This window comes from Demequina sp. (assembly GCF_016278775.1).
Lineage (GTDB): Bacteria > Actinomycetota > Actinomycetes > Actinomycetales > Demequinaceae > Demequina.
Window position 1 is genome coordinate 1 of sequence record NZ_JADQBF010000083.1, and the last position, 50932, is coordinate 50932.

General features: G+C 66.2%; 46 protein-coding genes and 4 tRNA genes. 14 read left to right on the forward strand and 36 right to left on the reverse strand.

The window, feature by feature from the left end:
• Positions 1-78: 78 nt before the first annotated feature.
• Together aspS and hisS are read right to left on the reverse strand one after the other, a co-directional pair.
• On the reverse strand, positions 79-1848 hold the full coding sequence (gene aspS / locus QZZ33_RS09380) for an aspartate--tRNA ligase (protein WP_291379655.1): 1770 nt from the start codon (positions 1846-1848) through the stop codon (positions 79-81).
• Between the two features lie 67 nt (positions 1849-1915).
• The gene (gene hisS, locus QZZ33_RS09385; protein WP_291379656.1) at positions 1916-3262 is read right to left on the reverse strand and encodes a histidine--tRNA ligase; all 1347 of its coding nucleotides are present in this window, start codon (positions 3260-3262) and stop codon (positions 1916-1918) included.
• Between the two features lie 78 nt (positions 3263-3340).
• Here hisS and QZZ33_RS09390 point away from each other — a divergent pair, with 78 nt between their 5' ends.
• The 3 genes from QZZ33_RS09390 to QZZ33_RS09400 all read left to right on the forward strand — a co-directional run bounded on the left by QZZ33_RS09390 (position 3341) and on the right by QZZ33_RS09400 (position 6086).
• Complete coding sequence (locus QZZ33_RS09390) at positions 3341-4072, forward strand: peptidylprolyl isomerase (RefSeq protein ID WP_291379657.1); 732 nt, start codon at positions 3341-3343, stop codon at positions 4070-4072.
• Positions 4069-5421, forward strand: a complete 1353-nt coding sequence (locus QZZ33_RS09395; RefSeq protein ID WP_291379658.1) for a DUF349 domain-containing protein — start codon at positions 4069-4071, stop codon at positions 5419-5421. Before QZZ33_RS09390 ends, QZZ33_RS09395 begins: the two co-directional genes overlap by 4 nt.
• A 77-nt stretch (positions 5422-5498) precedes the next feature.
• Positions 5499-6086: a hypothetical protein gene (locus tag QZZ33_RS09400; protein ID WP_291379659.1), complete on the forward strand. Its 588-nt coding sequence runs from the start codon at positions 5499-5501 to the stop codon at positions 6084-6086.
• On the opposite strand, the gene QZZ33_RS09405 is transcribed toward QZZ33_RS09400, so the two are convergent.
• The 21 genes from QZZ33_RS09405 to QZZ33_RS09505 all read right to left on the reverse strand — a co-directional run bounded on the left by QZZ33_RS09405 (position 6055) and on the right by QZZ33_RS09505 (position 25689).
• Positions 6055-8271 (reverse strand): bifunctional (p)ppGpp synthetase/guanosine-3',5'-bis(diphosphate) 3'-pyrophosphohydrolase, encoded by a 2217-nt coding sequence (locus tag QZZ33_RS09405; protein WP_291379705.1) that lies wholly within the window; start codon positions 8269-8271, stop codon positions 6055-6057. The genes QZZ33_RS09400 and QZZ33_RS09405 overlap by 32 nt on opposite strands.
• 68 nt (positions 8272-8339) lie before the next feature.
• On the reverse strand, positions 8340-9419 hold the full coding sequence (secF, locus tag QZZ33_RS09410; protein ID WP_291379660.1) for a protein translocase subunit SecF: 1080 nt from the start codon (positions 9417-9419) through the stop codon (positions 8340-8342).
• A 2-nt stretch (positions 9420-9421) separates the two neighbouring features.
• Positions 9422-11236, reverse strand: coding sequence for a protein translocase subunit SecD (gene secD, locus QZZ33_RS09415; RefSeq protein ID WP_291379661.1), 1815 nt, complete (start codon positions 11234-11236; stop codon positions 9422-9424).
• Positions 11237-11353: 117 nt separating this feature from the next.
• On the reverse strand, positions 11354-12430 hold the full coding sequence (gene ruvB / locus QZZ33_RS09420) for a Holliday junction branch migration DNA helicase RuvB (protein WP_291379706.1): 1077 nt from the start codon (positions 12428-12430) through the stop codon (positions 11354-11356).
• A gap of 19 nt (positions 12431-12449) precedes the next feature.
• Positions 12450-13043, reverse strand: a complete 594-nt coding sequence (gene ruvA, locus QZZ33_RS09425) for a Holliday junction branch migration protein RuvA (RefSeq protein ID WP_291379662.1) — start codon at positions 13041-13043, stop codon at positions 12450-12452.
• Between the two features lie 49 nt (positions 13044-13092).
• On the reverse strand, positions 13093-13647 hold the full coding sequence (ruvC, locus tag QZZ33_RS09430; RefSeq protein WP_291379663.1) for a crossover junction endodeoxyribonuclease RuvC: 555 nt from the start codon (positions 13645-13647) through the stop codon (positions 13093-13095).
• A gap of 3 nt (positions 13648-13650) precedes the next feature.
• Positions 13651-14406, reverse strand: coding sequence for a YebC/PmpR family DNA-binding transcriptional regulator (locus QZZ33_RS09435; RefSeq protein ID WP_291379664.1), 756 nt, complete (start codon positions 14404-14406; stop codon positions 13651-13653).
• Positions 14407-14468: 62 nt separating this feature from the next.
• Complete coding sequence (locus tag QZZ33_RS09440; RefSeq protein ID WP_291379665.1) at positions 14469-14843, reverse strand: hypothetical protein; 375 nt, start codon at positions 14841-14843, stop codon at positions 14469-14471.
• On the reverse strand, positions 14840-15460 hold the full coding sequence (locus QZZ33_RS09445; RefSeq protein WP_291379666.1) for a winged helix-turn-helix transcriptional regulator: 621 nt from the start codon (positions 15458-15460) through the stop codon (positions 14840-14842). The genes QZZ33_RS09440 and QZZ33_RS09445 overlap by 4 nt, the downstream gene beginning before the upstream one ends.
• A gap of 77 nt (positions 15461-15537) precedes the next feature.
• Positions 15538-16179, reverse strand: coding sequence for a hypothetical protein (locus tag QZZ33_RS09450; protein WP_291379667.1), 642 nt, complete (start codon positions 16177-16179; stop codon positions 15538-15540).
• Between the two features lie 34 nt (positions 16180-16213).
• Positions 16214-16795 carry a pyridoxal 5'-phosphate synthase glutaminase subunit PdxT gene (gene pdxT / locus QZZ33_RS09455; protein ID WP_291379668.1) on the reverse strand — a complete coding sequence of 194 codons (582 nt, stop codon included), beginning with the start codon at positions 16793-16795 and terminating at the stop codon, positions 16214-16216.
• Complete coding sequence (locus QZZ33_RS09460; RefSeq protein WP_291379669.1) at positions 16792-17349, reverse strand: NUDIX domain-containing protein; 558 nt, start codon at positions 17347-17349, stop codon at positions 16792-16794. Before QZZ33_RS09460 ends, pdxT begins: the two co-directional genes overlap by 4 nt.
• Positions 17300-18208 carry a pyridoxal 5'-phosphate synthase lyase subunit PdxS gene (gene pdxS, locus QZZ33_RS09465; RefSeq protein ID WP_291379670.1) on the reverse strand — a complete coding sequence of 303 codons (909 nt, stop codon included), beginning with the start codon at positions 18206-18208 and terminating at the stop codon, positions 17300-17302. Before pdxS ends, QZZ33_RS09460 begins: the two co-directional genes overlap by 50 nt.
• The gene (locus QZZ33_RS09470; RefSeq protein ID WP_291379671.1) at positions 18205-19356 is read right to left on the reverse strand and encodes a glycosyltransferase family 4 protein; all 1152 of its coding nucleotides are present in this window, start codon (positions 19354-19356) and stop codon (positions 18205-18207) included. The genes pdxS and QZZ33_RS09470 overlap by 4 nt, the downstream gene beginning before the upstream one ends.
• Positions 19357-20247: a phosphatidylinositol mannoside acyltransferase gene (locus QZZ33_RS09475; RefSeq protein WP_291379672.1), complete on the reverse strand. Its 891-nt coding sequence runs from the start codon at positions 20245-20247 to the stop codon at positions 19357-19359. It lies immediately after the preceding gene.
• The gene (gene pgsA / locus QZZ33_RS09480) at positions 20244-20909 is read right to left on the reverse strand and encodes a phosphatidylinositol phosphate synthase (RefSeq protein ID WP_291379674.1); all 666 of its coding nucleotides are present in this window, start codon (positions 20907-20909) and stop codon (positions 20244-20246) included. The genes QZZ33_RS09475 and pgsA overlap by 4 nt, the downstream gene beginning before the upstream one ends.
• Before the next feature lie 20 nt (positions 20910-20929).
• The gene (locus tag QZZ33_RS09485; RefSeq protein ID WP_291379676.1) at positions 20930-21481 is read right to left on the reverse strand and encodes an HIT domain-containing protein; all 552 of its coding nucleotides are present in this window, start codon (positions 21479-21481) and stop codon (positions 20930-20932) included.
• Positions 21481-23478, reverse strand: a complete 1998-nt coding sequence (gene thrS / locus QZZ33_RS09490) for a threonine--tRNA ligase (RefSeq protein ID WP_291379677.1) — start codon at positions 23476-23478, stop codon at positions 21481-21483. The genes QZZ33_RS09485 and thrS overlap by 1 nt, the downstream gene beginning before the upstream one ends.
• A 120-nt stretch (positions 23479-23598) precedes the next feature.
• Positions 23599-23670, reverse strand: a tRNA-Val gene (locus QZZ33_RS09495).
• A gap of 40 nt (positions 23671-23710) precedes the next feature.
• On the reverse strand, positions 23711-24592 hold the full coding sequence (locus tag QZZ33_RS09500) for an aminotransferase class IV (protein WP_291379679.1): 882 nt from the start codon (positions 24590-24592) through the stop codon (positions 23711-23713).
• Positions 24589-25689 carry a chorismate-binding protein gene (locus QZZ33_RS09505; RefSeq protein WP_291379681.1) on the reverse strand — a complete coding sequence of 367 codons (1101 nt, stop codon included), beginning with the start codon at positions 25687-25689 and terminating at the stop codon, positions 24589-24591. The genes QZZ33_RS09500 and QZZ33_RS09505 overlap by 4 nt, the downstream gene beginning before the upstream one ends.
• Before the next feature lie 116 nt (positions 25690-25805).
• On the opposite strand from QZZ33_RS09505, the gene QZZ33_RS09510 reads away from it, so the two are divergent.
• From QZZ33_RS09510 to QZZ33_RS09520, 3 genes are all read left to right on the forward strand, one after another.
• Positions 25806-25878, forward strand: a tRNA-Gly gene (locus tag QZZ33_RS09510).
• Between the two features lie 32 nt (positions 25879-25910).
• Positions 25911-25981 (forward strand) — tRNA-Cys (locus QZZ33_RS09515).
• Between the two features lie 6 nt (positions 25982-25987).
• Positions 25988-26062, forward strand: a tRNA-Val gene (locus tag QZZ33_RS09520).
• 72 nt (positions 26063-26134) lie between these two features.
• On the opposite strand, the gene QZZ33_RS09525 is transcribed toward QZZ33_RS09520, so the two are convergent.
• On the reverse strand, positions 26135-27487 hold the full coding sequence (locus tag QZZ33_RS09525) for a PAS domain-containing protein (protein WP_291379682.1): 1353 nt from the start codon (positions 27485-27487) through the stop codon (positions 26135-26137).
• A gap of 159 nt (positions 27488-27646) precedes the next feature.
• Complete coding sequence (locus tag QZZ33_RS09530) at positions 27647-28375, reverse strand: class I SAM-dependent methyltransferase (protein WP_291379684.1); 729 nt, start codon at positions 28373-28375, stop codon at positions 27647-27649.
• 211 nt (positions 28376-28586) lie between these two features.
• On the opposite strand from QZZ33_RS09530, the gene treY reads away from it, so the two are divergent.
• Genes treY through QZZ33_RS09545 form a run of 3 tightly spaced genes read left to right on the forward strand, consistent with a single transcriptional unit; the run spans position 28587 to position 33714 of the window.
• The gene (gene treY, locus QZZ33_RS09535) at positions 28587-31103 is read left to right on the forward strand and encodes a malto-oligosyltrehalose synthase (protein ID WP_291379686.1); all 2517 of its coding nucleotides are present in this window, start codon (positions 28587-28589) and stop codon (positions 31101-31103) included.
• Positions 31100-32851 carry a malto-oligosyltrehalose trehalohydrolase gene (treZ, locus tag QZZ33_RS09540; protein WP_291379688.1) on the forward strand — a complete coding sequence of 584 codons (1752 nt, stop codon included), beginning with the start codon at positions 31100-31102 and terminating at the stop codon, positions 32849-32851. Before treY ends, treZ begins: the two co-directional genes overlap by 4 nt.
• Positions 32851-33714, forward strand: a complete 864-nt coding sequence (locus QZZ33_RS09545) for a polyphosphate kinase 2 family protein (RefSeq protein ID WP_291379689.1) — start codon at positions 32851-32853, stop codon at positions 33712-33714. The genes treZ and QZZ33_RS09545 overlap by 1 nt, the downstream gene beginning before the upstream one ends.
• A 31-nt stretch (positions 33715-33745) precedes the next feature.
• Here the strand turns inward: QZZ33_RS09545 and zapE are convergent, their stop codons facing one another.
• Both zapE and gndA read right to left on the reverse strand, forming a co-directional pair.
• Complete coding sequence (gene zapE / locus QZZ33_RS09550; protein ID WP_291379690.1) at positions 33746-34708, reverse strand: cell division protein ZapE; 963 nt, start codon at positions 34706-34708, stop codon at positions 33746-33748.
• Positions 34709-34752: 44 nt separating this feature from the next.
• A complete protein-coding gene (gene gndA / locus QZZ33_RS09555) occupies positions 34753-36186 on the reverse strand; it encodes an NADP-dependent phosphogluconate dehydrogenase (RefSeq protein WP_291379691.1) in 1434 nt (477 codons plus the stop codon).
• A gap of 124 nt (positions 36187-36310) precedes the next feature.
• Between gndA and QZZ33_RS09560 the strand changes: the two genes are divergently transcribed.
• Positions 36311-36865, forward strand: a complete 555-nt coding sequence (locus QZZ33_RS09560; RefSeq protein WP_291379692.1) for a DUF3000 domain-containing protein — start codon at positions 36311-36313, stop codon at positions 36863-36865.
• Positions 36862-38136: an HRDC domain-containing protein gene (locus QZZ33_RS09565; protein WP_291379693.1), complete on the forward strand. Its 1275-nt coding sequence runs from the start codon at positions 36862-36864 to the stop codon at positions 38134-38136. Before QZZ33_RS09560 ends, QZZ33_RS09565 begins: the two co-directional genes overlap by 4 nt.
• Here QZZ33_RS09565 and dxs read toward each other — a convergent pair.
• From dxs to QZZ33_RS09585, 4 genes are all read right to left on the reverse strand, one after another.
• Complete coding sequence (gene dxs / locus QZZ33_RS09570; protein ID WP_291379694.1) at positions 38133-39989, reverse strand: 1-deoxy-D-xylulose-5-phosphate synthase; 1857 nt, start codon at positions 39987-39989, stop codon at positions 38133-38135. The genes QZZ33_RS09565 and dxs overlap by 4 nt on opposite strands.
• Before the next feature lie 81 nt (positions 39990-40070).
• Entirely contained in the window at positions 40071-42881 is a 2811-nt protein-coding gene (locus QZZ33_RS09575; protein WP_291379695.1) for an aconitate hydratase, read from the reverse strand.
• A gap of 48 nt (positions 42882-42929) precedes the next feature.
• On the reverse strand, positions 42930-44120 hold the full coding sequence (locus QZZ33_RS09580) for a TRAM domain-containing protein (RefSeq protein WP_291379696.1): 1191 nt from the start codon (positions 44118-44120) through the stop codon (positions 42930-42932).
• Complete coding sequence (locus QZZ33_RS09585) at positions 44117-46015, reverse strand: amino acid permease (protein ID WP_291379697.1); 1899 nt, start codon at positions 46013-46015, stop codon at positions 44117-44119. The genes QZZ33_RS09580 and QZZ33_RS09585 overlap by 4 nt, the downstream gene beginning before the upstream one ends.
• Before the next feature lie 40 nt (positions 46016-46055).
• Here QZZ33_RS09585 and QZZ33_RS09590 point away from each other — a divergent pair, with 40 nt between their 5' ends.
• Positions 46056-46721, forward strand: coding sequence for a TrkA family potassium uptake protein (locus QZZ33_RS09590; protein WP_291379698.1), 666 nt, complete (start codon positions 46056-46058; stop codon positions 46719-46721).
• On the forward strand, positions 46718-47392 hold the full coding sequence (locus QZZ33_RS09595) for a TrkA family potassium uptake protein (RefSeq protein WP_291379699.1): 675 nt from the start codon (positions 46718-46720) through the stop codon (positions 47390-47392). The genes QZZ33_RS09590 and QZZ33_RS09595 overlap by 4 nt, the downstream gene beginning before the upstream one ends.
• On the opposite strand, the gene QZZ33_RS09600 is transcribed toward QZZ33_RS09595, so the two are convergent.
• The 5 genes from QZZ33_RS09600 to QZZ33_RS09620 form a co-directional block, all read right to left on the reverse strand.
• Entirely contained in the window at positions 47322-47987 is a 666-nt protein-coding gene (locus QZZ33_RS09600) for a DUF3159 domain-containing protein (RefSeq protein ID WP_291379700.1), read from the reverse strand. The genes QZZ33_RS09595 and QZZ33_RS09600 overlap by 71 nt on opposite strands.
• Positions 47984-48283 (reverse strand): DNA-binding protein, encoded by a 300-nt coding sequence (locus tag QZZ33_RS09605; RefSeq protein WP_291379701.1) that lies wholly within the window; start codon positions 48281-48283, stop codon positions 47984-47986. Before QZZ33_RS09605 ends, QZZ33_RS09600 begins: the two co-directional genes overlap by 4 nt.
• On the reverse strand, positions 48280-48729 hold the full coding sequence (dut, locus tag QZZ33_RS09610) for a dUTP diphosphatase (protein WP_291379702.1): 450 nt from the start codon (positions 48727-48729) through the stop codon (positions 48280-48282). Before dut ends, QZZ33_RS09605 begins: the two co-directional genes overlap by 4 nt.
• A 40-nt stretch (positions 48730-48769) precedes the next feature.
• Positions 48770-49069: a DUF4193 domain-containing protein gene (locus QZZ33_RS09615; protein WP_226097016.1), complete on the reverse strand. Its 300-nt coding sequence runs from the start codon at positions 49067-49069 to the stop codon at positions 48770-48772.
• Positions 49070-49174: 105 nt separating this feature from the next.
• Positions 49175-49999 (reverse strand): inositol monophosphatase family protein, encoded by an 825-nt coding sequence (locus QZZ33_RS09620; protein ID WP_291379703.1) that lies wholly within the window; start codon positions 49997-49999, stop codon positions 49175-49177.
• A 72-nt stretch (positions 50000-50071) separates the two neighbouring features.
• Between QZZ33_RS09620 and sepH the strand changes: the two genes are divergently transcribed.
• The coding region (sepH, locus tag QZZ33_RS09625; RefSeq protein WP_291379704.1) for a septation protein SepH at positions 50072-50932 on the forward strand (861 nt) is incomplete at its 3' end.

A 50932-nucleotide genomic window follows, 5' to 3' on the forward strand; every position in this document is an offset into this window, starting at 1 on the left:
CGCAGTCGTCCTTGCCGTCGGAGCCCTCGCGCTGTTGCGCCTGCCCCGGGGAACTCGCCGCGCAGACTCGCCCGACCGCTAGCTCGCGTCGTCCGTTGGTGGCTCAGGGACGAAGTCGACACCCGTCTCCTTGCGCTGCTCAGCAGGAATCGGTGCGGGAGCGGACGTGAGCGGGTCGAAGCCGCCGCCTGACTTGGGGAAGGCGATGACGTCGCGGATCGAGTCGTAGCCGCCCAACAGCATGACCACGCGGTCCCAACCCAAGGCGATGCCTCCGTGGGGCGGAGCGCCGAACTGGAACGCGTCGAGCAGGAACCCGAACTTCTCTTGGGCCTCCTCCTCGCCGATGCCCATGACCTCGAACACGCGCTGCTGCACGTCGCGACGGTGGATACGGATCGAGCCCCCGCCGATCTCGTTGCCGTTGCACACGATGTCGTACGCGTAGGCCAAGGCGTTGCCAGGGTCGGACTCGAAGGAGTCCATCCACTCAGGCTTGGGGCTCGTGAAGGCGTGGTGCACTGCCGTCCACGCGCTCGAGCCGAGCGCCACATCGTCGTCGTCCGCCTTGACGGGCTTGAACAGCGGGGCGTCGACCACCCAGACAAACTCGAAGCGCGACTCGTCGATGAGGCCCACCCGGCGGGCGATCTCGCCACGCGCCGCTCCCAGCAGGGCTCGCGACGCGTCGGCCTCGCCTGCCGCGAAGAAGATGCAGTCGCCCGGGTTTGCGCCCACGGCCCCGGCGAGGCCAGCAAGTTCGGACTCCGACAGGTTCTTGGCGACAGGTCCGGCGAGCGTCCCGTCCTCGCCAACGAGCACGTAGGCGAGCCCGCGCGCTCCGCGCTGCTTGGCCCAGTCTTGCCACGCGTCGAGCGTCTTGCGCGGCTGGCTCGCTCCCCCGGGCATCACCACGGCGCCCACATACGGCGCTTGGAACACCCTGAACGGCGTGTCCTTGAAGTACTCCGCCAACTCCGTGAGCTCCAACCCGAACCGCAGATCGGGCTTGTCCGAGCCGAACCGCGCCATGGCATCGGCGAACGTCAGCCGCGGGATCGGCAGCGACACCTCGTAACCGATGAGAGCCCACAACTCGCGCACGATCTGCTCGCCCAGCGCGATCACGTCGTCTTGGTCCACAAAGGACATCTCGACGTCGAGTTGGGTGAACTCCGGCTGGCGGTCGGCGCGGAAGTCCTCATCGCGGTAACAGCGCGCGATCTGGTAGTACCGCTCCATGCCAGCGACCATGAGCAGCTGCTTGAACAACTGCGGCGATTGAGGCAACGCATACCAGGAGCCCGGAGCCATGCGGGCAGGCACCACGAAGTCCCTGGCACCCTCCGGGGTCGAACGCGTCAAAGTTGGCGTCTCGATCTCGAGGAAGTCGTGCGCATCAAGCACCCGACGCGCGGCCTGGTTGACCTTAGAGCGCAGCACCATTGCCTCGCGCTGGCGCGGGCGCCGCAAGTCGAGGTAGCGGTGCTTGAGCCGGGCCTCTTCGCCAACGGTGACGTGCTCATCGATGGGAAAGGGCGTGGGGGCTGACTCGTTGAGGATCACCACGTCCTTGACGTCGACTTCGACCTCGCCGGACGGCAGGTTGGGGTTGCTGGAGCCCTCAGGGCGCATCCGCACCTCGCCCGTCACCTGGATGACGTACTCAGTGCGCAGCGAGTGTGCGATCTCTTCGCGCAGCACCACTTGAGCGAAGCCGGAGGCGTCCCTCAGGTCGATGAACGCCACCCCACCGTGATCCCTGCGCCTGCCCACCCAGCCTGACAGGGTGACGGTGGCGCCTGCGTCGGCGGCACGGAGGTTTCCGGCGAGGTGGGTGCGCAGCACAATCGGCCTTTCGTTGAAGCGTTGTCATTCCAAGGTTGTGGCTCACCGCAAGGGAGCACGGGCCAGTCTAGCCGCGGACGACGCGGGGCCTGAGGTCGTCGGCAGGCGGCATCCAAGCGTCGGCGTCGGCGGGGACTTGGTCGCCTGACCGGATGTCCTTTACTTGACCAACGCCGACCTCGCCGTCCTCGCCGTCGCCAGGGAACCACACATACGGTATGCCGCGCCTGTCCGCGTACTGGATTTGCTTGCCGAACTTGGCGGCGGTTGGCGACACCTCGCACGCAATACCGCGGGCGCGCAGCCGTGCGGCGATGCTGTCCGAAAGCGGGCGGTTGGCCTCGTCGATCACCGCAACCAGCACGGCACTGGGAACAGACCTGGTCGCGACCAGAAGCTCCCGCGACACCAATCGCGACACCAGACGCGAGACACCGATCGACATGCCGACGCCGGGGAATCCGCCACCGGCCACGAGCGAGTCGTAACGGCCGCCTGAACAGATCGACCCCAGGTCCTCGTGCCCGTCGAGCGTGGTCTCGTACACGGCGCCCGTGTAGTAGTCCAGCCCCCGCGCGATGCTGAGATCAGCCATCGCCGTGCCAGGGACAGCGGCATTGACCGAATCGATGAGCGCGACCAAGGCGTTGAGGCCCTCGCCAAGAACGGCCTGGGCACGCTCATCGCCATGGGTCGGTGTGGTCTCCCACAGGTCGAGAACCGCCTCCCTGAACGACGAGTCTGGCGACTGGATCTTGGCGAGTTCCAGGATCGCCGTGGCGGCGTCGTCGCTCACGCGTTGGCCCTCAAGCTCCTTGGCGACGCCATCCGGGCCGATCTTGCCCAGTTTGTCGACAGAACGCAGCGCGGCTGCGACGCCCTCAATCCCCACCCCTCGATAGAAGCCCTCCACGAGCCTGCGGTCGTTCATGCGCATGCGTGCCGCTGGCAACGGCAGGGCGGCAAGCGCTCGCGCCATGACCACGGCCACCTCTGCCTCGAGGTGCGCTGGGAGGTTCTCCCTGGCGACGACGTCGATGTCCGCCTGGTAGAACTCGCGGAAGCGGCCCTCTTGCGGGCGCTCGCCCCTCCACACCTTTTGGATTTGGAATCGGCGGAACGGAAACTGCAGCTGACCTTGGCGTTCCTCCACGTAGCGGGCGAAGGGAACGGTGAGGTCAAAGTGGAGGCCGAACTCGAACTTCTCGCCGCCCCGCCGGCGCAGCATGTACACAGCCTTCGACGCCTCCGCCTCGCCGCCGAGGCGGTCGAGCGGCTCGACTGCGCGCGTCTCGATCTCGCCAAAGCCGTGAAGAGCGAACACGTCGCGCAGCGTGTCGAGCACGAACGCCTCGACGATGCGCTCAGAAGGTGACCACTCGGGGAATCCGGAAAGGGGCGCTAGTCGCGACATGGGCCCTATTGTTCCATCCGACGGCACGTACACTGTCGCAGACCTGCATCGATACTCTGGTACGCCCGGATGGAGACCATGACGACCAGCAAGAGCGCCCGCGCAGCAGCGGAGCGCAAGCGCGCGGCAAAGCAGGCCGCCCTCGCGCAGCGCAAGGCCGCTGCGCGTCGTCGACGCACGATCTGGGGGCTCGGGACTCTTGCGGTCATCGCGGCGGTGGGCTTGTGGATCGCGATTTCCGCCAACACCGGAGACGACGACGCTTCCCTGGGCGACAGCAACGGTCTCGCTCCCGCCCCCTCGCTGGCGCAGTCGCGCGCGTGGGACGTGACGATAGAGACCAACGTGGGCACTATCGAACTGTCGCTCGACGGCGAGGCCGCACCTCAGGCCGTGGCCTCGTTCGTCTCCCTCGCGAACGATGGCTTCTTCGACGGCACCGATTGCCACCGGCTCACCACCGCGGGGATCTACGTGCTGCAGTGCGGCGACCCTACCGGCACCGGCACGGGTGGCCCCCCTTATAGATTCGGCCCGATCGAGAACGCTCCCGGCGATGACTTCTACCCCGCGGGAACGCTTGCCATGGCCCGCGGCATGGATGACGCATCGTCCATGGGAAGCCAGTTCTTTGTGGTCTACGAAGACTCCACCATCCCCTCTGATGAGGCCGGCGGGTACACCGTGTTTGGCACTGTGACCCAAGGTCTCGATATCGTGAGGTCGATTGCCGAAGGTGGCACCATCACTGGTGACGCCGATGGCCGTCCAGCCCTGTCCGTCATCTTCACAAAGGTCACCGCCTCATGACGCCCGCAAAGCCCCGGCCCATTCCTCGCCCCAAGGCGCCCTCGCCCGCTTCGCTGGCCGCACACGCCACGCACCCGGTGAAGGTCCCTGTGGTGGATGAGATCACCCCAGCTCAGATCGCCGCAGCGAGCAAGTTCGGCGCGGTGGAAGGCGACCAGGTCGTGGTGATCGACGGTGACAACCGCACACCCGTCGGGCCAGCCGCGGGCGACGAGCCACTGACGCCCTATGCAAAGGCCTTCATCGAGCTCGCCGCGGCAGTGGAGCGATTCCACGCCCGCCTGGTCGGTGCCGAGCTCGGCCCCAAGGACATCGACGAGTCCCTGACGAACCTGCGCTCGTCGCTCGAGACGCCCACGGTGGTGGGCAACCTCGCCGCACTTCGAGCCCGTTTCGGGATCGTTGAGGCCGAGGCGAACGAGGTGGCGGAGAGGGTGCGCGCCGAGCGCGCCGCCGCCCGCGAAGAGGCCGCCAAGGCTCGCGAGGCGATCGTGGTCCAAGCGGAGGAGCTCGCTGCAAAGCCGGTGGAGAAGGTTCACTGGAAGAACGACACTGCCCGCATGCGGGACCTGCTCGAGGAGTGGAAGGAGGCTCAGCGCACCGGTGCACGCATGGCCAAGGAGGCCGAGCGTGCGCTCTGGAAGCGTTTCACGCACGCCCGTTCCACCTTTGAGAAGGCACGCAAGGTGCACTTCGCCATGCTTGACAAGGAGAACTCTTCCGTCGCAGGCGCCAAGGAGGAACTCGTGGCCCGCGCCGAGGCGCTCGCCGAGTCAACTGATTGGGACTCTACCGCGCGGCAGTTCAAGCAACTCATGGACCAGTGGCGCGGCGCTGGCAGGGGCCGGCGCAGCGTCGACGATGCCCTGTGGGCTCGCTTCCAGGGGGCTCAAGAGAGCTTCTTCACTGCCCGCCGTGCCGCCGCGGAGCAAGAAGAACAGGCTCTCGCTGGCAACGTGCCCGCCAAGGAAGCCGCAGTCAAGGACGCCGAAGCCCTGCTACCCATCAAGGACCTCCGCGCCGCCAAACGCGATCTGCGCAGCATCCAGGACCGCTTCGATGGTGCTGGCGAGGTGCCACGCGGCGATGCCCAGAAACTCATTCGCCGCATGTCGGCTGTGGAGAAGGCGGTTCGGGAGGCCGACCAGTCAGCCTGGACGACTCGCAACCCTGAGGTCGAGGCGCGCGCCACGGGAGCGGCCGCTCAGCTTCACGCGGCAATCGGCGAACTTGAGCAGCAACTCGACGAGGCGAAGGCCGCGAAGGACACCCGGAAGGTCAAGGAGCTCACCGAATCGCTCGCCGCGCGCAAGGCTTGGCTCAAGCAGATCGAGGCCCTCGCCAAGTAGGGCGCGGCACTCCCCCGTTGTCCACAGATCCGCAGTCTGCCCCCTAGGGGCGGGCTCGCCGCGCCAGAATTGTCCTCATGCTGGTGGTGCGTCGTGACGATGTGGGCGCGGCGGCGCTCGCACGGATGCGCCGGGCTGGAGTAGTCAGAGCCCTCACCGACGACGCCGGAGCGGCCCCCAGCCCCGTGCCATGGACAGTGGCGCGTGCCATCGCGCTCGCCGCGTGGATCCCGCGAAAGGCCGCCGCAACGGGGCTCGCGGCACTATGGGTACACGGCCTCACGCGTGACGCTCTCGCCCCCGCTCACGTCGAGGTGGTGGTGCCGCGCGGTGCCCACCCTGATCCGCCGTCGGGTGTGGCGAGCAGCAGGTGGTCGTTCACCACTCATCAGACCGTGTACTCGCGGGCCGTGCTGGTCGCAGGAGTCCGCATCGCTCGCCCGGCCGATGCCGTCGCTTCGGCGTTGCGCACCGCGAGACTCGCGGATGCGATACCGGCCGCTTACCGAACGGTCGCGTCTGGGCTCGCCACTACGCAACAGCTGTATACGGCCGTCTCAGGCCCTCAGTCGGCAGACGCGCGCTCCAGGGCGCAGCACGCGCTGAGGGCCGTCCAGGAGGCCCTGGAGGCCTCTAGAACGAATGGTGGCGGCGTCCGCCGGTGACCCGGCGAGCGTCGTACACGCCGTCAATGCGGCGCACCGCGCTCAGCACGGCGCCCAGGTGCGAGGGGTCCGCCATCTCGAAGGCAAAAGTGTTGAGGGCCACGCGGTCGTTGTTGGTGGACACGTGCGCGCCCAGGATGTTGAGGTGATGATCAGACAACACTTGCACCACGTCGGACAGGAGTCGGTTGCGGTCGAGCGCCTCAACCTCGATCTGCACCAAGAATGTCGAGTCGGACGCTCCCGACCACTGGACGTCAACCAGTCGCTCAGACTGATCATGGAGCGCGAGCATGTTGTCGCAGTCCGCCCTGTGCACGCTCACGCCTTGCCCGCGCGTCACGAAGCCCTGGATGGGGTCTCCCGGCACGGGTGTGCAGCACTTGGCAAGCTTGACGACCACGTCGCTCATGCCGTTGACGGTGACTCCAGGGTCCCCACGACGCGCCCGCTGCCGCGTCCCTGGGCGCGTGATCTCCGTGATGTCCTCGTCGGCGCCCTCCTGGCCGCCAACGGCCTCGACCATGCGTGCCACGACATCGCCCGGTTGCGCCTTGTGCTCGCCAATGGCCGCATACAGATCGTCGACGTCCTCGTAGTGCATCTCCTTGGCGAGGGCAAGAAGCGTTGACTTGCTCATGAGGCGCTGCATCGGCAAATGCTGACGGCGAATGGCGCGCGCGAGCATGTCGCGACCGGTCTCGACCGACTCTTCGCGGCGCTCGCGCGTGAACCACTGCCTGATCTTGTTGCGAGCCCTGGTGGACTGCACAAACTCGAGCCAGTCGCGCTTGGGGTGAGCGTTTTCGTCTGACGTCGTGATGATCTCGACGGTGTCGCCGTTATCGAGAGTGGAGTCGAGGGGCACGAGGCGGCCGTTGACCTTGGCTCCCACCGTCTTGTGGCCCACGTCCGTGTGGACGGCGTACGCGAAGTCAACGGGGGTGGCGCCTTGCGGCAGTTCGAGCAACTTACCGCGCGGTGTGAACACGTAGACCTCGGCACGCGAGATCTCACCGCGCAGGGAGTCCAAGAAGTCGCTGGCATCGGCCGTCTCTTGCTGCCAATCCGCTATCTGGCGAAGCCACCCCATGTCGTGCGCCATCGCTGGCACCTTTTCGCCGCGCGCATTTTCCTTGTAGCGCCAATGGGCGGCGTAGCCGTACTCTGCCCGCTTGTGCATCTCCCAGGTGCGGATTTGCAGCTCCACTGGCTTGCCTTGCGGCCCGATCACTGTGGTGTGCAGCGACTGGTACAAGTTGAACTTGGGCATCGCGATGTAGTCCTTGAAACGCCCAGGTACCGGCTGGAACCGTGCATGCATGGCGCCCAGTACCGCATAGCAATCGCGCACCGATTCCACCAGAATGCGCAAACCCACCAGGTCGTAGATGTCATTGAGGTCGCGGCCTCGCACAATCATCTTCTGGTACACGGAGTAGTAGTGCTTGGGCCGCCCAGAGATCTCGGCCTTGATCTTCTGAGCCTTCAGTTCCTTCGAGACGTCCTGACGCACCTCCTCAAGCAGCTTGTCGCGCTCCGGCGCGCGGTCAGCGACCACCTCAACAATCTCTTGATAGATCCTCGGATACAGCGTGCGGAACGACAGGTCCTCAAGCTCCCACTTGATCGCGTTGAGGCCCATCCGGTGCGCGAGGGGCGCGTAGATCTCAAGGGTCTCCTGGGCCTTCCGACGAGCCGACGCTGGCGAGACGGCGTCCCACGTGCGGGCGTTGTGCAGGCGGTCAGCGAGCTTGAGCAGCAATACCCTGATATCCCGTGCCATCGCGACCACGAGCTTGCGCACCGTCTCGGCCTGAGCGGCCTCCCCAAACGTCAGCTGGTCCAGTTTCGTGACCCCGTCGACGAACGACGCGACCTCGTCACCGAACTCTTGGGCGATGTCCTCGAGCAAGAACGGCGTGTCCTCGACCACGTCGTGCAGCAACGCCGCGACGATCACCGTGTCAGGCAGCCCAAGCCCGGCGATGATCTCCGCCACGGCGATGGGGTGGGTGATATAGGGCTCGCCGCTCTTGCGGAACTGGCCGTCGTGAGCCTGCTCGGCCACCGCATGTGCCCGCTCGATGAGCGCGGTCTTGGACCGCGGATACATGCGGCGATAGGTCTCCAGCAATGGCGCAAGCGCGGCCGGATCCTTGGCGACTCGGCGAATGCCGAGCAACCTGGCCGAGTCGGAGTCCGCGCGGGTTCCTGTCACGCGGTCCTCCTCTCGACTATGAAGGGCCCATTCTACTTGCGGCGCTTGCGCTTCGGTTGCGCCGCGGTGCCCTGGTGGTGACCTGGAGTGAGCGCACCCACGTGAACCGAACCGTCTGGGCGGATCACGTCGGACTGGCCACTCTCACGCAACGCCAGCACGGCCTCGGTGTGTTCCTTGATGCGCGCCTCGTTGCCCCGCAGCGCCACCTCGAGTGGCGTCGCCACGAAGATCGACGAGTAGGTCCCCACTGCCATGCCGACGAACAACGCCAGGGCGATGTCCTTGAGCGTTCCGGCGCCCAACAGGTACGAGCCGAGGAACAGGATGGCGGACACCGGAAGCAGGGCGACAACGGACGTGTTGATCGAGCGCACCAGCGTCTGGTTGACGGCGAGGTTGGCCATCTCCGCGTACGTGTAGCGGTGTTGGGTGAAGATCTCGGAGGTGTTCTCACGCACCTTGTCGAAGACCACCACGGTGTCGTACAGGGAGTAGCCCAGGATCGTGAGGAAGCCGATCACGGAGGCGGGGGTCACCTCGAAGCCAGACAGCGCATAGATCCCGGCGGTGAAGAGCAGGTCGTGGCCGAGCGCCACCAGCGCTGCCGCGGCCATGCGCCACGCGCGGAAGTACAAGGTCATGACGACGGTGACGAGCAGCAGGAAGATGACAAGGCCCTGGATCGCCTTGCTCGACACCTCCTCACCCCATGTGGGGCCAATGAAGGACGAACTGACTTCCGTCTCGGCAACGCCGTAGGCCTCGGCGAGGTCCGCGGCCAGATCATCCACCCTGGCCTGCTCGAGTTCGCCAAGTTGCACGCGAATGCCGTTGGGCCCCACCTGCGCCACGCGCGGCTCCTCGGCTGGCAACGCCTCGGTGACCACGTCCACGGCGATCGTCGTGTCAGTGTTCTCGACGCCGGACACCGTGTACTCAGTGCCGCCACGGAAGTCGATGCCGGGGTTGAGGCCCTTGACGAGCAGGATCAGGAGCGCGAGCGCAATGAGCACGCCGCTGACAAGGAACCAACGCTTGCGTTGGCCGACAATCGAATACGTCTTCTCACCGGAGTGGAGGCGGTTGCCCCACGAGGAACGTTGCGCCATGACTACTCCTTGTCCTGGGTGCCTGCGGCGGCGCGGGCCTGTGCGGCCTTGCGCTCTGCCAGCGTCGGCGCCGATGATTCTGCCCCTGCCACGCGGCCGCGCCCCTTGTACATCGTGTCCCTGCCGAGTTGCCTGGGATCGAGGCCGGAGAGTCGGTGACCCTCGCCGAAGAACTTGGTGCGTGCCAACAACGCAAGCACGGGGTGCGTGAACAGGATGACGACGATGAGGTCGACAATGGTGATCAGGCCCAGGGTGAAGGCGAACCCTCGCACGCCTCCGACCGCCAGCATGTAGAGCACCAAGGCGGCGAGGAAGGAGATGGCGTCAGACGCGAGGATGGTGCGCCTGGCGCGTTTCCACGCATGCTCCACGGCGCTCGCGAGGGAGCGCCCCTCCCTCAGCTCGTCCTTGACTCTCTCGAAGTAGACGATGAACGAGTCCACGGTGATACCGATGGCCACGATCAGACCGGCCACGCCAGCGAGCGACAGTCGATAGCCAAGTCCCCACGACAGAAGCGTGATGATCGCGTACGTCATGCCGCCTGCGACGAGCAGTGAGCCGACGGTGACCATGCCGAGCGCGCGATATTGGAACATCGTGTAGATGACTACGAGGATGAGGCCAATCGCGCCGGCCAGCATGCCGTTGCGCAGTTCCTCTGCACCCTTGGTGGCCGAGATGACCTGCTCCGACTGCACCTCGAGCGTCAGCGGCAACGCGCCGAACTTGAGTTGGTTCGCCAGTTGCTGAGCCTCGTCGAGAGTGAAGGTGCCGGTGATGGAGGCCTGCCCTCCTGTGATGGATTGCTCGACGGAGGGGGCCGAAATCACCACGCCGTCAAGCAGAATGCCGAACTGATCCCGTGGGGACGGCAACTCAGCGATCCGCCCCGTGGTGTCGGCGAACACAGAGCCGCCACCACCGGTGAAGGACAGCCTCACTTCGTACTTGCCGGGAAGGACCGTTCCGAGTCGGTTGAGCTCTGGGCCCGCTGACGCGGTGTCGATGTCCTCGCCGGTGAGCTCCACGGGGCCCAAGATGTACTTGAAGGTCCCGGAGGCGTTGCACGTGGCGAAACCTGCGTCGGGGTCTCCCAAATCCCCACCGGTACCGGTCAGGTTTGCGGGATCGAAGCAGTCGAGCGCGTAGTACTCGGCCAGGAGGTCTTCCGTGATCCACGTCATGTCGGAGGGGTCCGTCGGCTCCGTCGCCACTGGCGCTTCGGCGGGCTCGGGGCTCGGGGTGGCGGACGTTGTCTCGCTCAAGCCGGTCTTCACGTTCGCGACCTCGCTCGCGGGGGCGGCCTCACCTGCGGCGTCCGCTGACGGGCTGGGTGTGGGATCTGAACCGGTCGCCTCGTCTGGAGTGGGACTCGTTGTCGGCTCGACGGTCTCCGTGCCGGGGTCGAGCGACACCGGGGCCGGGTCGCCCTCCATTAGCACCGGGCGGAATTGCAACTGTGCGGTGCGGCGCACCAGGTCGAGCGTCGCCTCATCGGGCTTTCCGGGGAGGGCCACCACGATGTTGCGGTCCCCCTGAGTCGAGATCTCGGCCTCTGCCACGCCAGTGGCGTCCACACGCTTGCGGATGATCTCCACGGCCTGGTTGATATCGGACTCGTCGATCTGGGAGCCGTCCGTCGTGTCCGCTTGCAGGATGATTTGCTGACCACCAGCGAGGTCGAGCCCGAGCCCTGGAGTGGGTCCCGTCTTGTCGGTGAAAACACCCACGCCCAACAGACCGAACAGGATCACCAACAGTGAAGCCAGCCACATGAGTGATTTGCGGGCGCCTGAGACAGCTGATGACACGCGATTCCTACGCTTTCCTAATGGATGTGGCTACCGAACCGTGCGGGCGGCCCACGCGATTCTAGGCGAGTTGGTGGGGCGCCGTCGAATACGAGACACCGCCCGGCACCGTCAGGACTAGTCGAAAAGCCTGCTGCCACCCTCGTCACGGGACGTCTGTCCCCCGCCTTGGCCGCCGTGCAGCACCACCCCGTCGGGCGGCGTCAGGCCCAAGTGGGCCCATGCGTCGGCTGTCGCCGCGCGCCCGCGGGGGGTGCGCGCCATCAGACCCTCACGCACCAAGAAGGGCTCCGCGACCTCCTCGACCGTTTGGGACTCCTCACCCACAGAGACTGCCAAAGTGGAGAGGCCCACGGGCCCGCCCCCAAAACGGGTACACAGGGCACGCAGCACCGCACGGTCGAGGCGGTCTAGTCCACGCTCGTCCACCTCGTACACCTCAAGCGCGGCGCTCGCCGCACCCATGTCGCCGGAGCCATTTCCGTGCACTTGAGCCCAGTCACGGACCCGCCTGAGCAGACGATTGGCGATGCGCGGTGTGCCGCGCGACCGCGAAGCGATCTCGGCCGCGGCGTCGGCCGCCAAGGTGAAGTCCAGCAAGTGCGCGGAGCGGGTGACGATGCTCGTCAGGTCGCTCGGTTCGTAGAAGTCCAGGTGTGCCGTGAAGCCGAAGCGGTCCCTCAGTGGCGCGGGCAGCAGTCCCGCCCGCGTGGTCGCGCCCACCACGGTGAACGGCGGCAGGGTGAGCGGAATCGACGTGGCGCCCGGTCCCTTGCCTACCACCACGTCAACGCGAAAGTCCTCCATGGCCAGGTACAGCATCTCTTCGACGGGGCGCGCCAGGCGGTGGATCTCGTCGACGAACAGCACGTCTCCGTCCTCGAGCGAACTCAGGATCGCCGCCAGATCCCCTGCGTGCTGAATGGCCGGGCCCGATGTGATCCGCAGCGACGCGCCCAACTCCCCCGCCACGATCATGGCCAGGGTGGTCTTGCCCAGGCCCGGGGGCCCTGACAACAGGATGTGTTCCGAACTGCCCTCTCGCTGTGTCGCCGCGCGCAGAACGAGGGCGAGTTGTTCGCGCACCACTCGTTGGCCCACGAACTCCTCGAGGCTTCGCGGCCGCAGCGCCGCCTCTGCCGAGCGCTCAACCGCGTCTGCATCAACGCTCGTGACCGCGGCGACGTCGCCCATCAAGGGCTCAGGGGATTCCTCAACCACGCGAGCCTCCCAGGGATTGCAGGGCCGCCCTCAACGTCGTGGCAACGTCGTCTTGGGTGATCGGCTCGGGAGCGACCTTCTCCACCGCAGCCGCGGCCGCCCTGGCCTGCCACCCCAACGCCACGAGGGCATCGGCGACCTGCTCGCGCTCGTCAGCGACGGCGGGGTGCACCACGGCGTCTTCAGGAAGGCTCAGCCTTCCGCCGAGCTCAAGCATGAGCCGCGCCGCGACCTTGGCGCCGACTCCTGGGACCTTCTGCAGCGCCTTGACATCGCCAGCGGCGATCACCGCCACGAGCGTGTGCGGCGCGTGCACGGCCAGTAGCGCCAGCGCGAGCCGCGGCCCCACACCCTGCACCGATTGAAGCGTCTCGAACATGTCGCGCTCGTGAACGTGTTCAAAGCCGAACAGCGTCAACGAATCCTCTCGCACCACCAAGTGAGTGGCCAGGCTCGCTTCTTGCCGCACATGGAAAGTCGCGAGCGTCGCGGGCGTGGCGAGGATGCGGTACCCCACACCGCCCACATCGAGCACGAGCGCGCTCGCACCCACATGAGTGACGGTTCCCGTTAGTTGCGCAATCACACCGAGTCCTTCGAACGCTTGTACGAACAGAGTAGGTGCGCCGCCACGCTCAGCCGCGCCGACGCGCCGCCTTCTCAGCCTCCGCCCACGCCCGTTGAGCGGTCGTCTTCGCAGTGCCCGCTCCCCCGGTTGCGCTGTACCTCAACGCGTGGGTCAGGGCAATCGCGAGGGAGTCGGCGGCGTCGGCCGGGGTCGGCACCGCGTCGAGACCCAGCAGCTTGACGACCATGAACCCCACCTGGGCTTTGTCCGCCCGGCCGGAGCCCGATACAGCAGCCTTCACCTCAGACGGCGTGTAGAGCGCCACGGGAATGCCCCGGCGGCGCGCGGCCACCATCACGAGCCCGGAGACCTGCGCGGTGCCCATAACGGTGCGGACATTGTGCTGGGCGAAGACGCGCTCCACGGCCACCGCGTCCGGACGATGCTTCTCCAGCGCGGCCTCGATGGCGTCAGCGATGACGACGAGGCGGTCGGCTGGCTCGGCGTCGGCAGATGACGTGACCACGCCCACGTCCACCAGGCTGACGGATCGCCCCGGCCCCGTCTCGACGACGCCGAGGCCGCACCTCGTGAGACCAGGGTCGACGCCGAGGACGCGCACGCGCTACTCGGAAGCCTCTGCGAGAACCTCGTCAGGCGCGTCGAAGTTGGCGAAGACGTTCTGGACGTCGTCGCTGTCCTCGAGCGCGTCGATAAGGCGCAGCATCTTGCGGGTGGTGTCCACGTCCGTCTCGACCTTCATGGACGGCATCCACGTCACCTCGGCCTGCTCGTAGTCGATGTTCGCGGCCTGCACCGCCGTGCGCACCGCGACCACATCGGTCGCCTCCGACACGAGTTCAAAGGCCTCGCCAAGATCGTTGATCTCTTCCACACCGGCCTCGAGCGCGGCCTCCATAAGGTCGTCTTCCGTGGCCCCTGCGTCCTTGGTCACGATCACCTGGCCCTTGCGGGAGAACAGGTAGGACACTGAGCCAGGGTCCGCGAGAGTGCCGTTGTTGCGCGTGAGCGCCGTGCGCACCTCCATGGCCGCGCGGTTGCGGTTGTCCGTGAGGCACTCGATCAGCATGGCCACGCCGCCGGGGCCGTAGCCCTCGTACATGATGGTCTCGTACTCGGCCGCTCCGGCCTCAAGTCCGGAGCCTCGCTTGACGGCGCGATCGATGTTGTCGTTGGGCACGGACGACTTCTTGGCCTTCTGAACGGCGTCGTAGAGTGTCGGGTTGCCAGCCAGGTCTCCTCCGCCCACGCGGGCGGCGACCTCGATGTTCTTGATCAGCTTGGCAAAGAGCTTGCTGCGCTTCGCGTCAACGACCGCCTTCTTGTGCTTGGTGGTAGCCCACTTAGAGTGACCGGACACGTTGCTCCTTGACGTCGGGAATCGCCGTACAGTCTAGGCCAGCCGCGGCGTCTGGCTCTCTCTCAGTCAAGCGCGCCCACCACGGCGAGTGCGATCGCCCCGATCAGCGCGGCCCACAGAAAGCTCGAGAGGGTGCCCACAATGAATCGCTCGGCGGCTCTGCTGGCCGCGTCGCCCGTGCCCCCGCGTAGCTCCGGATAGCGCCCCAGGCCCTTGACTGCGATCACCACCGCGATCGCCTCAGGATGACCGGCAAGAATGCCGCCCGTGATGGCCAGTCGCTCAAGAACGCCAATCCACATGCCGCCGCGCAACAGTCCTGGGGCCTCGACATCTGGTCCGACGCGGCCCAGGAAGGCCCCGACGACCCACGCCCCCGCTGCCGCCGACACGCTCAGCGCGACGACTGACACTGCGATCCACACCGCTACGCTCATGCGTTCCCTGCCCCCTCGTCGACCTCGTGGAGTAGCGCGATCGCCACCGGACGCGCCCTGCGTTCCTCGTCCAGCATGGCAGACGCGATGCGTTGACTCACCGCTTGGGTGGAGATTCCGAGCGTCGCCGCGATGTCGCGCTGGGTCACGCCTGGCTCAAGCAGGTCGTGTACTTCCCAACCAGCAGCTGAGCGCCTGCGGACCACCGAAGCGAGCAACTGAAGCAGTGCCGTGGCGGACTCCTCGTGGCCCTCGTGCCCTCCCGCGACCACCAGCGGGACGGGTTCTCCCCTGCCCCGCGCGCGCTCGACGGCTCGCCGCGCGTTGATGAACGCGGGCCCGGAACTCGCGCGGGCCGTGGTACGCAAGGGTTCGTTCACCGGTCCAGCGCCGATGCCGACTGCCCAGGATGCGCGCCGCATCAGTATCAACGACAGGTCGACTGCAGCCTCGGCCGTACCCAGCACCGCCTGGACCTCGTCCCCTACCGTGCGCTCGGGCGGGAGAAGCACATGGTCTGACCACGCCGCCGCCCATGGCTCGAGGGTGGCGAGAAGCGCGTCCACGCGGTCGCCGTGCTGTGTGGAGCGTCGCTGGTCTGCCGTGATGACGAACATAAATCAATGCTAGACCCTTGATACGCATACATCAAGCCTGGACCCTTGATGTCGCCATATCAAGGTGAGGGGCTTGTTCAATCAGGAACGCCGGAGGTTGCCCCGCCGTCTTGTTCCGCTGGCAGCCGGACGCCCGACGCACGCAACTCGAGCTCCGCGAGTTTGCGGATGATCGCGGGGTCGCCAGCGCGCCACTTGCCCGCTACGTCGGCATCGATACGGGCGAGCGCGCCAAGCTTCTGGTTGGCGATCGCGCGCAGCGCCAGCAGCTCGGTGCCCGCGACCTGCAGCGCCATGTTCCTGGCAGTGGAGGACCTTCTGACGAACCGCAGTCGCGGCACCAGCCAGAACACCAGGATGGTCACCACAGGCAGCACCGCGAGCCCGAATCCCAGGCCGAGCGCAAGCTGGTGAACTGCCTCCTGCTGGGACACTCCCGCCGACTCGAGTTCCGCGCCAGCCGCAGAGGCAGCGTCGAATGGTTCCCGGATGCCGCCGCCGATGAACGGCACCCCGCCCAGGGTCTCTCCGATGTCCGACATGGTGCCGCGAATGCCCGCCCCAGCGGTCTGCATCTTCTCGCCATACACACGCAGCTCGGACACGAGCCGGTAGAGCTCGACGCCGAGCCACACCCACAGCATGATGCTGATCAGCGCGAGCGCGTCGAAGAGCGCCTGGCGCATGGCCCGACCGGGGTAGTCAGAGTAGATCTTCATGGCCCCATCATCACGCACCAGGGCGCGGTTGCGCCTAGCGGGCGAGGTCGATGAGGAGGGCATGCACCCTGTCATCGTCAGAGATCTCCGAGTGAAAACTCGTGGCGATCGCGTTGCCTTGACGCACCGCTACGACGGCGCCCCCGTGCGCCTCGTCGATCGCAAGCACCTCGACGCCCTCGGCCCACGACTCGACCCACGGCGCGCGAATGAACGTGGCATGCATCGACGAACCGTCCGGCATCCACGTTAACTCCACCTCTGAGGAGTCGACCTGCCTCCCAAAGGCATTGCGCCTCACCGTCATGTCGATCGCGCCAAGAGTGCGCTGCCCTTCGATCCCGCCGATGATGTCCGTGGCGAGCATGATCATTCCCGCGCACGTGCCGAGCACTGGCAGCCCGCCTGCAATGCGTTGCTGCAAGGGCTCGAAGAGGTCGAACGCGCGCAGCAACTTGTCGATGGTCGACGACTCTCCGCCGGGGATGATGATGCCGTCGACCGAGTCCAATTCGGCCGCGCGCCTGACCCTCACGGACTCCACGCCCAGTCGCTCCAGGGCCGCCTCGTGCTCGCGCACGTCACCTTGCAGCGCCAGCACTCCGATGCGCGTCATTCGTACGCCTCCCCCAGGCTGATGAGCGTGCCATCCCAACCAGTGAACACATCCCACGCCTCGCGCAACTGTTCAGGGAACACCTCGATGCTGGAGTGCTTCAGCTCGTGTTGAGTCAGCCATGCGATCTCGTCGATCGTCTCTTGCTCGTCTGCCGTCCACGAGAACGCCGCAGCCGGGCCGGCGTCGGCGTCCGCAAGGCGCGCCACAAAGAAGTACTCGTGTTGCACATACGGGCGACTCATGAAGTCGAAGTACGCGGTGCGCTCCCACACGGGGCCGATGAGCTCCTCAGGGGTGACCACGTAGCCGGTCTCCTCTGCCAACTCGCGCGCCGCGGCCTCCCGCAGGGTCTCCGACCCCTCCACGCCTCCACCGGGCGTGAACCACCACGACCTGCTGGGGAGGTGGGGATCATGGCCGCGCAACGCCAACAACTTTCCGTCCTCAGACAGCAAGAGCACGCGGGCGCCCTCCCGCTCGACCTTCCCTGTGCGGGGCGCGCTACCAGCCACGCTCTGCGAGGCGATGAGGCTCTGGGACGTCGTCCACATTGATGCCCACCATGGCCTCGCCCAGGCCGCGCGACACCTCGGCGATCACCGACGCGTCGTCGAAGAACGTGGTGGCCTTCACGATTGCTTTAGCACGCTCGGCCGGGTTGCCAGACTTGAAGATGCCGGAGCCGACGAACACGCCCTCGGCGCCAAGCTGCATCATCATGGCCGCGTCGGCGGGCGTTGCGATGCCACCGGCGGTGAACATCACGACGGGAAGCTTGCCGGTCGCGGCGATCTCCTTGACGAGCGGGAGCGGGGCCTGCAACTCCTTGGCGGCCACGTAGAGCTCGTCTTCCGGCATGGCAGTGAGCGCCCTGATCTGCGAGCGAATCTTGCGCATGTGCGTGGTGGCGTTAGACACGTCGCCCGTGCCAGCCTCGCCCTTTGACCGGATCATGGCGGCTCCCTCTGAGATGCGGCGCAACGCCTCTCCCAGGTTGGTCGCTCCACACACGAAGGGCACCGTGAAGTTCCACTTGTCGATGTGATTCGTGTAGTCGGCTGGCGTCAGCACTTCCGACTCGTCGATGTAGTCAACGCCCAGGCTCTGCAGCACCTGAGCCTCGACAAAGTGGCCGATGCGCGCCTTGGCCATCACGGGAATCTGGACGGCGTCGATGATGCCCTGAACGAGGTCTGGGTCGGACATGCGGGCGACGCCGCCCTGAGCGCGGATGTCGGCTGGAACGCGCTCGAGTGCCATGACGGCCACTGCGCCTGCGTCCTCCGCGATCTTGGCCTGGTCGGCGGTCACCACGTCCATGATGACCCCGCCCTTGAGCATCTCAGCCATGCCACGCTTGACGAGGTCGGTGCCGACCTGCGGGCTGACGGATGCGGGGGTGTCACTCATACTGGGGTTTCCTTCGCTCGTTGGGGGAAGAAGCTTGCGTCAAGTCTAATGGCGTCGCGATACGTCTCTTCGATGCGGGGCACGACTTGGTGCCAGTCGAAGGTGCCTGCCCGCAGTCGCCCGCGCTCGGCGAGCGCTGCGCGACCCACTGGGTCATCGAGCAAGGCGCACACTTGCGCTGCGAGACCCTTTGCCTCGTTGACGGGGAAGAACGCGGCGCACTCCTCGCCGTCGTCCGCCGTGGCGACGTCGCGGAAGGCAATCAGGTCGCTTGCGACGACGGCGGCTCCGGCGGCCATCGCCTCGACCAGCACGATGCCGAATGACTCCCCGCCCGTGTTGGGCGCGCAGTACACGTCGACAGAGGACATGAACGACGCCTTCCGCGCCTCGTCGACTTCGCCGACCACCTCTGCCCCTCCGCGCGCAATACGTGCCGCCACCCGGTCGGAGAATCGGCCCGCCACCAAGAAACGAGCCCTGTGGTGGTGCTCCCTCACGAGCGGTATGGCGGCGAGAAAGTCGTCGAGACCCTTGCGCGGCTCATCCATCCTGCCAAGAATGCCGACGGTGGGAGCGTCGTGCGTGCCCGTCCACTCCTCCCGCGCTTGCGCGTTGAAGTAGGCAGAGGTGTCGACTCCATTGGGGATGATGTGGGTCGCTTCCACGCGCAGGTGCTCCTTGACCGTGCGTGCCGCTGACGGCGACACCGCAATGCGCGCGTCGAGCTCCTCGAAGCCAGGCTTGATCCAGGGCTTGCCCAGACGCATGAGTCGCGAGGCGTCGTTCGAGGTGTGGAACGTCCCGACGGTGGGTCCTAACCGGGCCCACATGGCGATGACGCTGAGCGACGGCGCGCCCGGCTCGTGAAGGTGCACCACGTCGAAGTGGCCATCGGCCATCCACCGCCTGACGCGCGCGGCCGCGACCAGCCCAAACGTGAGCCTGGCCGTCGAGCCGTTGTAGTGAACGGAAAAGGACCTGCCTGCCGACCGCACGTATCCAGGGAGGCCGTCGTCAGCGGCAGAGGGCGCCAATACGGACACGTGATGCCCCCTGCGAATCAGCGCCTCCGCCAGGTCGATGACGTGCAGTTGTACTCCGCCTGGCCTGTCCAGCGAGTACGGGCACACGATGCCAATGCGCACCTACGCCTCCACCCATCCGAATCGTTGGAGCATATGCCAGTCCTCCGGATGTGCGGCGATCCCGCGCGCGAGCGACTGCGCCCATGCCTGAGTCATGGTCACCACCTTGTCACTACCTGTGAAGTCTTCTGGCAATAGGACCTCACCGAAGGTCAACACGATGCCCCACCCCGACTTGGCTGCCCGCCTGCGCTTGCCCTTCAGACGCTCGTAGCGGACCGACACCGGCAACAGCGCCGTGTGCGCCGCGTGCGCCAACGCCGCCGGGCCGGGAGCGACGCGCACGGCGCGGCCCCACATCGAGACCTCCACTCCGCTGCCTGACAGGTCACGGTCGCTCAGGAGGCACACAAGCGTGTGCTCGGACTTGGTGATGCGCAAGAGTTGACGAAAGGTAGAGCTGCCCTCGTGGCCAAGAATCTGCATGCCGAGGTTCTCGCGGAACGCCACGAACTCGTCGTACACGTCGCGCGGCTCTAGCACCTCCGCGACGGCGGTGACCTTGATGATGTTGCGGCAGGCGTAGGCGCCGATGAGGTCCCAATTGCCCGAATGACCGAGCGCAGCGACCATGCCGTGCTCGCGCTCGAATACCCACTCGATCTCCTCGAAGCCCTCCAAGCGCACTCTCGCATCGATGACGGCGCCGCTCATCCGCGGCAGCTCCAAGACGTCGGCGTAGTACCTCGCGGCCGACGCCATGCCCCGCCTCGACAGGCGTCTCAAGGCGCGACCCTCAAGCCCCGTCACGCGGTGGAGGTTCTGCTCGAGGCGTCTTGCTGGCTTTGCCTTCCGCGCCCATCCGTACATGGCCACAAGCCAGGCGGCCGCACGGATGACGCTCACTGGCAGGCGCCGCGACACCCGCCACGCGACGACGAAGGCGTTCATCCTTTGGTGGTGCGGTCCGCAGGCGCGGAGGCGACGGGGTTCTCGCGCGCTGCGCGGTTTTCCTCCCTTTGCACCTTCACCACCGACCAGGTGCGCTGGCCCACAGTGAAGGCCGCTGCAGCCGCGAGCAGCCACAGCGTGACGGTGAGAACCATGAGCGGAAGACCCAAGCCCACAAGGCCGGTTGCGGTGAGGCCGATCACCAGCCGGTCGGACCGCTCGGCGATGCCGTTGGCCGTCTCAATGCCGAGGCTTCCCGCACGCGCCTTGGCGTAGGGAACGAAGGACCCGAGAGTGAGACACATGAGTGCGGCGAGAGCAGTTGCTGGCTCGTCGACGCGAAAGCCCCACACGAGCGCGCCAAAGATGGCGGCGTCAGCCACCCTGTCGAGCGTGGAGTCCAGGTAGGCGCCTAGCCTGCTGCTCTTTCCAGACAACCTGGCCATCGTCCCGTCGAGCATGTCGGTGATGACAAAGAACGTGATCACCATGACGCCCCAGAACAGCGCGGACCCGCCACGCGGAAGGAACACGATAGCGCCCACGACCACTCCGATGGTGCCCACGATCGTTACCGCGTTCGGGTGCACTCCCGCCTTCACCAACGCACTCGCTGGGGCCCGCCAGATTGCGGCCATCACGGGCCGCAGTTTGCCAAACATGTGTTCTCCTCGTTGCACCGCTAAGCGGTCTTTGACCACGCCTCACTGACGCGCTGCCACGTGTCATCCAAGAGTTCAGGCAACGCCTTGGTACGTCCAATAATGGGTAGGAAGTTCGAGTCCCCTACCCAACGCGGCACTACGTGCTGGTGCAGGTGTTCGTGAATGCCAGCGCCGCCGGTCTTGCCCTGATTGATACCAATGTTGAATCCCTGGGTGCCCGTGAGCCCCTGCAGCACTCGCATGCCCGTCTGGGTCAGAGCCGCGATCTCGTCGCGCTCCGCGTCGGTCACATCCGTGTACCAGCCTATGTGGCGGTAAGGGCAGATCATCAAGTGGCCTGGGTTGTACGGGTACAGATTGAGTACCACGTAGCAGGTCTCGCCCCTATGGACGATGAGGTGGTCGCGGTCGTTGTCTTCCGGCGACTTGCACAGGGGACAGTGATGCACGCCGTCCATGTCGGGGCGATCGGTAGCGTTCCTCACGTACGCCATGCGGTGCGGCGTCCACAAGCGTTCGAAGCCGTCTGGCTCGCCGCCCATCTTGTCCGCATCCGCCTGCTCCACCATCAGACTTGAGCCCTCGTCCGAATGGCCTCGACGATGCGAGCCACGGCCGCGTCGACCGGAACCTGGTTGTCTTGGCTGCCGTCGCGAAAGCGGAAAGACACCGCGCCAGCGTCGGCGTCGTCGCCGCCAGCGATGAGCACGAACGGCACCTTCTCCTTGGAGGCGGTGCGGATCTTCTTGGGAAAGCGTTCGTCGGAGGTGTCTACCTCGACGCGCACACCCTTGGCTCTCAGTTGCGTGGCGACGTCCTGGAGGTAGCCATCAAAGGCCTCCGCCACAGGGATCGCCTTGACCTGGACGGGTGCGAGCCACACGGGGAACTGGCCAGCGTAGTGCTCCGTGAGGATGGCAAAGAAGCGCTCGATCGAGCCGAACAGCGCGCGGTGAATCATCACGGGGCGCTTTCGAGAGTTGTCTGCGGCCGTGTACTCAAGCTCGAAGCGCTCCGGGAGGTTGAAGTCCAACTGAATGGTCGACATCTGCCACGACCTGCCGATCGCGTCGCGGGTCTGCACGGAGAGCTTGGGCCCGTAGAACGCGGCGCCTCCTGGGTCCGGCACCAACTCAAGGCCGCTCGCCTCACCTACCTCGCGCAGCGTCTGGGTCGCCTCTTCCCAGATATCTTCTGACCCCACCGACTTCTCTGGATTGCGGGTCGACAGTTCGAGGAAGAAGTCGTTGAGCCCGTAGTCCTTCAACAGGTTCAGCACAAAGTTGAGCGTGGTGGTGAGCTCGTCCTTCATCTGCTCGCGGGTGCAGTAGATGTGCGCATCGTCCTGGGTGAAGCCGCGCGCTCGAGTCAGTCCGTGCACCACCCCCGACTTTTCGTTGCGGTACACCGTGCCGAACTCGAACATCCTGAGCGGAAGTTCGCGATAGGAACGCCCGCGCGACCTGAAGATCAGGTTGTGCATGGGGCAGTTCATGGGCTTCAGGTAGTAGTCCTGGCCCTGCTTGGTGACGTTGCCCTCTGCGTCGCGCTCCTCGTCCATGTGCATGGGCGGGTACATGCCGTCCGCATACCAATCGAGGTGGCCGGACACCTGGAACAGGTTCGCCTTAGTGGCGTGGGGCGTGTAGACGAACTCGTAGCCCTCCTCGATGTGGCGCCTGCGCGAGTAGTTCTCCATCTCCATGCGGACGATGCCGCCCTTGGGGTGGAAGACGGCCAGGCCGGAGCCGATCTCGTCAGGGAACGAGAACAGGTCCATCTCGGCGCCAAGCCTGCGATGATCGCGCCTCTCCGCCTCCGCGAGGCGGTCCTTGTACGCGAGCAGCTCCTCCTTGGTGGGCCAGGCGGTGCCGTAGATGCGCTGAAGTTGGGGGTTCTTCTCGCTGCCGAGCCAATACGCGGCGGCCGAACGCATCAGGCTCCAGCCGTTGGCCAACACCTTGGTGCTCGGCACGTGAGGACCGCGGCACAGGTCCTTCCACACCGTCTCGCCTTGGCGGTTGAGGTTGTCGTAGATCGTGGTCTCGCCCGCACCCACCTCGACGGACACTCCCTCGGCGCCGTCAACGCCTGCCGCCCTGTTCAGCAATTGGCACTTGTAGGGCTCGCCGGAGAGTTCCGCTAGAGCCTCGTCTTGAGTCACGACGCGGCGTCGGAACGTCTGGCCCTCCTTGACGATGCGCTGCATCGCCTTCTCGAGCGCCTTCAGGTCCTCGGGGGTGAAGGGCTCGGCCACGTCAAAGTCGTAGTAGAAACCGTCGGTGATGAAGGGGCCCACGCCCAGCTTCGCGTCCGGCCTCATCTGCTGGACTGCCTGCGCCATCACGTGCGTCGCGGAGTGCCTCAACACGTTGAGACCCTCAGGCTCCGACACGAGCACGGCCTCGACGGCGTCATGCGCCTGGATCTCCCGAGCCAGATCGCGCAGTTCACCCGCAATGCGCATCACGACCACGTCGCGACGATCGCCATACAGGTCGAGGCCCGTCGTGCCCTGTTCGACCTGACGCTCGACACCGTCAATGGTCGCGTTGATGCTCGGCACGTGAAGTCTCCTCGGGTTGCGTGAAACGCGGCGCGCGCTCCCCGACGATGCTACCGACCCGGCGCCCTCGTTGAAGACTCATTGGCCGGAGGGTTCGCCAGGCGGCCCCGACATGATGAGTGGGCGATACTGGGATCGAACCAGTGACCTCTTCCGTGTGAAGGAAGCGCGCTACCCCTGCGCCAATCGCCCTGAAGCGGACTCAATACTAGCGGGTATTGAGCCGCACGTGTCACACGGTCGCACGCGTCCGCGGCGGTGGTGGGTCGTGTTCCACGTCCGCGTGAGACTCATACAACTCCCCCACCCTGCGCAGCAAAGGGCCCTCACGCAAGTCCGCGCCATCGAGCCACACGACGGGCGCAAGGCCCCGAGTGGAGGAACTCACGGCGGCAAACGCGTCGCCGTGTCTGACCTCGTCGAGAACGGCCATCTCCAGCTCGCCGGGCGCCGCCACACGCACCGGCATCCCGGCCTTGGCCCCCCACTCAAGCACCAAACCTCGAGTAATCCCCGCGAGGCAACCAGACGATAGCGGCGGCGTGACCACCTCTCCACGACGCTCGATGAACACGTTCGATCCGGTGCCCTCGCACAGGTATCCGAACGTGTTCGACATGAGGGCCTCGTCGGCTCCCTGCTTGGCCGCGAACTGCGCCATCACCACATTCTCGGCATACGACGTGGACTTCACTCCCGCGATGGCGGAGCGCTCGTTGCGTTTCCACGGAGCTCGCACTGCGCGGCACGCGCCCGGCGCGCTCCCGGGGCCACCCCAGATGATCACGTTGGGCTTCCCCGTCCCTCTCACCGAGCCCATAGGCCCCGGCCCTGACACCACGGTGATACGCAAGCGCGCGACGTCCGCCGGCTCGGCCTCCAGCACCTCCCGGATGCCGCTCCGAACAAAGGGGATGTCCACAGCCTGCATGCCCATGCGGTCAAGCGAGTACTGAAGCCTCACGAGGTGGCGGGTGAGAGCGAAAGGATCGCCGTCCCGCACCGCAAGTGTCTCGAATACCCCGTCGCCAACGGTGACTCCGTGATTCCCAGCCTGCAACACGGGCGCGTTTGCGGAATGGAGGGTTCCATCGACCCACACGACCGCGCTCATGTCGTCATTGTGTCGGCAGATGCCAGGGCAATCAACCTTCTAGCCTTGAGTTCCGTCTCCGCCCACTCGCCAGCGGGATCCGAACCCCACGTGATCCCAGCACCAGTGCCGAATCGCAAAGTGCCGCCTTGAGCGTCGTCCCACCAAAACGTGCGAATCCCCACCGCGAGTTCTGCCCGTTTTCGATCCGCGTCAATCCACCCGATCGCGCCGCAATACGGACCGCGCTCAGCGGTCTCCTCGCGCTCAATGATGCGCAGTGCCGAGGACTTGGGCGCGCCGCTCACGGAGCCAGGCGGGAACGTCCCGTCGAACATCGCGCGCCACAACTCATCGGTCCAGTCGTACTCGGGTTCGAGCCGGGAGGTGACCGTCGATTGCAGGTGAGACAGTCCGGGGAGCTCGTGGTGTCCCAGCAGTTCCGGCACCTCGACGCTTCCCGGGGTGGCGGTGTGGGAGAGATCGTTACGGATCAGGTCGGTAATCATGACGTTTTCCGCGGTGTCCTTGTCGAGCATCCGCTCCCCCGGGGCCGCAGTTCCCTTGATGGGGGACGACGCCACGGCGTCGCGGTCGACGCTGAGGTACAGCTCTGGCGACGCGGAAACGACCCAACAGCCGGGCCATCCGTCCGACGCCGGGACGACGATGCGGGCGGCGTGGCGGGCGGGATTGCCCTTGGCGAGCACATGGGAAAGTGCGACGGCGTCCGGGCCGGGCGGCTCGGCGGGCAGCGGAGCGTCCAGGACGCGGCACAGGTTCACCTGGTAGACGTCTCCTTCGAGAATGTCCCGACGAATCGCCCGCACGCCGCGCACGTACTGTTCGCGGTCCAGAGAACTGGACCAGTCGGTCGCGCGCGGGCCGTGCCATGGTCGCGAGTGTTCCGTGTCCTCCTCGGCACTCCGACCGCGCTCCACATCGGCCATGCGCCACGCGTCAATGCGACCCTCGAAGGTGCCGACAACCACCCAGAAGCCGCCTTGCGACAGGCGATGCCCCTCCACACGCGCGTCCACGTGCTCGACAGGACGTGTCGCCCTCACCCCTCGAAAAGCGGCGCTACCTAGCCGCCTGGGATCCTCGCGCCATGTCATGCGTTCACGCTACTGGCCCGGCCATATCGGCGCCGTGCACTGCGTGTCGTGAGTTGGTAATCGCCCGTGGGATGGGCTACAGTCAATCCTCGTTCAAGGCGTCAAAACCTTGGTACGCGGACGTGGCTCAGTTGGTAGAGCATCACCTTGCCAAGGTGAGGGTCGCGGGTTCGAATCCCGTCGTCCGCTCGGTGGTAGGCGCCCTCGGGCGTCGGCCTGGCGGTGGAGTGGCCGAGAGGCGAGGCAGCGGCCTGCAAAGCCGTCTACACGGGTTCGAATCCCGTCTCCACCTCGCATGGGGCGATTGGCGCAGCGGTAGCGCGCTTCCCTGACACGGAAGAGGTCACTGGTTCGATCCCAGTATCGCCCACCATGCATGACCACCCCGGGCAAGCCCCGGGGTTGCTTTCTGTTCGGCGCCATGTAGACCGGCGCGACACCAGCGCTAGAGCCGCCGTGCGGCAATCACAAGGCCCTCTGCGGCCTCGCGCAGCGCGGCGGACTCGAGCGTGAGCGCCAAGGTAGCGCAACGCTGCGCGAGCCTGTCGAGGTCGTTCATCTCCGTCAAGCCAGCGGACAGCCGACTGTCGATCGGATCCACCAGCGCCCCAAGCCGCTGCGACACGCCAGAGCGCACCACCACATGCCTCCAATTGGTGAGCATCCGCTGGAACGACATCAGCGCCTCATGGGCTTCGTGAATGGAGGCCACAACCTGCCCGAGTTCCTCTCGGACGCGTTGACTCATCACCTCGCCCTGCCGCACCGAGGCTGACACGGTTTCGCCCAAGAGGACGACCGTGCCTTGAGGGTCGCCCACCGATGACCCCGATGCGGCGTCGCGAGCAAACGTCAGGGCCATGTCGTTGTGAAGCACCGACAGCGCGAGGCTGGCACGCAGGTCGAGGACGATTCCGCGCACCTCAGCAAGCAAGGGGGCCAGAGGGGCAAGATCTTTGCGCGCCGTCACAGCGAGAGACAGCGCCGCTTGCGCGGTCTTCGCGGCCGCCGGTGCGGCTGTCCCGACCGTGGCTGCGGCATCGGCAGCCGCCGCCGCCGCGTCCTCCAACCCCTCCAGGGTCACCACAAAGGCCGCCTGAGCGCTGTCCAGGCTCGCTGCCACCTCCGTCGCGTCTTCGTATCTCGCCCGCAGTGTCATCAACTCTCTGTCGACGGCGCCAATAGCGAGCACCACCTCGTGGAGCGGCTGCCCCGGCGCAGTGGGCGGAGCATGCGGAGGTGCAAGCCGTCGCCGTTCGTCAACCTCCGCTGGCACCACCGCACGAATCACGTCGTCGTAGGTGGGAAATCCCAACGCTGCAAGCCTGGCGCCGAGATCCTCTGCCCCTTGCGACGCGGCCTGAGCCCTCGGCATACCGCCTCGACGCCACTTGTTCTCAAGCGCCCGAGTATGGGCGTAGGCCCTGGACACCGGCTCCCACAAGTCGGGCCGCGTGACCGCGCTCCTCACGGAGATGAAGCCCTCACTCAGGGGAGTGACGGTCGAGAAGGTCAGGTAGTAGGCGCCATCCCTGGCCAGATTCTGGACGTAGCCCATCATCGATTGGCCCGCCAAGAGTCGCTCCCACATGATGTGGAAGACGGCGCCCGGCATGTCAGGATGCCGAATGATGTTGTGCGGCTCCCCCACCAACTCATCCTCCGCGAACCGCGACAGCTCCACAAAGGTCGAGTTGACCGTGACGATCATTCCGCGCTTGTCGGTAGTCGAGAAGAAGATCTGATCAGGCGTGTAGTCGCGGCGCTCACCCGTCGGTTCGACGCGCTTGACTGCCATGAATCTCGATCCCTTCCTGACCCGGCGACGCGGAGCCTTCGCTCACCATCCGCACCTTAGCCCGAATGGGGCTCGTAGCAGCGCAAGGGCGTGCTGGCGCGGACCACTTCTGAGCGATTCAGGACGACACATCGCTCGTGGGCTGCACCCACCGTGGCCTCACGAGGCAGAGCCGGAGGCTTCCCCGCGATTGTCAAAGGGCTTGGTCCCGCAGTGCAGCGCGACGACGCCTGCCGTGAGGTTGCGGTGAGAGACCCCGGTGAATCCAGCAACGCTGAGCCACTCGCTGAGCGTCGCCTGCTCCGGCCAATCCTTGATCGACTCGAAGAGATACCGGTACGCACGCGGGTGTGAACTTGTCGCGCTGACCAGAAGCGGCATGACGTAACGCAGGTAGGCGAAGTAGCTACCCCGCACGATGGCACTCGGCGGGCGTGAGAACTCGCAGATGACGACGCGTCCCCCTGGCTTCAGCACTCGGTACATCTCGGCGAGCGCGACCTGGGGCCGCTGCACATTTCGCAGGCCGAAACTGTCGGTGACCGCGTCGAACTCGCCGTCGCCGAACGGCAGGCGCTCGGCGTCGCCCACCACGTAGTCGAGGGCAGGATGGCGACGGCGACCCACCTCGACCATGCCCTCTGAGAAGTCGAGGGCAATGACCTTGGCGCCGGATCGTGCGAGCGATGCGGCGCTGTTGCCGGTACCCGCGCCAATATCGAGGATGGCCTCACCTCGCTGCGGAGCGACAGTCCGGCTGTTCTCCTCAAGCCAATAGCCGGCGCGGCCGACCGAGAGCACAGCGCTCGTGCGGTCGTAGCCGCGCGCCACGCCGTCGAACATGCCCGCGACCTCGCGGGGCTCCTTGGTCATATCTGCCGTTGTCACAGAGGGAGTCTAACTGTTCCCACCTGTGGCTCTGCCCGTTCTTGGTGCGTGCCAGTGCTCAACTGCATCCTGTGACCGGGTCGGGGACTTCGAACAAAGCGATGTCCCCCACCACTCTTCCGATGGACCCCAATAGTTCCGAAGCCACGCGACGGCAATTGTCCCCGTGACATGATGGCTAGGAACCTCAGCGACCAGGGAAAATCGACACATGGCAGACGCACCTCACGAACGCTCCAAGAGGCTGGGGCATCGAGTCGACGCGCCCGTTCCTGTCTCGACCTACCGCCTCCAGTTGACCCCCGACTTCACGTTTGACGACGCGCGCGCCGAGTTGGACTACTTCGCTGCGCTCGGCGTGAGCCACCTGTATCTCTCGCCGATCCTGACGGCCGCTCCCGGCTCTACGCACTTCTATGACGTGGTGGACCACTCGCATGTGGCCGCAGTGCTCGGGGGTGAGGAGAGCCTGCGACGCCTGGCTTGGGAGGCAGGCGAGCGCGGCATCGGCCTGATCGCGGACATGGTGCCCAACCACATGTCCGTGCCGACTCCCGTGTACCACAACCAGGCGCTGTGGTCCGTGCTCGCCGAGGGCGAGGACTCGCCCTACGCCCACTGGTTTGACGTGGACTGGTCGAGCAACGACGGCGTGCTCATGCCCGTGCTCGGCGACCGCATCGGCTCGATTCTCGCCAGGGACGAACTCACGCTTGACCGGATGGTGATCCCCGGCTTCGAGGACGCGGGCGACGTGCCCGTGTTGCGCTACTACGACCACGTGTTCCCTGTGCGCGAGGGGACCGAGAACCTGCCGATGGACACCCTGGTGCAGGAGCAGCATTACCGTCTCGCCTATTGGCGTGTCGCCAACGAGGAACTCAACTACCGCCGCTTCTTCGATGTGGGGTCGCTCGTTGCGGTGCGTGTCGAAGACCCCGACGTGTTCGAGGCGACCCATCGCCGCATCATCGACCTGGTGAACGATGGCACCCTTCAGGGTCTTCGCATCGACCATCCCGACGGCCTCGCAGACCCCGCCGGCTACATCGCCCAGCTGTCAGATGCCACCGACGGCGCCTGGATTGTGGTGGAAAAGATCCTCGAGGACGAGGAACGGCTCCCGACCTCATGGAAGACGGCCGGGACGACGGGCTACGACGCGTCGTGGCGCGTCGGCGCGCTGCTGCGCAACCCTGCGGGCGCGGCCCCGTTGGCGGGAACCCTGTTTCAGTTGACCGGCGACGCCATGGGCGCATTGCCTGGCATCATCGACGAGGCGAAGCGAGAAATTGTCAAGGACTCACTGTCCTCTGAGACACAGCGGCTCGCCACGCTCGCCCACGAGGTATGCAAGTCGGATGTGCGCCTGCGCGATCACACGTGGACGTCCCTGTACGACTGTCTACGGACGATGCTCGTGACCTTCGGCCGCTATCGCGCCTACGTCATTCCAGGGGTCACCTCCAAGCCCCCTTCGCTGGAAGCCATCGACGCCGCGGCCGCCAATGCCCGTGCCCAACTCGATCCGGAGCGCCACGAGACGCTCGACGTGGTGGTCGACCTGCTCAAGGGCTCAGAGGTCGGCTCGGCGGGCAAGACGTTCGAGGCGACCCGCATGCACCTGGTGACGCGCTTCCAACAAGCGTGTGGAGCGGTGATGGCCAAGGGGGTGGAAGACACCGCGTACTACCGCTGGACGCACCTCCTGCCCTTGTGCGAGGTGGGCTCCCCTGCGGGGCGGTTTGCGGTCCCGCCAGCGGGGTTCCACGCGTGGGCGGCCGATCAGCAGTACACGTACCCGCACGCCATGACCACTCTCACTACCCACGACACCAAACGCTCGGAGGACGTGCGCGCGAGACTCGGCGTGCTGAGCGAGGTTCCCGAGGCGTGGGACGAGTGGCTGGGACGCGTGCGTGCAGCGACCGCCGAGATGCGGCCAGCGGAGCTGGACGGCCGTACCGAGAACTTGTGGTGGCAGACCCTCGTGGGCACCGTCGCCATGGACGGGACTCTCATGGAGTGGGACCGCCTCGAGGGCTACCTCATCAAGGCGATGCGAGAGGCGAAAACCCACACCACCTGGACCGGCGTCAATGACACCTACGAGACCGCCGTGTTGTGGTTCGCCCAGGCGACCCACGTGGATCCCACCGTGCGGGAGCTCGTCAGCGAGTGGACGGCCCTGACGGAAGAGGGCGTTCGGACCGCAGTGCTGGCACAGAAACTCATTCAACTGACCATCCCCGGCGTGCCAGACGTGTATCAAGGCACGGAGGAGTTCCGTCCCCTCCTCGTGGACCCCGACAACCGCAGGCCAGTGGACTTCGTGCACCTCGCCAGCCAGTTGGGACGCGTCGTGGGGCGCAGCAAGACTCGCAACCTGTCGGAAGAGAAGCACCGGTTGACGGCGCGATCTCTCCAGGCCCGCGCCGCGCACCCTGGCGCGTTCATCGGCGAGTCGGCTGGCTACGTGCCGCTGCCGTCGTCCTCTGGTCACGCGGTGGTCTTCGCCCGTACCCAGGACGACGTCCCTATGGTGATCACCATCGCCACCCGCATCGCGATCGAGTTGGAACACCTTGGTGGTTGGGGCGAACACACCGTGACACTTCCGGAAGGAGTGTGGGAGGACACCCTCACGGGCGCCACCTTCGATGGCGGTCAGGCCTCGCTCGCCGAGATCCTCAAGATCCATCCCGTGGCGCTGTTGGAGCGCGTATGAGCGCGCTCACGGTGTGGGCGCCCGACGCACAGTCCGTCTCCTGTCATGTGCGGGCAGGGGGCCACACTGAGGGCCTGACGGTGACGCCCATGGTCAAGGGGGACGACGGATGGTGGTCCGGCCCCGCGGCCGACGCGGGCGACGAGTACGCGTTCGAGGTGGACGGCGCTGGTCCTTTCCCCGACCCCCGCAGCCCATGGCAGCCGCACGGCGTCCATGGCTTTTCGCGCGTCTTCGACGCCTCCGCGTTCCCGTGGACCGATGGCGTGTGGGAGGGGCGGGACGCGCGCGGAGCGGTGACCTATGAACTTCACGTCGGCACCTTCACGCCCGCCGGGACTCTCGACGCCATCGTCGGGAGGCAACTGAGGGACCTCGCGTCCCGCGGCATCGAGATGATCGAGCTCATGCCGGTGGCCGCCTTCCCAGGCAATCGCGGCTGGGGCTACGACGGAGTGGCGCTCTACGCGGTGCACGAGGCGTACGGCGGACCCGCCGCCTTGCAGCGGTTTGTCGACGCCGCGCACGCCGTGGGGCTCGGCGTGTGTCTCGACGTCGTGTACAACCACCTGGGACCGGACGGCAACTACTTGAGCCAGTTTGGGCCCTACTTCACGGATGCGCACGAGACCCCGTGGGGTTGGGCCGTCAACCTTGACCAGCCCGGCTCAGGTGGCATGCGCGGCTTCATCGTGGACAACGCCTTGAGGTGGTTCGAGGAGTTCCACATCGATGCGCTACGGCTCGACGCGGTGCACGCGCTGGTCGACGACTCCCCCACGCACCTTCTCGCCGAGTTGTCGGAGCGCACCGCGACGCTGGCTGAGCGCCTCGGTAGGCCGCTGTCGCTCGTGGCCGAGTCGGATCTCAACCAGCCGGACATGGTGGTGCCAGTGGCGGAGGGCGGCATGGGCATGACTGCTCAGTGGGCGGACGACGTCCACCACGCCTTGCACTCCTACCTCACCGGCGAGAGGCACGGCTACTACGAGGACTTCGGCTCAATCGAGACGCTCGACAAGGCCTACCGCAAGGTGTTCGTTCACGACGGCGGGCTGTCGTCCTTCCGGGGCAAGACGTGGGGCGCCCCCGTGCCGGACGACATGGACCGCCAGCGCTTCGTCGTGTTCGCCTCCAACCACGACCAGGTGGGAAACCGCGCCATCGGCGATCGGCCATCGGTGACGCTCAGCCCCGGCGCTCAAGCCGCCTCGTTGGCGCTCATCCTGCTGAGCCCGTTCACCCCCATGCTGTTCATGGGCGAGGAGTACGGGGAGACGCGTCCGTTCATGTTCTTCACCGATCACGACGAGCCGCTCGGCTCGGCCGTGTCCGAGGGTCGCATGAGCGAGTTCGCCGGTCATGGGTGGGAGCAGCTCTACGGCGGTGAGGTGCACGTCCCTGATCCTCAGGATCGCCAGACCTTCATGCGCTCCAAAGTGGGACCGGGCCTGAGCGCCGCTGGCACCGCGCACGCCGACATTGAGGCGTGGATGAGCCAGGTCATCGCCGCACGTGCACTCACGCTGCGCGACGGCGCTTGGGAACGGCACCCCGTGTCTGTCACCGAGGCCGCATCCCGTCAGCTGACGATGCACGGCCCCGTGCGCATGCACGCCAACCTCTCGTCGACGCCGATGCAGGTGGAGGGTGCTCCGCTTGCCGTGTTCGGTCAGGTCGCCGCTAGCGACGACCGTTTCTCTCTCGCGCCAGACGCCGTGGCGCTTGTGGCACTCAAGGAGGACTGATGGGCAAGAAGGATCGCCGCTGGGACAAGCCGCCGACCGAAACACTTCGGGTTCGCGAGGGCTTCACGGTGGACGGCTTCGACTGCGCCAGCACTCCTGGCTTCCCTGGAGATGAGGACGACGGCGAGCGATTCATGGAGGATCGCGGCGAGACGCTGAGCGACCTCCAGGAGCAGCTCTTTGCAGAGGGCCGCTCCGGAGGCACGCGCTCCGTCTTGCTCGTCTTGCAGGGGATGGACACCTCCGGCAAGGGAGGGATCGTGCGCCATGTGCTTGGCATGGTTGACCCACAGGGGGTGCAGCACACCTCCTTCGGCGTGCCCACGGCAGAGGAACGCTCGCACCACTACCTGTGGCGCATCGAAAGAGCGCTGCCGTCTGCGGGAAAGATCGGCGTCTTCGACCGATCTCACTACGAGGACGTGCTGGTGGTGCGAGTGCACAACCTGGTGGCTGCCGACGTCTGGGGCGCGCGTTACGACGAGATCAATGCCTGGGAGCAACGGCGCATCGATGAGGGAACCCGCATCATCAAGTGCGCCCTCATGGTGTCGCCGGAGCGGCAACTCGAGAGACTTGCGGAGCGCTTGGATCGGCCAGACAAGCACTGGAAGTACAACCCAGGGGACCTCGACGAGCGTGCACACTGGGACGCCTATATGCAGGCCTACCAGGCGGTCTTTGACCGATGCTCGACTGAGTCGGCGCCCTGGTACGCCATTCCGGCGGACAACAAGTGGTTCGCACGCCTGGCCGTCTCTGAGCTCTTGGCTACCACGTTGGAGGACATGAACCTCACGTGGCCGGCGGCCGACTTCGACGTGGACGCCGAGAAGGCCAGGATCGCGGCCTTGCACGACTAGCGCGGCCACGCAGTCCCGAAGTTTGTGTCCGCTAGTCGCCCACGCTCATGGCGGAGAGCCTGGACAGCGCCCTGAAGTACTTCTTGCGATAGCCCCCCGCGAGCATCTCTGAAGTGAAGACCTCTCCCAAGGAGGCTCCGGACGCCACGATGCTGGCATCGGCCTCGTACAACCGGTCGACCAGGCTCACCACCCGAAGTGCCTGCGCCTGGTCACGGAGCGGCTCGACGTCCGTCACACCCAAATAGCGCACGCCATCGACGTAGGCCCCCAGCCGGCTCGGGTGGACATGCTGGAGATCGGACACCAACTCGGGCCACGACTCCACCACGCCGCCCCACTTGTCGCTCACCAGCGCCACGGCTTCCGGACTCGAGTTGACGAAGGCGAGTTCGCCACGATGCCTATAGTCGGGGCCGTCAATGCTGACCACGTCGAACACGCCAGCAACCGCCTGGATCTCCCGCGTGAAGTCGTCGGCCGCGAATCGCCCCTCGCCCAAGGAATCCGGCAACGTGTTGGACGTCGCGGCAAGCGCCACTCCGGCATCGGCCAGTTCCCGCATCAGGCGAGCCATCAACACCGTGTCGCCTGGGTCATCCAACTCAAACTCGTCAATGCAGACCACGCGGAAGTGGGCGAGCGCGTCCCTCGCCCGTGCGAAACCGAGCGCCCCCACCAGGTGCGTGTATTCCACAAAGGTTCCGAACGCCGCGTGGCGTCCTGCGTCCGACGCCAGCGACGCAAGGAGGTGAGTCTTTCCCACCCCAAAACCGCCGTCAAGGTAGATCCCCCGACCTGCAGAGCCACGTCGCGATCGGCCTGTCGCTCCTGCGGCAAACGTCCGCACGGCGGAAAGCGCGTCGGCTTGGGAGGGGAACTGAGGATCGGGACGATAGGTGTCGAAAGAGGCGTCCGCGAAGTGTGGTGGCACGGTGAGGGACGCGACCAACTCGGCCCCCTCGACCATGGGCCTGCGTCCGACGACCTTCACGGTTTCCCACAGTAGTGGGAACGGTGTCCCCCTGAGCGCAGGGACTACGCCTCGACTTCAGAGCGGTCGCCCGACCACAGCGTGTGGAAGGTGCCTTCCTGGTCTATCCGCTTGTACGTATGAGCGCCAAAGAAGTCCCGTTGAGCCTGGATGAGCGCCGCGGGCAAGCGTTCAGAACGCATCGAGTCGTAGTACGCCAGCGATGACCCGAAGGCCGGCACCGGCACGCCTGCGAGCCCGGCTTGAGCGACGATGCGTCGCCACCCGGACAATCCGTTGGCTATCCCGTCGGTGAAGTAGGGGTCGACCAAGAGGCTGGGCAGTTCTGGGTTGCGCTCGTACGCCTCCGTGATGCGATTGAGGAAACGTGCCCTGATGATGCACCCGCCGCGCCAGATGCGCGCCATCGCCCCGCGATCGATGTTCCAGCCGTACTCCTCGGAAGCCGCCTGAATCTGATCGAAGCCCTGTGCATACGCCACCACCTTGGAGGCGTAGAGGGCGACGCGCACGTCTTCGATGAAGCCCTCTTCGTTGCCGATGTGGAAGTCACCGGCCGAGGAACTCAGCAGTTCATGGCCAGCCTCTCGCTGAGCCCTCTGCGACGAGATGGCTCGCGCAAACGTGGCCTCAGCAATGCCTGTCACTGGCACGCCCAAGTCGAGGGCGCTCTGCACGGTCCATCGCCCCGTGCCCTTCTGCGCCGCCTCGTCCACGATCACATCGACGAGTGGCTTGCCCGTCTTGGCGTCCTTGTGCGCCAACACCTCGGCCGTGATTTCGATGAGGAAACTCTCGAGCTCTCCCTGGTTCCACTCGGCGAAGATCTTCGCGATCTCCTTGGGTTCCAGGTCGAGGCCCTCACGCAGCAAGGAGTAGGCCTCAGCGATCAGCTGCATGTCCGCATACTCGATGCCGTTGTGCACCATCTTCACAAAGTGCCCGGCGCCGTCCGGACCCACGTGGGTGCAACACGGCACCCCGTCGACCTGTGCCGAGATCTTCTCGAGGATGGGGCCAAGGGACGCGTATGACTCGGCGGGGCCACCCGGCATGATCGACGGTCCAAGCAACGCGCCCTCTTCGCCGCCAGAGACGCCGGAGCCGACGAACAGGATGCCCTTGTCGCTCAACTCGGCCTCGCGTCGGCGTGTGTCAGGAAAGTGGGCGTTGCCAGCGTCGACGATGATGTCGCCCTTGTCTACCAGCGGCACGAGCGCGTCGATGACGGCATCAGTAGCAGCGCCTGCCTGGACCATCACGACGATCTTGCGGGGCTTCTCGAGCGAGGCCACGAAGTCCTCAAGGGACTCAGAGCCGAGAAACACACCTTCGTCGCCGTGCTCGTCGAGCAAGGACCGCATCTTCTCTGGGCTGCGGTTGTGGACCGCCACGGTAAAGCCATTGCGGGCAAAGTTCCGCGCGAGGTTGCGGCCCATCACTGCAAGGCCGGTCACGCCAATCTGGGCAAGCGCCATGTCACTTCCTTGTCCATCAGAGGTTCGGCAACCCAGCCTAGACGGGATTGCCGCCAGGGGCCTACCCGCGCTACGGAGGGCGTGGCGTACCAGCCCGAAGGAGACCGCGCCATAGGCTCAAGCCATGAATGCCACGGCCGTTCCGGCCGCGTTCCGTGAGGCGCTGCTGTCCTTGAAAGGAGCGCGTACCCGTCGTGACGTGCGCTTGGTCGAGACGCCCGCGCCGTCGCGCATCGCGCCGTTCGCCGTGGCCATCAACGGCACCGTCTTGCCGGAAGAACTCGAGACGACTGGCCGCTTTGTGGCGCTCCACGATCCCGCAGGCCAGGACGCGTGGGACGGCACTTTCCGGGTCATCGCCCTGGTGCAAGCGCAAGTCGAGGCGGAAGTGGGTCAAGACGACCTGTGGGCCGACGCGGCGTGGTCGTGGCTCAACGAGGCCCTCGCACATGTGCCCCACGACCAGTTCGGCGGCACCGTCACCAAGGTGGTGTCGCGATCCTTCGGGCAACTCGCTGAACGCGATGACCACGTGACCGTCGAACTGCGGGTGTCGTGGACTCCGACCGATTCAGACCTTGCCCCTCACGTCGTTGCGTGGACGGAACTGCTGGCCATGTGCGCCGGCGTTCCACCTGCGCCCCAGGGGCTCTCCGCGCTTCCAGGAGGACATGCATGACCGCATCACCAGAAGAGCACTTGGCAGATGACGCCGACACCCCAGAGCCGATCCTGCTGACCGAACCGGCCGACGGCGTTCCTCGCGTCATCACGACCGAGGCCGAGTTGCGGGTAGCGATCGAAGCGTTTTCCGCCGGCGAGGGGCCTATCGCGGCCGACGCCGAACGCGCCTCCGGTTTCCGTTACGGCCAGACCACGTACTTGGCGCAGTTCAAGCGCGCTGGCGCTGGCATCGCCTTGATCGACACCGCGGCCTTGCCGGACCTGAGCGCCTTTCACGAGGCCATGGGAGACGCGGAGTACGTGTTTCACGCGGCGAGCCAAGATCTTCCAGGCATGAAGGATCTCGGCATCTTGCCAGCGGCCATTTTCGATACCGAGTTGGCTGCGCGGCTTCTGGGGTGGCCCAAGGTGGGTCTCGCCTCAGTGGTGGAGCGGGAGCTCGGGTTTGCGCTGGCAAAGGAGCATTCCGCCCAGGACTGGTCGGTGCGACCGCTACCGGACTCATGGCTCGCCTATGCGGCGCTCGACGTCGAGATCCTGATCGAACTCCGCGCGGGCCTTGCGGCGCACCTCGAGGCGGCGGGAAAGACCGAGTGGGCGCGTCAAGAGTTCGAGGCCGTGCGCCTCGCTCCCCCGGCAGAGCCACGAGTCGACCCGTGGAGGCGCACGTCAGGGACGCACACGATTCGCGAACAGCGCGGCCTTGCGATCATCAAGTCCTTGTGGGAAGAGCGCGAACGCGAGGCTCAACGCCGAGACGTCACGCCGGGGCGCGTCTTGAGAGACGCCGCGATCGTGGCAGCAGCGCGAGCCAAACCCGCCAACCTCGACGCCCTCCTGGAGATTCCGGAGTGGCGCACCCGCGGCACCAAGAAGGCGGCACCGAGGTGGTGGCCGTCCATCGAGGCGGCGCTCCACCTCTCCGAGAAGGCGCTCCCTGCCCGGCGCGCGCCCGCAGGGGACGGTCCCCCACCGCCACGGGCGTGGCCAGACAAGCGACCAGAGGCCGCCACGAGGCTCACCGAGGCGAAGGCCGCCCTGGCCGAGCTGAGCGAGCGCCACGAGGTGCCCGTCGAGAACCTGCTTCAGCCCGATGCCGCCAGGCGCGCGTGTTGGGAATACCGCGACGGCGGCGTCGGCTGGATCAAGGACTTTCTTGCCTCACGATCGGCACGGCCGTGGCAAATCGAGCTCACAGCGAAGCCACTCGCTGAGGCATTCACGCGGGCGGAAGTGTTGGAGCCAGAAGAGGCTCCGACCGACTAAGACAGGCGCACGGCTGCGGCGTCGGCAATCACAGAGGCCTCAAGACCCACCTGTTCAAGCACCTGAGCGCGGGAGGCATGCGCGAGAAACTCGCGCGGCACTCCGTGGTGAGACCAGTGGACCTCCCGGCCAGCGAGCCGAGCAAATTCCGCCCATTCCTCCCCCACCCCGGCGTCGGTCAGGCCGTCCTCCACCGTGACCACCAGCTCCGCGTCTCCGAGTACCTCCAGAAGCCCTTCGGGGACCGGGTGTACCCACGTTGACGTCGCCGCGATCACCGACGTTCCTCCCGCGGCGAGCTTGCCTGCCACTTCTATGGCGGTACCAGCCATCGCACCGATCCCGAAAACGACCACTTGCGGGCGCTCACCATGCTCGGCGAGCACCTCGATGTCTTCGACACTGCGTACCGCTGGCATGGGCTCACCCACGGCGCCCTTGGGGTAGCGCACCACCGTGGGGGCGTCGTCGACGTCAAGTGCCGTACGGAAGGCCTCCCTGAACGTCGGCTCGTCGCGCGGGGCCGCCATCCGCAGCCCGGGAACGTGACGAAGCAGCGCCATATCCCACATGCCGTTGTGACTGGGGCCATCGTCTCCCGTGATCCCTGCCCGGTCGAGCATGAATGTCACGCCCGCCTTATGCAAGGCCACGTCCATCAGCAGTTGGTCGAATGCGCGGTTCAGGAACGTCGCGTACACCGCAACGACGGGATGCATTCCGGAGAAGGCAAGGCCAGCTGCTGTCGTCACTGCGTGTTGCTCTGCGATCCCCACGTCAATCACGCGGCCGGGGAACGCGTCTGCGAAGGGCTGGAGCCCCACCGGCTGAAGCATGGCGGCCGTGATGCCCACAAGGTCGTCTCGCTCGGCGCCGGCCGCCAGCATCTCGTCGGCAAAGACGGCGGTCCACCCAAAGCGTGATTGCTCCACCGGCAGCCCGGTCTCCGGATGGATCTGCCCGACGGCGTGAAAGCGGTCGGCCATGTCCTGTTCTGCGGGCTCGTAGCCGCGCCCCTTCTCGGTCACCACGTGCACGATGACAGGCGAGCCGTAGCCCTTGGCGTGCGTCAGCGCGGCCTCGACTTGCGCGAGATCGTGACCATCGACCGGCCCCATGTACTTGAGGCCGAGATCCTCGAACATGCCCTGGGGCCCGATGAGCCCCTTGAGCGCCCGCTTGCCGTGCATCACCGTCTGATACGTGAAGTCTCGGAACGGACCGCGCCCTTGGAACGTGCGCTTGCCCCAACTGAGGAAGTCTTCATAGGCAGGCGACGTACGCATGCCGTCAAGCCGACGCGCAAGCCCGCCAATCGTCGGCGCGTACGACCTGCCGTTGTCGTTGACCACGATCACGACCCGGTCGTCGCAATCGGCGAGCGAGTTGAGCGCCTCCCACGCCATGCCGCCCGTGAGCGCACCGTCGCCGATGATCGCCACCGTCGTCCTGTCTGTCTCGCCGCGTAGCGTGTGGCCCCTCGCGATGCCAGCCGCCCACGAGAGAGCCGTCGAGGCGTGAGAGTTCTCGACCACGTCGTGATCGGACTCAGCGCGAGAGGGGTAGCCAGCCAGTCCCCCGCGCTTGCGCAACGTGGAGAAGTCACGCCTGCCCGTCAGGAGTTTGTGAACGTACGACTGGTGACCGGTGTCGAAGACGATGCGATCGAACGGCGAGTCGAATACCCGGTGGAGCGCCAGCGTCAGTTCGACGACGCCAAGGTTGGGGCCGAGGTGGCCGCCGGATTTCGACACGGCATCGACCAGGTAGCGCCTGATCTCTTCCGCGAGTTCGCTCAGTTCGGCCCCGTTGAGCGAGCGCACATCGCGCGGTGACTCGATGCGCTCCAGCACGCTCTTCTCCTGACATTCGAGGTCGTCTCACTGTAAGTCCTGCAACGCGCGCGGGCGAACTTCGGTTCCGCGCGCCGCACGCTAAGCGACGAGGGAACGCAGCACGTATTGCAGGATGCCGCCGTGACGGAAGTAGTCTGCCTCGCCTGGGGTATCGATGCGAACGACCGCGTCGAGTTCCACCGTCTGGCCGTCAGCCTTGGTCGCGACCACCGTGAGCGCCCTGGGGTGCTCGCCGCGACTGAACGCGGCGATTCCCGCGATGTCGAAGGTCTCGGTGCCGTCGAGCCCCAGATCCGCCGCCGACTTGCCCTCAGGGAACTGCAAGGGCAGCACGCCCATCCCGATCAGGTTGGAACGGTGAATCCGCTCGAAGCTCTCCGCGATGACCGCCCTCACACCCAGCAACCGGGTGCCCTTCGCGGCCCAGTCGCGGCTCGAACCCGTGCCGTACTCCTTGCCGGCGAGCACCACGAGCGGAATGCCGGAGGCGGCATATGCCTGAGCCGCATCGTAAATGGTGTCCTGCTCATCGGTGAGGAAGTTGTGGGTGAAGCCTCCCTCGACGCCATCCAGCAGGAGGTTCCTGAGCCGAATGTTGGCGAATGTCCCGCGAATCATGACCTCGTGGTTGCCGCGGCGGGATCCGTAACTGTTGAAGTCGCGGCGTTCGATGCCGTGTTCTGCGAGGTAGACACCTGCCGGGCTGTCGGCCTTGATCGAACCTGCTGGCGAGATGTGATCCGTCGTGACGGAGTCACCCAAGAGTGCAAGCACGCGTGCTCCCGCCACGTCCTCAACCGGCTCGGGCTGAGCACCCATTCCCTCGAAGTAGGGGGGCTTGCGCACATACGTCGACTCGGTATCCCACTCGAAGGTATTGCCATCAGGCGTGGGGAGATCGCGCCACCGCTCGTCGCCTGCGAACACGTCGGCGTAGTTGGTGGAGAACATGGATTCGGTGATGGACGATCCGACCACGGACTCCACCTCTTCTGGGCCGGGCCAGATGTCTTTGAGGAACACGTCGTGGCCCTCGGTGTCCTTGCCGAGCGACTCCGTCTCGAAGTCGAAGTCCATGGTGCCGGCCAACGCGTACGCGATCACGAGTGGCGGTGAAGCCAAGTAGTTCATTTTCACGTCAGGGTTGATGCGGCCCTCAAAGTTGCGGTTGCCAGAGAGCACCGACACGACTGCGAGGTCGTGCTCGCTCACGGCCTCGGATACCTCGGGGGGAAGCGGCCCCGAGTTGCCGATGCAGGTGGTGCAGCCGTAGCCGACCAGGTGGAAGCCGAGCGCCTCAAGGTCCGGCCACAGACCCGCCTTCTCGTAATAGTCGGTGACCACCTGGGAGCCTGGCGCCATGGAGGTCTTGACCCACGGCTTTGACGTCAGCCCCTTCTTGTTCGCGTTGCGGGCCAGGAGCGCGGCCGCGAGCATCACGGACGGGTTCGACGTGTTGGTGCAGGACGTAATCGAAGCGATGACGACGCGGCCGTGGTCAAGGTCAGTGACGGTTCCGTCTGCGAGAGCGAGCGGCACCACCTTGCGGGGCCTGGCCGTCGCCTCCCCAAAGGTGTCGCGCGGCAAGGGCGCGTCGCCCGCGTGCGACTCCGCCGCAATGGGATCAGACGCAGGAAAGGTCTCTTCGACCGACTCGTCGAGGCCTTCGGTGACCTGGTCCTCGTGATTCGCGTAGTCGCCGATCACCTTGGAGAACCCGGCCTTGGCGTCGGTCAGCGCGATGCGGTCTTGGGGGCGCTTGGGCCCCGCGATCGAGGGCACCACGGTGCCCAGGTCGAGTTCGAGGTACTCGGAAAACACCGGCTCCACATAGCTTGAGGCGGCCGGATCGTGCCACAGCCCTTGTTCCTTGCAGTACGCCTCGACAAGCGCCACCTGCTCCGCGGAGCGCCCCGTGAGGCGCAAGTAGTCGATAGTCACCGAGTCGACGGGGAAGATCGCGGCCGTTGAGCCAAACTCGGGGCTCATGTTGCCGATCGTGGCGCGATTGGCCAGCGGAACGGCGCCGACGCCCTCACCGTAGAACTCGACGAACTTGCCGACCACGCCGTGCTTTCGCAGCATCTCGGTGATGGTCAGCACCACGTCAGTGGCGGTGGCACCCGCAGGGATCTGCCCAGAGAGCTTGAAGCCCACGACCTTGGGGATGAGCATGGAGACCGGCTGGCCAAGCATCGCCGCCTCAGCTTCGATTCCGCCAACGCCCCAGCCCAGCACGCCCAGGCCGTTGATCATGGTGGTGTGGGAGTCGGTTCCCACACACGAGTCGGGGTATGCCTGCAGTGTCCCGTCGACGTCCTTGGTCATCACGCCCCTGGCGAGGTACTCCAGGTTGACCTGGTGGACGATTCCCGTGCCTGGTGGCACCACCTTGAAGTTGTCGAAGGCCGTCTGACCCCAGCGCAAGAACTGGTAGCGCTCACGGTTGCGCTCGTACTCGAGGTCCGTGTTGCGCTGCAGGGCGTCCTTGCGACCAAAGATGTCGATGACGACGGAGTGGTCGATCACCATTTCGGCGGGGGCCAAAGGGTTGATGGCGGTGGGGTCGCCGCCCAGCTCCACGACCGCTTCGCGCATCGTCGCCAGGTCGACCACGCACGGCACCCCGGTGAAGTCCTGCATCACCACGCGTGCTGGGGTGAACTGAATCTCCGTGTCGGGTGCGGCCTTCGGGTCCCACTGCGCCAACGCCTGGACATGGTCGGCGGTGATGTTCTTGCCGTCCTCCGTGCGCAACAGAGCCTCAGCCAGGATCTTCAGCGAGTACGGGAGCTTCTCGAGGCCTGGAACTGCGTCCAAGCGGTAGATCTCGTACGACGTGGTGCCCACGTTGAGGGTGGACTGTGATCCCAGACTATTGATGCTCATTGCGCTCCTTGACTCGTGAGGTTCCATCCTACCGAGACGGAAGTCCCACTACTCGGTGCGCGCGAAGCTCGCCACAGTTTCGACGTGGTGCGTCATGGGGAACAGGTCGAAAGCCTGAATCTCTTCCACGGTGTAGCCGCACTCGGCGAGGGTCTTCGCGTCCCTCGCAAGTGCCACGGGGTCGCACGCGACGTAGACGATGCGGGCGGGCTCGAGCGAGGCGATCGCCTGGATGGTCGCGGCCTTGGCGCCCGACCGCGGCGGGTCGAGCACGACCGCTCCGCGCGACCAGTCCTCGTCGGCGGCGGTCATGGCGGCAACCGTTCGCCGGGTGTCGCCAGCGACCGCGGTCGCGCTGGGATAGCCGCGCAGGTTCTGCTGCAGACTCGTCTTTCCCTTGGTGTGAGTACCCGCGAGTTCCACGGCGGTGACATCGCGTCCCTCCGCAGCGAACGGCACGGCGAAGAGCCCCGCGCCCGAGTACAGGTCGAGCACGCGAGGCGCATCCCCCACCAAGCGCAACACCTCCGCGAGAAGCACACCAGGCGCCTCGCGGTGCACCTGCCAGAACTCCCCCGCCCGCAACCCGTAGGCGAAACTCCTTCCCCCTGCCGTCACGGTCTCCGTGAGGATTTTGGGGTCGCCCTTGCCTCGTGACACGTAGGTCTCGCCAAAGGAGGTGGTCGCCACCTCGATGAGTTGGCCAGGTTCCGCCTTCGCGGCCAGCAGCGCCTCCTCGGCCTCCTCCACCGCGAGAGGCATGGCCTGCAGAGTGTGCCTCACACCGCTTCCCGGCACGGCCATCGTGGCCCTGCCGTCTTCGCCCGCAAGCGCCGACACCCTCGTGCGATAGCGCAGCCCGGCCCTGTCGTCGTCCCCTGGGGCCGCGCGCACGTCGCCTTCGTACTCAATCCCGGCGAAGCGCGCCAGCGACTCGCGCACCACCGACAGCTTCCACTGACGCTGAGCGGCAAGCGCGACATGCCCCAGCTCTGCGCCTCCCACCCCACCGATCGCTGCCTCCGGCCACGGGTGCTCGACCCTGTCTGGCGAGGCCTCGAGCACCTGCGTCACGGCGGCGTTCCAGAACCGGGCGTCCGCGGCCGGGTCGTCTACCTCCGCCTCGACCACCTCGCCGGGGAGTCCGCCGCGCACAAACACCGCTCGCCCCTCGTGTCTGGCGATGCAGTGGCCGCCGTGCGCAGGGGCGCCGACGGTAAGGCGAAGAGTCTGGGTCACTGGGGTTCCGGTCCTTGGATGATGCGGTCGTCTACGGGGCCCTCGCGGCGCGCGGATTCGAGCATCCACGGCACCGCACTCACCACCACGTTGGGCACATTGAGAAGTTGCGCACGTAGCCGTGCGGTGGCGCGGTTGTGAAGAAGTTGCTCCCACCAGCGGCCCACGATGTATTCGGGTACGTACACGAACACTGCCTCTCTGGGTGAGGCATGGTGCATGTTCTTGACGTACTCCAGCATCGGGCCCACAAGATCCCGGTAGGGCGAGTCGAGCACCACCAGCGGCGCGCCAAGGTCCATGGCCGCCCACCGGCGCTGCAGCGCCACGGAGGCTCCTCGGTCGATCTGCACGGTCACTGCCTTGAGCGTGCTGTGTCTGGCCGCCTTGGCGTAGGCGAGTGCGTGCAGCGCTGGTCGGTGCAGTTGCGCCACCAGCACGATGCCGTGTGTGGCGGAGGGAAGGCTTGGCGCCTTCGCGCCCGCGTCAAGCGAGATGTCCGCCTTGACGGCTGAGTAGTGGCGCTTGATGGAGTGCATCATCACCACCACAAGCACGATCAGCACAATCGCGATCCACGCGCCGTTGGCGAAATTGAACACCGCAGTCACGGCGAGCACGCCAATCGCCACCACCGAGGCGACCATGTGCAGAATCCGACGCCACTGAAGGGTCCACCGTTCGCGCGGATCCGTCGCCAGGTTCAGCTTGGCGGTCGTCCACTCGATCATTGCTCGCTGGCTCAACACGATCGCCGTGAAGACCCCCACGATGAACATGTGGACGATCCGGTCGACGCTGGCGTCAACCGCGACGACGATGGTGGCGGAGAGCGCGGCGACCAGCAGAACCGCGCCGCGCAGCACCAAGCGGTCGTTGCGCATCGCCATCTGCCGAGGCAAGACACCGTCGGAGGCCAGCAGCCCGGTCAACCGCGCGAATCGCCTGAAGACGGAGGTGGCGGCCGCGTACAGAATCGTGACCACGGAGATGCCCACCACCCACACGCCGATCACGTTGCCGAACACCTTTTCGGACACCTGCATCAGGATGGAGCCGCTGGACCACCCGGAGAGCCGGTAGGTCCAGGCCAGCCAACTGATCGCAAAGAAGGCAGCGGCGGCTGCGAACACGGCGGTCAGCAGTGTTCGAGAGGCCCGCTTACCCCGCGGCTCGGCGTGATAAGGGCCGGACGAGGCCAGGTGTTCAAGGCCAGTCGCCATGACGGCGCCAGAGGCGACGGCGCCCGCGTACGCGACCAGCACGGTCCACGTCGACGTTGCATCCGCCACCACCGCGTCTGTCCGATCCCCTCCGTGCCGCACTATGCCCACCACGGCGAGGACTCCCAGCACTACCAAGAATCCGTGCCAGACGGTCAACAGCACCCGACGCCGGTCCCGGACCCCTCGCAGGTTGGCGAGGGTCATGAAGGCGAGGGCGGTCACCGCGATGATCGCCTGGTTCCCTGACCACTCGGGAATGAGGAAGACCGTGACCTCGGCCATTGCCGAGACGGCGATCGACACGGTGAACAGGTAGTCGATCAGTAGCGATGCGCCGGTGATGATTCCGAACCGCTGACCCAGGCGGTCGCGAACCACCCCATAGTCGCCGCGCTCGTGAGGGAAGGCACGTACTTGTGAGGCGTATGCGCACCCGATCAACACCAGGATGATCACCACGCCCGCCGCCATGTACGGAATCGCCGCCTGCTGAGAGCCCGATCGCAAGGCGACGACGACGGCGTCTGGGCCATACGCAACGGCCGATACGACGCCCGCGCCAAACACGGGAAGCGCCAGACGACTGCGCAGTGCTTGCGGCTTGGACAGGTCCGTGGCTACGGGCGCGCCAAAGACAAGTCGCTTCACTCGTTCAAGAAACCGTCGCACGTCGCACCATCCTAGGCTCCAGGCGGTATAGCGTGGTGGCGTGCACGTGGTGATCATGGGTTGTGGCCGAACTGGCGCCCGGTTGGCGAGCGATTTTGAGTCGCGCGGCCACACGGTGGCCATCATTGATGTGCGTGCCGACGCTTTCCGTCGGCTCCCCTCTGATTTCAAGGGCCAGAAGATCACAGGGCTCGGATTCGACAGGGACACCCTGACGACGGCGGGCGTCGAAGAGGCGTACGCCTTCGCCGCCGTGTCCGATGGTGACAACTCGAACATCCTCGCAGCACGCGTCGTCCGTGAGACGTACGGCGTGGAGAACGTGGTGGCCCGCATCGCCGACTCTGGCCGGGCGGAGGTCTACCGACGGTTGGGAATTCCTACGGTGGCGCCGGTGCCGTGGACCGCGGCTCAGATTGTGACCCGCCTGCTACCTGGCGGTTCAGAGGGACTCTATGAAGACGCAGACGCGGGGCTGTCCATGCGCCGTCTTCCCTTCAACGACGCATGGGTGGGCCACACGTGCGAGCAGTTGGAGCGCGCGTCCGGCGCGCGAATCGCCTACCTCACCCGCTTCGGGGATGCCCTGCTGCCGGACGAAGACACCGTGCTTCAGGATGGGGACGACGTGTATGCCCTCGTCATGACAGCATCCGAACAGTCCGTGGTGAAGGTGTTCGGCCACCCACCGAGGAAGGCGTCATGAAGGTCCTCATTGCTGGCGCCGGCTCAGTGGGGCGATCAATCGCCAGCGACCTCATCGAACACGCTCACGAGGTGCTACTCATTGATCACAACCCCTCCGCCATGCGCGTGTCGCAGGTCGCGGAGGCCGAGTGGATGCTCGCGGACGCGTGCGAACTCCTCGCGTTGCGAGAGGCCGCCGTCGAGACGATGGACGTGGTGGTTGCCGCGACGGGAGACGACAAGGCGAATCTCGTCATCTCATTCCTGGCGAAGACCGAGTTTGGGGTGCCGCGCACCGTGGCGCGCGTCAACAACCCCCGCAACGAATGGATGTACGACTCGCAATGGGGCGTGGACGTCGCGGTGTCGACGCCGCGCATCATGACGGCAATGGTCGAAGAGGCCGTCGCCATTGGCGACCTGGTGAAGGTGTTCACCTTCCATCAGTCAGGTGCGTCGATTATCGAGGTGACGCTGCCCTCGGACTCCCCACTGGTGGGCGTCGCCCTGCGAGACATCTCATTGCCAACGGACGTCGTGTTGTCGTGCATCGTGCGTGGCGACAGGACGATCGCCCCGACGCCAGAGGACACCGTGGAGTCGCACGACGAGTTGCTGTTCATTCTTTCGGCGGAGGCTGATCCTCAGGCTCTTCAGGAAGTTCTACGTTCCTCACCATCCGCCACATAACGAACAAGGCCACAGCAAACCACGGCAGGCCGAGCGCGAGCTTCGCGACGCCAAGAGCCGCCGTGGCGCCGGCAAAGTACAGCGGGAGCTGCACGGCAAGCTTGACCAACTGGGTCCCCAGGTAGAAGGCGGTTGCCGCCTGGAAACGTCGCGCCACGCGCGGATACTGGCGCCAGCGTCCTCCCCATCCCTTCAGCAGGCCCACCACAATTCCCACGGCGGGCCATCGCCACAGCATCGAGGCGAGCAGCGCTACCGCGTAGCCGCCCGTGTAGAAGAAGCTGGGCACAAAGAACTCGGTCGCGTCCCCAGCACGCCACGCCCAGATGGCACCGATGCCGACGCCGAGTAGCCCACCCAGCGCTTGTGTCACAGGGGTGCGTTGGATGAGCCGCGCGGCGACCATGAGGAGCACTGTCGCGACCGCGGCGATGACGGGGATGCGAAATCCTCCCCAGATCAGGTACGCGGTCACGAACACGCCGCCTGGGGCGACGGATTCGGCCATGCCGCGCCACCCCCCGATGGCCTCCGACCAGTCGAAGTCTTCCCCAACAAGGGACGTGGCGCCGCCTGCGGGCCTGTCAGCCGTCACGGCTGGCACAGTTCGTAGCGGGGGTTGAAGATGCGCGGAACGTCGTCGCTCGCCGCGACCCTGCCCTCGATGCCCACGGTGGCCCCTGGTTCGAGTCCCGCGACATAGCGGCGGCCAAGAAACACGAGGTCTATTGCACCGGTCGGGTCCACCACGCGGGCGGTGAGGCGTGCAGGAGCGTCGTGGGGGCTGACCTCGACGTACGCGATGCGGCCTCCCGTGCGCTCGAGCGACCTGACAGTCACGTCGCCCACTGGCGTCCAGCCACGCGCGGCGGCCACCTTGTCCCCGTTCACTCGCTCGCCTTCCCAGTGGAGCCAAAGCCACCGACACCTCGATGAGAGCCTGGAAGATCCGCGACCGGCACGAATGCCGCGTGCTCCACCCGCTGGATCACGAGTTGCGCGATGCGGTCGCCGACCGCGAACTCGACGGGAGAGTGCGCGTCGGTGTTGAGAAGCGTGACGCTGATCTCGCCGCGGTAGCCGGCGTCGACCGTGCCAGGGCCATTGACGATCGTGACCCCGTGCCGCGCCGCGAGGCCCGACCGAGGATGCACGAGCGCGACGTAGCCGGAGGGCAAGGCGATGCGTACTCCGGTGCGCAGCGTGGCGCGTTCGCCAGGAGCGAGCACCACCGACTGACGCGTGGTGAGGTCAGCACCCGCGTCGCCAGGATGGGCGTAAGCGGGCAAGGGCACATCGGCCTCTGTCGTGCTGATCAGCACCTCGACGTCTGTCATGGGGCCCCAGCCTAGGCGGAAAGCGTCGGCGTGGCCGACGCTACGCGGCGCACTCCGTGCAGATCGGCTGGTCACCCTTGAACTCCGCCAGTTGGCTGCGGTGGTGCACCAAGAAGCACGACATGCACGTGAATTCATCCTGTTGCGGAGGGAGCACCCTCACGGACAGTTCCTCGCCGGACAAGTCCGCGCCTGGCAACTCGAAGCTATCGGCCGCTTCGGCCTCGTCCTCGTCGACCACGCCCGAGCTCTTATCCGAGCGACGCGCCTTCAACTCCTCGATGGAGTCAGCAGCGATTTCGTCGTCGGTCTTGCGGGGGGCGTCGTAATCGGTCGCCATCCGGGGTTCTCCTTCACCTTGTCGGTGTGTGATGAATGCTTGCGGCCGAGGTTTTGTTCCCACTCAGCGCAGGCATTCTGCACCACAATCGGCGTTTGCGCGACTTTAGGCGCGCGGAGCCTCCCACAAGTGACCCGCGCCAGCCTGTTCGAGGACGTCGCGAAGCTCCTCCCACACGCCCGGCGCAGCGGCAATCAGCAGCTCAGAATCGGCTGGCCCGCCGTCGATTCCGCCCACCTTGACGCCCGCCTCTGAGGCGATGAGCGCTCCTGCGGCAAAGTCCCACGGTTTCAGGCCGTGCTCGTAGTAGGCATCGATCGCACCCTCTGCCACCAGGCACAAGTCGACGCTCGCCGCCCCCAAGCGCCTGATATCGCGCACGTGCCCCAACACGTGCGTCACGAGCCTTCCTTGGGCGACCCTCAATTGCGCGACATAGTTGAAACCGGTGGCCAGCAGCGTCGCCGAGAGCGCCGGCGCGGGCCCTCGCTCGATCGCTTGTCCGTTCTTCCACGCGCCGTGACCGGCCGCCGCCTTCCACTCCACCTTCGAACCGTCGAACACGGCGCCCGCAAGTGCGCGCCATGTCCGGGGATCTGATCCTCCTTCGACGGCGGCGACCGACACCGCGAAATGTGGCAGGCCGTAGAGGTAGTTGACGGTACCGTCGATCGGATCGATCACCCACGTGACTCCGGACGTGCCCGAGGTTTCCTCGCCTTCTTCCCCCAGGATCGCGTCGTCCGGTCGAACTTCAGCAAGTCGCGCGCGCAGCATCGTCTCGGCGGCCACATCCATTTGGGTGACGATGTCTATCGGGGAGGACTTGGTGGAGGTGACTTCCGCCCGGGAACGGCCCTCGATCACCAGCTCCCCCGCTTCACGCGCAAGGGTGGCGGCGATGTCCATGAGTTCGAGCGGAGAGTCCATGCGAAGAGCCTCGCACACGACGCACTGGCGCGGCGTCGCGCGAGGAGGCATCCGGCGTGGCACAGTAGAGCAATGACGGGAATGAGCCTCAAGGGACTGTCCGAAGACGGTACTCATCTCATCGTCGTGACCACCGACGGCGACGAGCATCGGCTCGCGATTTCGGACGAGTTGCGCGAACTCGTGCGCCACGCGCGCGTGGTACGCCGCGACCGCGACGACGACGCCCCCGCGACCCGGCTCAGCCCGCGCGAGATCCAGCAGCGCATCAGGGCGGGTCTCAATGCCGCAGAGCTTGCCCAACTGACGGGTGAGCCCGTCGACGCCATCCGCAAATTCGAGGCCCCTGTGCTTGCGGAGCGCTCCTACATTGTGCAGATGGCGAGGACCACCCGCATCGGTCGTGACACCACCGCTCCCACCCTGGGAGACCTGGTGGGCGATCGTCTTGCCGGGCGCGGCATCGACCCTGATTCCGTCGCGTGGGACGCGTGGCGGGAGATCGACGAGCCCTGGAAGGTCGCCGCAGACTATCGGGTTGACGGGCGCGCCGTCCGCGCGTTGTGGACATTCGACCACGTCGCCAAGGCCCTCACCGCAGAAGACGACGAGGCCACCTGGCTGACCGAGACCGAACTGTTGGATGCTCCGGTACCGCGTCGGCATTTGAGCGCGGTGCGCGCCGACTCAGGGCCGGTCCCCTTGCACCCGCACCGTCCCGCGAGCGTCACCACCGCAGAACCGGCACTGACGGAGGAGCAGGCCGAACGCGAAGCGACGGACGCCTTGCTTGAGGACCTGGCTGGCCGCAGGGGCGTGCGCGAGCCAGTCGAGATCGACGACGACGGGGACGACGACGCTTTCGAGGGCTTCGGACCCGCGCGAAGTGCCGCACCGAATCGCCCCACCTCGATTCCTCACCCAGCTGGCACC

Excerpts from the sequence above, each read along its gene's own strand:
- hisS (WP_291379656.1), bottom strand. The coding sequence starts at position 3,262 with ATGTCGCGACTAGCGCCCCTTTCCGGATTCCCCGAGTGGTCACCTTCT.
- QZZ33_RS09390 (WP_291379657.1), top strand. The coding sequence starts at position 3,341 with ATGACGACCAGCAAGAGCGCCCGCGCAGCAGCGGAGCGCAAGCGCGCG.
- QZZ33_RS09395 (WP_291379658.1), top strand. The coding sequence starts at position 4,069 with ATGACGCCCGCAAAGCCCCGGCCCATTCCTCGCCCCAAGGCGCCCTCG.
- QZZ33_RS09400 (WP_291379659.1), top strand. The coding sequence starts at position 5,499 with ATGCTGGTGGTGCGTCGTGACGATGTGGGCGCGGCGGCGCTCGCACGG.
- secF (WP_291379660.1), bottom strand. The coding sequence starts at position 9,419 with ATGGCGCAACGTTCCTCGTGGGGCAACCGCCTCCACTCCGGTGAGAAG.
- ruvB (WP_291379706.1), bottom strand. The coding sequence starts at position 12,430 with ATGGGCGACGTCGCCGCGGTCACGAGCGTTGATGCAGACGCGGTTGAG.
- QZZ33_RS09440 (WP_291379665.1), bottom strand. The coding sequence starts at position 14,843 with ATGAGCGTAGCGGTGTGGATCGCAGTGTCAGTCGTCGCGCTGAGCGTG.
- QZZ33_RS09445 (WP_291379666.1), bottom strand. The coding sequence starts at position 15,460 with ATGTTCGTCATCACGGCAGACCAGCGACGCTCCACACAGCACGGCGAC.
- QZZ33_RS09450 (WP_291379667.1), bottom strand. The coding sequence starts at position 16,179 with ATGAAGATCTACTCTGACTACCCCGGTCGGGCCATGCGCCAGGCGCTC.
- pdxT (WP_291379668.1), bottom strand. The coding sequence starts at position 16,795 with ATGACGCGCATCGGAGTGCTGGCGCTGCAAGGTGACGTGCGCGAGCAC.
- QZZ33_RS09460 (WP_291379669.1), bottom strand. The coding sequence starts at position 17,349 with ATGTGGACGACGTCCCAGAGCCTCATCGCCTCGCAGAGCGTGGCTGGT.
- pdxS (WP_291379670.1), bottom strand. The coding sequence starts at position 18,208 with ATGAGTGACACCCCCGCATCCGTCAGCCCGCAGGTCGGCACCGACCTC.
- QZZ33_RS09475 (WP_291379672.1), bottom strand. The coding sequence starts at position 20,247 with ATGAACGCCTTCGTCGTCGCGTGGCGGGTGTCGCGGCGCCTGCCAGTG.
- pgsA (WP_291379674.1), bottom strand. The coding sequence starts at position 20,909 with ATGTTTGGCAAACTGCGGCCCGTGATGGCCGCAATCTGGCGGGCCCCA.
- QZZ33_RS09485 (WP_291379676.1), bottom strand. The coding sequence starts at position 21,481 with ATGGTGGAGCAGGCGGATGCGGACAAGATGGGCGGCGAGCCAGACGGC.
- QZZ33_RS09500 (WP_291379679.1), bottom strand. The coding sequence starts at position 24,592 with ATGAGCGCGGTCGTGTGGGTCGATGGAACCCTCCATTCCGCAAACGCG.
- QZZ33_RS09505 (WP_291379681.1), bottom strand. The coding sequence starts at position 25,689 with ATGACATGGCGCGAGGATCCCAGGCGGCTAGGTAGCGCCGCTTTTCGA.
- QZZ33_RS09525 (WP_291379682.1), bottom strand. The coding sequence starts at position 27,487 with ATGGCAGTCAAGCGCGTCGAACCGACGGGTGAGCGCCGCGACTACACG.
- treY (WP_291379686.1), top strand. The coding sequence starts at position 28,587 with ATGGCAGACGCACCTCACGAACGCTCCAAGAGGCTGGGGCATCGAGTC.
- treZ (WP_291379688.1), top strand. The coding sequence starts at position 31,100 with ATGAGCGCGCTCACGGTGTGGGCGCCCGACGCACAGTCCGTCTCCTGT.
- QZZ33_RS09545 (WP_291379689.1), top strand. The coding sequence starts at position 32,851 with ATGGGCAAGAAGGATCGCCGCTGGGACAAGCCGCCGACCGAAACACTT.
- gndA (WP_291379691.1), bottom strand. The coding sequence starts at position 36,186 with ATGGCGCTTGCCCAGATTGGCGTGACCGGCCTTGCAGTGATGGGCCGC.
- QZZ33_RS09560 (WP_291379692.1), top strand. The coding sequence starts at position 36,311 with ATGAATGCCACGGCCGTTCCGGCCGCGTTCCGTGAGGCGCTGCTGTCC.
- QZZ33_RS09565 (WP_291379693.1), top strand. The coding sequence starts at position 36,862 with ATGACCGCATCACCAGAAGAGCACTTGGCAGATGACGCCGACACCCCA.
- QZZ33_RS09575 (WP_291379695.1), bottom strand. The coding sequence starts at position 42,881 with ATGAGCATCAATAGTCTGGGATCACAGTCCACCCTCAACGTGGGCACC.
- QZZ33_RS09595 (WP_291379699.1), top strand. The coding sequence starts at position 46,718 with ATGAAGGTCCTCATTGCTGGCGCCGGCTCAGTGGGGCGATCAATCGCC.
- dut (WP_291379702.1), bottom strand. The coding sequence starts at position 48,729 with ATGACAGACGTCGAGGTGCTGATCAGCACGACAGAGGCCGATGTGCCC.
- QZZ33_RS09615 (WP_226097016.1), bottom strand. The coding sequence starts at position 49,069 with ATGGCGACCGATTACGACGCCCCCCGCAAGACCGACGACGAAATCGCT.
- QZZ33_RS09620 (WP_291379703.1), bottom strand. The coding sequence starts at position 49,999 with ATGGACTCTCCGCTCGAACTCATGGACATCGCCGCCACCCTTGCGCGT.